General features: G+C 39.7%; 54 protein-coding genes and 2 pseudogenes (1 of these 56 only partly in view). 24 read left to right on the top strand and 32 right to left on the bottom strand.

Features of this window, described 5'->3' with window-relative positions; all coding sequences use genetic code 11:
* Positions 1-132 precede the first annotated feature (132 nt).
* Complete coding sequence (gene gltP, locus AC52J8_RS16035; RefSeq protein ID WP_002114864.1) at positions 133-1,419, top strand: glutamate/aspartate:proton symporter GltP; 1,287 nt, start codon at positions 133-135, stop codon at positions 1,417-1,419.
* Positions 1,420-1,474: 55 nt separating this feature from the next.
* Here gltP and AC52J8_RS16030 read toward each other — a convergent pair whose 3' ends face one another.
* From AC52J8_RS16030 to AC52J8_RS16020, 3 genes are all read right to left on the bottom strand, one after another.
* Positions 1,475-2,575: a glycosyltransferase family 4 protein gene (locus AC52J8_RS16030; RefSeq protein ID WP_086400292.1), complete on the bottom strand. Its 1,101-nt coding sequence runs from the start codon at positions 2,573-2,575 to the stop codon at positions 1,475-1,477.
* A 232-nt stretch (positions 2,576-2,807) separates the two neighbouring features.
* Complete coding sequence (locus AC52J8_RS16025) at positions 2,808-3,743, bottom strand: LpxL/LpxP family acyltransferase (RefSeq protein WP_086393940.1); 936 nt, start codon at positions 3,741-3,743, stop codon at positions 2,808-2,810.
* Positions 3,744-3,853: 110 nt separating this feature from the next.
* Complete coding sequence (locus tag AC52J8_RS16020; RefSeq protein WP_044101288.1) at positions 3,854-4,486, bottom strand: LysE family translocator; 633 nt, start codon at positions 4,484-4,486, stop codon at positions 3,854-3,856.
* A gap of 138 nt (positions 4,487-4,624) precedes the next feature.
* Between AC52J8_RS16020 and AC52J8_RS16015 the strand changes: the two genes are divergently transcribed.
* Complete coding sequence (locus tag AC52J8_RS16015; RefSeq protein ID WP_044101287.1) at positions 4,625-5,632, top strand: acyltransferase family protein; 1,008 nt, start codon at positions 4,625-4,627, stop codon at positions 5,630-5,632.
* Positions 5,633-5,653: 21 nt separating this feature from the next.
* On the opposite strand, the gene AC52J8_RS16010 is transcribed toward AC52J8_RS16015, so the two are convergent.
* The gene (locus AC52J8_RS16010) at positions 5,654-7,564 is read right to left on the bottom strand and encodes an ATP-binding cassette domain-containing protein (RefSeq protein ID WP_086400291.1); all 1,911 of its coding nucleotides are present in this window, start codon (positions 7,562-7,564) and stop codon (positions 5,654-5,656) included.
* Between the two features lie 32 nt (positions 7,565-7,596).
* On the opposite strand from AC52J8_RS16010, the gene AC52J8_RS16005 reads away from it, so the two are divergent.
* Positions 7,597-7,842: a SlyX family protein gene (locus tag AC52J8_RS16005; RefSeq protein WP_002115104.1), complete on the top strand. Its 246-nt coding sequence runs from the start codon at positions 7,597-7,599 to the stop codon at positions 7,840-7,842.
* A 54-nt stretch (positions 7,843-7,896) separates the two neighbouring features.
* On the opposite strand, the gene AC52J8_RS16000 is transcribed toward AC52J8_RS16005, so the two are convergent.
* Positions 7,897-8,907, bottom strand: a complete 1,011-nt coding sequence (locus AC52J8_RS16000; protein WP_086400290.1) for a zinc-binding alcohol dehydrogenase family protein — start codon at positions 8,905-8,907, stop codon at positions 7,897-7,899.
* Between the two features lie 99 nt (positions 8,908-9,006).
* Between AC52J8_RS16000 and AC52J8_RS15995 the strand changes: the two genes are divergently transcribed.
* The 10 genes and pseudogenes from AC52J8_RS15995 (at position 9,007) to AC52J8_RS15950 (ending at position 17,963) form a co-directional block, all read left to right on the top strand.
* Positions 9,007-9,384 (top strand): winged helix-turn-helix transcriptional regulator, encoded by a 378-nt coding sequence (locus AC52J8_RS15995; protein ID WP_017482014.1) that lies wholly within the window; start codon positions 9,007-9,009, stop codon positions 9,382-9,384.
* Positions 9,385-9,532: 148 nt separating this feature from the next.
* Complete coding sequence (locus AC52J8_RS15990) at positions 9,533-9,982, top strand: hypothetical protein (RefSeq protein WP_004842579.1); 450 nt, start codon at positions 9,533-9,535, stop codon at positions 9,980-9,982.
* A gap of 35 nt (positions 9,983-10,017) precedes the next feature.
* Complete coding sequence (gene topA, locus AC52J8_RS15985; protein ID WP_005079182.1) at positions 10,018-12,654, top strand: type I DNA topoisomerase; 2,637 nt, start codon at positions 10,018-10,020, stop codon at positions 12,652-12,654.
* A gap of 88 nt (positions 12,655-12,742) precedes the next feature.
* Positions 12,743-13,501, top strand: a complete 759-nt coding sequence (locus tag AC52J8_RS15980; protein WP_086400289.1) for a hypothetical protein — start codon at positions 12,743-12,745, stop codon at positions 13,499-13,501.
* A 126-nt stretch (positions 13,502-13,627) separates the two neighbouring features.
* Positions 13,628-14,209, top strand: a complete 582-nt coding sequence (locus tag AC52J8_RS15975) for an HdeD family acid-resistance protein (protein WP_086400288.1) — start codon at positions 13,628-13,630, stop codon at positions 14,207-14,209.
* 114 nt (positions 14,210-14,323) lie between these two features.
* On the top strand, positions 14,324-16,303 hold the full coding sequence (locus AC52J8_RS15970; RefSeq protein WP_086400287.1) for an ATP-dependent helicase: 1,980 nt from the start codon (positions 14,324-14,326) through the stop codon (positions 16,301-16,303).
* 73 nt (positions 16,304-16,376) lie between these two features.
* The gene (locus AC52J8_RS15965; protein WP_002115113.1) at positions 16,377-16,616 is read left to right on the top strand and encodes an RNA recognition motif domain-containing protein; all 240 of its coding nucleotides are present in this window, start codon (positions 16,377-16,379) and stop codon (positions 16,614-16,616) included.
* A 9-nt stretch (positions 16,617-16,625) separates the two neighbouring features.
* Positions 16,626-16,988 (top strand): annotated as a pseudogene (locus AC52J8_RS15960) (ASCH domain-containing protein).
* Positions 16,989-17,068: 80 nt separating this feature from the next.
* A complete protein-coding gene (locus AC52J8_RS15955; RefSeq protein WP_005066079.1) occupies positions 17,069-17,572 on the top strand; it encodes a DUF6586 family protein in 504 nt (167 codons plus the stop codon).
* Positions 17,573-17,684: 112 nt separating this feature from the next.
* Positions 17,685-17,963, top strand: a complete 279-nt coding sequence (locus tag AC52J8_RS15950) for a hypothetical protein (protein WP_002114792.1) — start codon at positions 17,685-17,687, stop codon at positions 17,961-17,963.
* A gap of 36 nt (positions 17,964-17,999) precedes the next feature.
* Here the strand turns inward: AC52J8_RS15950 and AC52J8_RS15945 are convergent, their stop codons facing one another.
* The 4 genes from AC52J8_RS15945 to AC52J8_RS15930 all read right to left on the bottom strand — a co-directional run bounded on the left by AC52J8_RS15945 (position 18,000) and on the right by AC52J8_RS15930 (position 21,877).
* Entirely contained in the window at positions 18,000-19,709 is a 1,710-nt protein-coding gene (locus AC52J8_RS15945; RefSeq protein ID WP_005079171.1) for a cation:proton antiporter, read from the bottom strand.
* Positions 19,710-19,856: 147 nt separating this feature from the next.
* Positions 19,857-20,012, bottom strand: a complete 156-nt coding sequence (gene rpmG / locus AC52J8_RS15940) for a 50S ribosomal protein L33 (RefSeq protein WP_001205031.1) — start codon at positions 20,010-20,012, stop codon at positions 19,857-19,859.
* 12 nt (positions 20,013-20,024) lie between these two features.
* A complete protein-coding gene (rpmB, locus tag AC52J8_RS15935) occupies positions 20,025-20,261 on the bottom strand; it encodes a 50S ribosomal protein L28 (protein ID WP_000048256.1) in 237 nt (78 codons plus the stop codon).
* Between the two features lie 167 nt (positions 20,262-20,428).
* Positions 20,429-21,877, bottom strand: a complete 1,449-nt coding sequence (locus AC52J8_RS15930) for a coniferyl aldehyde dehydrogenase (protein ID WP_032035377.1) — start codon at positions 21,875-21,877, stop codon at positions 20,429-20,431.
* A gap of 112 nt (positions 21,878-21,989) precedes the next feature.
* Between AC52J8_RS15930 and AC52J8_RS15925 the strand changes: the two genes are divergently transcribed.
* From AC52J8_RS15925 to AC52J8_RS15905, 5 genes are all read left to right on the top strand, one after another.
* Positions 21,990-22,682 (top strand): TetR/AcrR family transcriptional regulator, encoded by a 693-nt coding sequence (locus AC52J8_RS15925; RefSeq protein WP_002114968.1) that lies wholly within the window; start codon positions 21,990-21,992, stop codon positions 22,680-22,682.
* A gap of 74 nt (positions 22,683-22,756) precedes the next feature.
* Positions 22,757-23,620, top strand: a complete 864-nt coding sequence (purU, locus tag AC52J8_RS15920) for a formyltetrahydrofolate deformylase (RefSeq protein ID WP_005066088.1) — start codon at positions 22,757-22,759, stop codon at positions 23,618-23,620.
* A 380-nt stretch (positions 23,621-24,000) separates the two neighbouring features.
* Complete coding sequence (locus AC52J8_RS15915; protein ID WP_016144264.1) at positions 24,001-24,756, top strand: energy transducer TonB; 756 nt, start codon at positions 24,001-24,003, stop codon at positions 24,754-24,756.
* 43 nt (positions 24,757-24,799) lie between these two features.
* On the top strand, positions 24,800-25,420 hold the full coding sequence (locus tag AC52J8_RS15910; protein ID WP_001011664.1) for a MotA/TolQ/ExbB proton channel family protein: 621 nt from the start codon (positions 24,800-24,802) through the stop codon (positions 25,418-25,420).
* Positions 25,420-25,824 carry an ExbD/TolR family protein gene (locus AC52J8_RS15905; protein WP_000885432.1) on the top strand — a complete coding sequence of 135 codons (405 nt, stop codon included), beginning with the start codon at positions 25,420-25,422 and terminating at the stop codon, positions 25,822-25,824. The genes AC52J8_RS15910 and AC52J8_RS15905 overlap by 1 nt, the downstream gene beginning before the upstream one ends.
* 57 nt (positions 25,825-25,881) lie before the next feature.
* Here AC52J8_RS15905 and msrA read toward each other — a convergent pair whose 3' ends face one another.
* From msrA to lgt, 7 genes and pseudogenes are all read right to left on the bottom strand, one after another.
* Positions 25,882-26,406 (bottom strand): peptide-methionine (S)-S-oxide reductase MsrA, encoded by a 525-nt coding sequence (gene msrA / locus AC52J8_RS15900; protein ID WP_086400286.1) that lies wholly within the window; start codon positions 26,404-26,406, stop codon positions 25,882-25,884.
* 100 nt (positions 26,407-26,506) lie between these two features.
* On the bottom strand, positions 26,507-27,562 hold the full coding sequence (locus AC52J8_RS15895) for an Lnb N-terminal periplasmic domain-containing protein (protein WP_086400285.1): 1,056 nt from the start codon (positions 27,560-27,562) through the stop codon (positions 26,507-26,509).
* A gap of 14 nt (positions 27,563-27,576) precedes the next feature.
* Positions 27,577-28,086 carry a dihydrofolate reductase gene (locus AC52J8_RS15890; RefSeq protein ID WP_032035374.1) on the bottom strand — a complete coding sequence of 170 codons (510 nt, stop codon included), beginning with the start codon at positions 28,084-28,086 and terminating at the stop codon, positions 27,577-27,579.
* Positions 28,087-28,130: 44 nt separating this feature from the next.
* Positions 28,131-28,973 (bottom strand): thymidylate synthase, encoded by an 843-nt coding sequence (gene thyA / locus AC52J8_RS15885; protein ID WP_017482022.1) that lies wholly within the window; start codon positions 28,971-28,973, stop codon positions 28,131-28,133.
* Between the two features lie 143 nt (positions 28,974-29,116).
* A pseudogene (locus AC52J8_RS15880) lies at positions 29,117-29,504 on the bottom strand (hypothetical protein); the annotation flags it as partial.
* Positions 29,505-29,513: 9 nt separating this feature from the next.
* Positions 29,514-29,873 (bottom strand): hypothetical protein, encoded by a 360-nt coding sequence (locus tag AC52J8_RS15875; RefSeq protein ID WP_033849483.1) that lies wholly within the window; start codon positions 29,871-29,873, stop codon positions 29,514-29,516.
* Between the two features lie 80 nt (positions 29,874-29,953).
* Positions 29,954-30,772: a prolipoprotein diacylglyceryl transferase gene (gene lgt / locus AC52J8_RS15870; RefSeq protein ID WP_002114980.1), complete on the bottom strand. Its 819-nt coding sequence runs from the start codon at positions 30,770-30,772 to the stop codon at positions 29,954-29,956.
* A gap of 93 nt (positions 30,773-30,865) precedes the next feature.
* Between lgt and AC52J8_RS15865 the strand changes: the two genes are divergently transcribed.
* Entirely contained in the window at positions 30,866-31,645 is a 780-nt protein-coding gene (locus AC52J8_RS15865; protein ID WP_002114777.1) for an NRDE family protein, read from the top strand.
* A 47-nt stretch (positions 31,646-31,692) separates the two neighbouring features.
* Here the strand turns inward: AC52J8_RS15865 and AC52J8_RS15860 are convergent, their stop codons facing one another.
* From AC52J8_RS15860 to AC52J8_RS15840, 5 genes are all read right to left on the bottom strand, one after another.
* Positions 31,693-33,885, bottom strand: coding sequence for a PhoX family protein (locus tag AC52J8_RS15860; protein WP_086400284.1), 2,193 nt, complete (start codon positions 33,883-33,885; stop codon positions 31,693-31,695).
* A gap of 203 nt (positions 33,886-34,088) precedes the next feature.
* Complete coding sequence (locus AC52J8_RS15855; protein WP_086400283.1) at positions 34,089-36,041, bottom strand: PhoX family protein; 1,953 nt, start codon at positions 36,039-36,041, stop codon at positions 34,089-34,091.
* A gap of 175 nt (positions 36,042-36,216) precedes the next feature.
* On the bottom strand, positions 36,217-36,987 hold the full coding sequence (gene tatC, locus AC52J8_RS15850; RefSeq protein ID WP_032005632.1) for a twin-arginine translocase subunit TatC: 771 nt from the start codon (positions 36,985-36,987) through the stop codon (positions 36,217-36,219).
* Positions 36,984-37,421 (bottom strand): Sec-independent protein translocase protein TatB, encoded by a 438-nt coding sequence (tatB, locus tag AC52J8_RS15845; RefSeq protein WP_002114889.1) that lies wholly within the window; start codon positions 37,419-37,421, stop codon positions 36,984-36,986. Before tatB ends, tatC begins: the two co-directional genes overlap by 4 nt.
* 12 nt (positions 37,422-37,433) lie before the next feature.
* Entirely contained in the window at positions 37,434-37,652 is a 219-nt protein-coding gene (locus AC52J8_RS15840) for a Sec-independent protein translocase subunit TatA (protein WP_002114991.1), read from the bottom strand.
* 252 nt (positions 37,653-37,904) lie between these two features.
* On the opposite strand from AC52J8_RS15840, the gene AC52J8_RS15835 reads away from it, so the two are divergent.
* On the top strand, positions 37,905-38,780 hold the full coding sequence (locus AC52J8_RS15835) for an AEC family transporter (RefSeq protein WP_086400282.1): 876 nt from the start codon (positions 37,905-37,907) through the stop codon (positions 38,778-38,780).
* A gap of 192 nt (positions 38,781-38,972) precedes the next feature.
* Here AC52J8_RS15835 and rdgB read toward each other — a convergent pair whose 3' ends face one another.
* From rdgB to AC52J8_RS15800, 7 genes are all read right to left on the bottom strand, one after another.
* On the bottom strand, positions 38,973-39,599 hold the full coding sequence (rdgB, locus tag AC52J8_RS15830) for an RdgB/HAM1 family non-canonical purine NTP pyrophosphatase (RefSeq protein ID WP_032005168.1): 627 nt from the start codon (positions 39,597-39,599) through the stop codon (positions 38,973-38,975).
* A gap of 175 nt (positions 39,600-39,774) precedes the next feature.
* Positions 39,775-40,362, bottom strand: a complete 588-nt coding sequence (locus AC52J8_RS15825) for a tetratricopeptide repeat protein (RefSeq protein WP_005804213.1) — start codon at positions 40,360-40,362, stop codon at positions 39,775-39,777.
* Positions 40,359-40,952: a methionine biosynthesis protein MetW gene (gene metW / locus AC52J8_RS15820; protein ID WP_001217230.1), complete on the bottom strand. Its 594-nt coding sequence runs from the start codon at positions 40,950-40,952 to the stop codon at positions 40,359-40,361. The genes AC52J8_RS15825 and metW overlap by 4 nt, the downstream gene beginning before the upstream one ends.
* Entirely contained in the window at positions 40,952-42,112 is a 1,161-nt protein-coding gene (gene metX, locus AC52J8_RS15815) for a homoserine O-succinyltransferase MetX (RefSeq protein ID WP_002114709.1), read from the bottom strand. Before metX ends, metW begins: the two co-directional genes overlap by 1 nt.
* An 83-nt stretch (positions 42,113-42,195) precedes the next feature.
* Positions 42,196-43,893 (bottom strand): 2-isopropylmalate synthase, encoded by a 1,698-nt coding sequence (gene leuA / locus AC52J8_RS15810; RefSeq protein WP_032005170.1) that lies wholly within the window; start codon positions 43,891-43,893, stop codon positions 42,196-42,198.
* Between the two features lie 458 nt (positions 43,894-44,351).
* On the bottom strand, positions 44,352-45,035 hold the full coding sequence (locus AC52J8_RS15805) for a Fe2+-dependent dioxygenase (RefSeq protein WP_017398803.1): 684 nt from the start codon (positions 45,033-45,035) through the stop codon (positions 44,352-44,354).
* A 107-nt stretch (positions 45,036-45,142) separates the two neighbouring features.
* Positions 45,143-47,431, bottom strand: a complete 2,289-nt coding sequence (locus AC52J8_RS15800) for a TonB-dependent receptor (RefSeq protein WP_086400281.1) — start codon at positions 47,429-47,431, stop codon at positions 45,143-45,145.
* A gap of 414 nt (positions 47,432-47,845) precedes the next feature.
* Between AC52J8_RS15800 and tig the strand changes: the two genes are divergently transcribed.
* The 4 genes from tig (at position 47,846) to AC52J8_RS15780 (ending at position 52,267) form a co-directional block, all read left to right on the top strand.
* Positions 47,846-49,180, top strand: coding sequence for a trigger factor (gene tig, locus AC52J8_RS15795; protein WP_002114878.1), 1,335 nt, complete (start codon positions 47,846-47,848; stop codon positions 49,178-49,180).
* Positions 49,181-49,373: 193 nt separating this feature from the next.
* Entirely contained in the window at positions 49,374-49,979 is a 606-nt protein-coding gene (clpP, locus tag AC52J8_RS15790; protein ID WP_002114870.1) for an ATP-dependent Clp endopeptidase proteolytic subunit ClpP, read from the top strand.
* Positions 49,980-50,084: 105 nt separating this feature from the next.
* Entirely contained in the window at positions 50,085-51,398 is a 1,314-nt protein-coding gene (clpX, locus tag AC52J8_RS15785; protein WP_002114726.1) for an ATP-dependent Clp protease ATP-binding subunit ClpX, read from the top strand.
* A gap of 152 nt (positions 51,399-51,550) precedes the next feature.
* Positions 51,551-52,267, top strand: a complete 717-nt coding sequence (locus AC52J8_RS15780) for a DUF2846 domain-containing protein (RefSeq protein WP_002115030.1) — start codon at positions 51,551-51,553, stop codon at positions 52,265-52,267.
* A 24-nt stretch (positions 52,268-52,291) separates the two neighbouring features.
* Here AC52J8_RS15780 and AC52J8_RS15775 read toward each other — a convergent pair whose 3' ends face one another.
* From AC52J8_RS15775 to AC52J8_RS15760, 4 genes are all read right to left on the bottom strand, one after another.
* Positions 52,292-52,846 carry a DUF2059 domain-containing protein gene (locus AC52J8_RS15775; protein ID WP_086400280.1) on the bottom strand — a complete coding sequence of 185 codons (555 nt, stop codon included), beginning with the start codon at positions 52,844-52,846 and terminating at the stop codon, positions 52,292-52,294.
* 142 nt (positions 52,847-52,988) lie between these two features.
* Positions 52,989-54,515 carry a fumarate hydratase gene (locus tag AC52J8_RS15770; protein ID WP_002115045.1) on the bottom strand — a complete coding sequence of 509 codons (1,527 nt, stop codon included), beginning with the start codon at positions 54,513-54,515 and terminating at the stop codon, positions 52,989-52,991.
* 227 nt (positions 54,516-54,742) lie between these two features.
* Positions 54,743-56,887 carry a phosphate acetyltransferase gene (gene pta / locus AC52J8_RS15765; protein WP_086400279.1) on the bottom strand — a complete coding sequence of 715 codons (2,145 nt, stop codon included), beginning with the start codon at positions 56,885-56,887 and terminating at the stop codon, positions 54,743-54,745.
* A gap of 45 nt (positions 56,888-56,932) precedes the next feature.
* Positions 56,933-57,671, bottom strand: partial view of an acetate/propionate family kinase gene (locus AC52J8_RS15760; RefSeq protein ID WP_068930376.1) — the 3' portion only. It continues 464 nt past the right edge of the window; only the last 739 of its 1,203 coding nucleotides appear in the window; its start codon lies beyond the right edge, outside the window — the gene reads right to left on this strand; it ends in the stop codon at positions 56,933-56,935.

Raw genomic sequence — 57,671 nt, 5'->3', positions numbered from 1 at the left:
ATCGGCGGGTTGTGATTTGTTTGTACATTTAAATTTCTGTTTGGAAATTACTGTACATGTTGAGGTTTCACTCTTAGTTAGTGTTCTTCTCCCTCTCATATTTGATACTTTGCGGTGCATAAGGATTGTCTTATGAAGAATTTTAAATTTAGCCTTGCTTGGCAAATTTTAATTGCTTTAATCCTAGGGATAGTTGTCGGGGCTGTTTTACATAACCAGCCTGAAATCAAAGACAGTATTGTGAATAATGTTCTTACCCCACTTGGTAAGATCTTTATTAGCCTGATTAAAATGATTGTTATTCCAATCGTTTTCTCTACCTTGATTTTAGGTATTGCAGGTGTTGGCAGTACGAAAAGTTTAGGGCGACTTGGTTTTAAAACCATTCTCTATTTTGAAATTATTACGACTATTGCTATTTTAGTTGGCTTGGTTGCGGCAAATATTTTCCAACCAGGTGCTGGTGTAGATAAAGCGATGTTAGTGACGACTGATATTTCGCAATATCAGCATACAGCTCAAGAAGTTGGTTCTCAGTCACATGGATTGGTACAGACAATTTTGTCCATGATTCCAACCAATATTGTTAACTCTATGGCACACGGCGAAATGTTGCCTGTGATTTTCTTTGCTGTGTTGTTTGGTATTGGTCTGTCTTCATTGCCAGCAACCACTAAAGACCCATTGTTAAATGTGTTTCATGCAGTTTCAGAAACGATGTTCCGCGTAACGCACATCATCATGAAATATGCACCTGTGGGTGTGTTTGGTTTAATCGCAGTGACTGTTGCTAACTTTGGTTTTACTTCACTCATTCCATTAGCTAAATTGGTAGTGTTGGTTTATGCCGCTATCTTTTTCTTTGCTTTTGTGGTTTTGGGTATTACCGCAAAAATGTTTGGAATCAACATCTTTATCTTGTTTAAGATTTTAAAAGATGAATTGATTTTAGCATTCTCAACAGCAAGCTCGGAAACGGTTTTACCACGTATTATGCAAAAAATGGAAGCTTACGGTGCGCCAAAAGCAATTTCCAGCTTTGTGATTCCAACAGGTTATTCATTTAACCTTGATGGTTCTACACTTTACCAAAGTATCGCAGCAATTTTTATTGCACAGCTTTATGGTATAGATATGTCGATCGGTCAACAGGTAATCTTGGTTATTACTTTGATGATTACTTCTAAAGGTATTGCTGGTGTTCCTGGCGTATCATTTGTTGTCCTATTAGCAACTTTACATACTGTTGGTATCCCGCTTGAAGGCTTAGCATTTATTGCTGGTGTTGACCGTATTATGGATATGGCTCGTACTGCGTTGAACGTTGTTGGTAACGCACTTGCTGTACTTGTAATCAGTAAATGGGAAAAACAATACGACTCTGAAAAAGCTGCCGCTTATGAAGCAACATTTAAATAAGATAGCTTTCTTTTAGTTGTAAAAAACCCGCGAATATCGCGGGTTTTTTATTGGGTTATTTCAAAACGCGTTGGTAAAGTTCTATTGTTTGATCACACATATCTTTTAAGCTAAACATAGTGACAGGAGCAACGATTTGAGGTTGTTCAATATGCTTTTTCACAGTCTCGATTAATGCTTTTTCATTTTCTGCTTCAACAAGACCTTGTGGGTATACATTCGATAAAATCTCGGCAACACCGCCACGGTTCCAGCCAATGACTGGCGTACCCACTGAAAGCGCTTCTAAAGCTGTTCTACCGAATGTTTCGGCTTGATTGGATAGAGACAGCACAATATCGCTAAAAGCGAGCCATTCGCGAATATCTGAGCGATGGCCTACGAAGGTAATTTTATCTGCGAGCCCTTTGCTTTGGATAGTGCTTTGTAGTTCGTTTAAGTAAGCTTGCTTTTTGGCATCAGCCCCACCGACAACAACTGCATGTAGCTGAGGATATTGCGTCTGAAGTTGCTGCATCAGTTCAATTAAACTTTCATGCCCTTTTAAACGAGTAATACGGCCAGGCAGGCAGAGCAGAAATTTATTCTCCAGTTCTGGGAAATCATGAAAAACCTGATTAAACCATTGTGCTGAAGGTTGGTAGTTATGTGGAAAGGCTGTCGGGTCAATGCCACGGTAAATACGGACAATATCTTGCGGTGGACAGTTTTTATAATGGTCAGTGATGTACTTAACCACACTGTCAGAAACAGCAATGACTTTTTCAGCTTGAGTCATAATCGCACTATAACGATTAACCGAATAGAAACCATGTACAGTGCTAATGAGGTGAGGGCGTTTGTTTGCAGGTATTTTTCTTAAGGCAAAGTGAGTAAGCCAAGCTGGTACACGTGAGCGCACATGAACAATATCGGGTTGATGCTGTTCAATCAGCTTGCGTAAAGGACGAATTTGCCACAAGCTTGAAAGTGATTTTTTATGAATTGGTAGCGTTAAGTGAATAGAACCTTCAGCTTCAAGTTGAGATACTAATCGTCCGCCATTAGACACAACCAGAGATTGATGGCCCTGTGCAACAAGTGCGCGTGCAATTTCTAGCGTGCCGCGTTCTACGCCACCGCTATTGAGTTCTGGGAGAAGTTGCATCACTTTCATTGTTTTTTGCCTTTAGGTTGTAGCAAAGTGGGGGCTTGCGGTTTATTCATTCAATAGATGGAGTTTACTCCTTACTTTTGTTTTGGCAAAAGTAACAAAACCATTTGTTGGACTAACGACCCATCCCTGATGTCGTAGTCCAACAGGCGACATCCATGTCGCCTTCGCACGATAGTACATACTGGAGTTTATTTAGATATTTATAACTATAGTGCGATAATTATTGAAGGTTTCAGTAAATCTCTTCATATCCCTCAGGACGTGTCTTAAAACGACGATGGAACCACATATATTGAGTCGGTGCGATGCGAAGCTGATTTTCAATAATTTTATTAACTCGAGTTGCATCATCGACTTCATCTTCACTTGGCATATTGTCGACCGCAGATTCAATCAAAATATGATATTTAGGGTCTTGTACATCACCGTGACGATAAAAATATAAAGGAACGGCAACTGCCTTAGAGATTTTTAGTAAACGACGATGAGCAGTTACTGTGGCCGCTGGCACGCCAAAGAATGGTGCCATCACCCCTTGCTTGAGTCCAAAGTCTTGATCGGGGCTATACCAAATGGCATCGCCATCTTTAAGGTGACGAATTAAACCACGCATATCATCATGGTCGATTTGTGCTTTATAAATGGTGCCACGGCAACGATAAATCAGCATATCGAGCAATGGATTATTTTGAGGGCGGTACACAACATCTGGCTCGAAATATTGAGCACAAACATAGCCACCCGCATCAAGCAGCGTACTATGAGTACCCAATAATAAAACGCCTTTGCCCTGAGCTTGAGCATTGGTAATGTGTTCTAAGCCTTCAATGGTGACACGGTTTTTAAACCAGTAAGGCTTATACCATGCGTTTAATGTCTCAAAAATACCAAGCATCATATCTACAAAAACTTGCTTAGCTTGTTGCTGTACTTTTTCGGCTGACCATTCAGGAAAGCAAACTTCTAAATTACGAATAGTCGTTTTTCGGCGAGATTTTAAATATTTCCAAGCCAGATTTGCTAAGCCATGAGCTAGACGCCATTGGATTGCCCACGGCAAAATAGCCAAAAGCATTAAAAAAACAATGGCAATCCAAATACCCCAATATTTAGGCAATAAAAAGGACCATTGAAATTCACCGGGCGTATAAGTCTGCTTTTGGCTCATAACGATATAAAGAATTCAAAATTAAAACTGGCAAAAGTGTATCACGAACTGAATTTATCGTCGTAATACACTGTTGAATTGAGTGGTTAAGATAAGGACGTAAAACGCGGTTATCGGCGATTTTCTAAAAGAATACGAACAGCAAGCCCAGCTAGTACCGTTCCCATAAGCCAACGTTGTATATTTGCCCAAAGAGGCTTTTGTTGAAGAAAAAGGGCAATGCTACCCGCAGAAAGCACAATCAGCGCATTTACCGAGACGCTAACAAAAATTTGAATAGTACCGAGCTGAATGGATTGCCATAAAATACTGCCTTGCTGTGGATGAATAAACTGTGGCAATAACGATAAATACATAATTGCAATTTTAGGATTAAGTAGATTTGTAGCGAAACCTATTAAAAATAGTTTAGCTGGAGAGTCTACTGATAATTGCTTTACATCAAAAATTGGGGGTGCATTGGGACGTAGTGCTTTCCATGCTAGCCAGAGTAAATAAATTGCCCCTGCAATACGTATGGTGTCATAAGCATAAGGAACTGCAACAATAAGTGCTGTAATCCCGAAAGAAGCGCAAAGCATATAAAATACGAAGCCAACGCAGACACCAGCGAGTGAAATAAATCCCGCTGTTTTTCCTTGGCAAATTGAACGAGAAATAAGGTAAATCATGTTTGGGCCAGGGGTAAGCACCATCGCCAAACAGATTAATCCGAATGCTAAAATTTGAGAAAGATCTAGCATGAAAATACCCGAGTATTATTATATTGGTAGGTATAACATAATTATTTTGTATACAGCGAAACTTTATTTATTGTCTTTTTGAATTAAAAAATAAGAATAATTCAGTATGATATGAATATCCTGAATTCATAGAAATTTATGAGAAATCTCCATATCGATGCCACAAAAGGTGTCTTAATTTTTCTGGTTGTATTAGGTCATTACCTTGAAAGGTTAATTGGCTGGAACGAACCTCTAAATCAAGCGATTTTAGGGAGTATTTACTTTGTTCATATGCCAGCTTTTATTTTTATATCGGGCATGTTTTTTAAAGAAGAGAAAACCCTAGAAAAGTTAATTTACTTTTTATCGTTGTATTTGCCATTTCAACTTTTATTCCAATTGCTTGATGCTTTTTATAACGGAACTTTATGGAATTGGTCATTTCATTTGGTATGGTTTGCTAAGCCTTATTGGGTGTTATGGTATTTATTTGGCATGGTGGCTTGGACGTTTTTAGCTTTTTTTCTAAAAAAGACGGCATATCCAGTTTTGTTTTCAATAGTTTTAGCTTTACTTATTGGATGTTCACCCATCAATAATTACAGCTATTCGATTGGTCGAATTTTTGTTTTTTTACCCTTTTTTATGGCAGGGGCGATCTATGGTAAAACCATTTTTCAGTATATTCCGCAGTTGCCTTATGCAAAGTTATTTGCTGTTAGCACATTATTAATCATTACTGCTGTAGCCGCTATAAGTCATTATAGTTATTACTGGTTATTTGGCAGTTTGTCATATTTTCAATTACATGTAGATCTATGGCAGGGAATATTGATTCGCAGTGTAATTATGTTGTTATCGGCTATGGGTGCTTTGAGTTTATTTGTACTCACTCAAAATTTTAAACGATCATGGATCGGTTTAGGCCAAAAAACGCTGCCAGTTTATATATTGCATGGTTTTGTAATTATTGTTTTTACTCATCAATTAAGTTTTACATATTCGTTAGAGATTAATATTTTTATTAGTTTTGTTTTGACTATCCTCACTTGTATGGTTTTGCAGTTACAGATATTTGAACGTGTAATTCGCTTCATCTCTTTATTTGTTTATAAACCTTTTATGGCATTACTAGAAATTCTAAATCCAAAAAAAGGGCTTTAATTAAAAGCCCTTTTTTATTGATTAACTGCCTTTACTCATTTGCTCAAGTTCATCCCAACGCTCTAATTTTTCAAGTAATACCTCTTCAATTTCTGCGAGACGCTGACTTGCTTTAGTTGCTTCATCGGCATTACTGACAAACCACGAACCATCTGCCAGCTTGTCAGAAAGCTCTGCTTGTTCAACTTCCAGTTTCTCGATTTCAGCAGGAAGTTGTTCAAGTTCACGTTGGTCTTTATAGCTTAGTTTGACCTTTTTAAGGTTACTTTGTGCAGCGGCTTTTTCAGCTTCGGCTTTTGCCTGAGCTTTTTTTACGTCAGACTTTTGGTCTACGACTTTATCATCTGGACGCTGCTGCAAATAGTCTTGGTAGCCACCAATGTACTCTGCAATATTACCTTTACCATCAAAGACCCAAGTTGATGTTACGACGTTGTCCATAAATGCACGGTCATGCGAAATGAGTAATAGGGTACCTTTATATTCAGAAAGCATCTCTTCAAGTAGCTCAAGAGTCACCATATCCAAGTCATTGGTTGGTTCGTCCATCACAATCAGATTCGACGGTTTAAGTAATAATTTAGCAAGCAAAATACGGTTGCGCTCACCGCCAGAAAGGGCTTTTACTGGTGTACGTGCACGTTCAGGTGAAAACAAGAAATCTTGTAAATAGCTATAGATATGACGACGGTTACCATTTACATCAACAAAGTCAGAACCTTCTGAAACGTTTGCCATTACTGTTTTTTCAAGGTCTAAGGCATTACGTAATTGATCAAAATAAGCAACTTCTAACTGTGTACCTGTCTTAACAGAACCACCGTGCTCGATTTCACCTAAAATGGCTTTAATTAACGTCGTTTTACCGACACCGTTATCACCGACTAGACCAATACGGTCACCACGCATGACTAGTGTAGAGAAATCTTTAATCAGTGGTTTATCATCATAAGATACGCTTAGGTGCTCAATATCAAATACTAATTTACCAGAGCGATTTGCTTCTTGAGTCGCCATGCTCACTTTGCCTTGTTGTGAACGGCGAGCTTTCGATTCTTCACGTAAAGCTTTTAAGGCGCGCACACGACCTTCATTACGCGTACGACGAGCTTTAATCCCTTGGCGAATCCAAGCCTCTTCTTCAGCTAATTTTTTATCAAATAAAGCATTTTGTTTCTCTTCTGCTTCCATTTGCTGAGCTTTAAGCTCTAAGTAGCGTGAATAGTTGCCTTCGTAGCCGCGTAAAATGCCGCGATCAAGTTCAACAATTCGAGTCGCAATGCTGTCTACAAAAGAACGGTCATGCGAAATAAATAGTAGAGTTAAATTATTTTGATCGAGTAGGAATTTTTCTAGCCACTCAATACTTTCAACATCTAAATGGTTCGTTGGTTCGTCTAGAAGTAATACGTCTGGCTGTGTTAAAAGAGCACGAGCCAGTAAAACACGGCGTTTACGTCCACCTGAAAGGTCTGCCAAATCTGCATTTGGATCGAGTCCCATTTTACTTAACAGGGCATTGACCTTGTTTTCGAGTGCCCAGCCGTCGAGTTGGTCGAGCTTATGCTGTAGGTTGCCCATACGGTCACAAGCTTCCATGTCGCCAAGCATACAAGCATCAGTTGCTTCATGATAAGCTCTGAGTACTTCGGCAGCTTCGCCTGCGCCATCAGCCACAATGTCGGCAACTTTGCCAGAGTCCATTGGAACGTCTTGGGCTAACATTGAAACAGTTAAACCATTTTGAATAGAAACTTCACCAGAATCCGGTAATAGGCTTCCCTCGATCAGTTTAAGTAAAGTAGACTTACCTTCACCATTACGACCAATTAAACAGACTCGTTCGCCACGTTCTAGATTAAAGTTCGCGCCATCGAGCAGGGCAGGTCCGCCAAAAGCAAGTTGGACATCCCTTAGGGTAATATAGGCCATAATGTTTTCCAGAATCTCAAATGAGGATTTAAATGACTAAACCACCATATCATGATGATCAAGCGTCATTTTCCGCACCCATTGAAGATTTGCAAGTGCGAATTACATTTTTGGATGATTTAGTTGAACAATTAAATCAACAACTCGCTATTCAAACTCAAGAAATAGCTGATTTGAAAAAACAAATGCAATTTCTTTATCAACGTGTGGAATCATCGGATTTGTCAGAAGGCATTGCACCTTTTGATCCATTAACGAATAAACCTCCCCACTATTAATAAAAAGGCAAGTTCAATACTTGCCTTTTTATTTAGGAATATTGACAATTTTGTTTAAAAACCTTGTAAGACAATCTTCCCCTTTGTTGTCCCACTTTCAATTTGCTGATGAACTCGTTTTAAATTTTCAGCATTTATTGGACTTATAACTTCTGTCACAGTCGTCTTAATTTTTCCTTCATCAACCAGCTTGCTGACTTCATTTAATAGTTCACTTTGTTTTTGCATATCTTCGGTCTGGAACATTGAACGTGTAAACATAAATTCCCAATGTACAGATACAGACTTCGATTTAAACGGTTTGATATCTAACTGTTCAGGATCATCAATAAGTCCGAAACGGCCTTGCGGTGCAATCAACTCTACAATATCTGCTAAATGCTGATCTGTTTGAGTAGTCGAGAACACATATAAAGGTGCAGTTAAACCTAATTGCTTGATTTGGGCTGCTAAAGGTTGACGGTGATCTAACACATAATCTGCTCCAAGTTGCTTAACCCAGTCTTGAGTTTCTGCTCGTGAAGCTGTTGCAATAATTGTTAGGTTAGTCAGCTGTTTAAGAAGTTGAATGGTGATTGAGCCAACACCACCAGCTCCACCAATCACTAATATTGTTGTGTTTTCTGGCGCGTTCTTTGGAACTTGCAGGCGATCGAATAACATCTCCCAAGCCGTGATTGCAGTTAAAGGGAGAGCTGCAGCCTCGGTTGCTTCTAAAGTTTTTGGTTTATGGCCAACGATGCGTTCATCAACGAGTTGTAATTCGCTATTACTACCTTGACGATTAAGAGCACCTGCATACCAAACGATATCGCCAATCTTAAATTGAGTAACTTTATCTCCAATCGCTTCAACGATACCTACTGCGTCCCAGCCAAGCGTTTTCCACTGATTATTCTCAGGGTTTACATTCTTTCGAATTTTAGTATCTACCGGATTTACTGAGACAGCTTGTACACAAACAAGTAAATCGTGTCCTTCAGCAATAGGTGCATCGAGTTCAATATCAACGAGTGCTTCTGGCGATGTAATGGGACCAGCTTTTTGATATGCCACAGCTTTCATAATTATCATTCCTCTTGTTGAGAGTTTGATCATAACGTAAGCTTAAAATAAGTGACTACAGACAAATAACGCTCATAGTGTCAAAAAGGATACTGTAAAATGGCAAAAGCAAGACACTCAAGTTTTGATTGCTCTCCGGGTTGTTCAGTGGAGGCTGCGATTAGCTTGATTGATGGGAAATGGAAATGCGTCATTCTTTGGCATTTATTTAATGAAGGCACCTTGAGGTTTAACGAAATTCGAAAGCGTGTTCCGAGTATTACCCAAAGAATGCTGACAAATCAGCTACGTGAATTGGAACAAGATGGAATTATTCATCGGGAAGTCTATCCTCAGGTACCACCTAAAGTAGAATACTGCCTGACTGATTTGGGACAAAGTCTTGAGAAAATTCTGTTTGCTTTAAAACAGTGGGGGGATGCTCATATTGACCAGTTTGGAAAGCTGACACTTGTTGATGGCCATTCGAATCCTTAATGATATTTGTGTCAGCTCATCGCAATTTGCACTGTGAAATCTGACTATTTTGAAGCGTGTCCCTGTATCGGGCATTATTTTTATGATGAAACTTGCGTTTTCTGGTCAGCTTATGCAACTCTAATAAAAGAGATTAATAGGTTTTGCTATGGACAATATGGGAATTTGGGTTACCGTTATCATTGTTCTTTTCGTACTAGGCTCCATTTTTGGTTTAAGAGTGAGCCCACGTGAAAAGGCACTTGGTATTATGCGTGATAAAGCTCGTAAAATGGGTTTACACCCGCGTGTAATCGTTGCACCTGAATGGACACATGTCCCAATGGCGACTGAAAAGCGTGCCAGTATGGTTGCTTATTATAGTGTATTGATTCCCGATGCCCGTTTATCTTTAATGCGTGCTCGCGTTATAGACGGCAAATTAAAAGTGGTTCAGGGTGATGAGAAATTTAATGATTCTCCCATTGCATTAAAAGGGATTTATGCTATTGATATGCAGGCAAACTGTGTAGGGCTTTATTGGGATGAGGAATCAGACCTGAGAGCAACACAATTAGATGAGATGAAGGCTTATCTGTTGAACTTGGCTAAAGCCTGATTTTTAAATTTATTGGTATAGGAATAACATTTTATATGGCGAATACCTCGCGCTCTGCATCTCAAAGCACAGCATCTACTGCACCTGCTGCACATAAACGTGCCTTAGTGATTGTGGAGTCGCCTGCCAAAGCGAAAACCATCAATAAATATCTGGGTTCGCAATACATTGTAAAGTCTTCTGTAGGTCACGTGCGTGATTTGCCAACAGGTGGCAGTAAATCAACTGAGAAAAAGCCGGCTGCACGGACTAAACTCACTGAAGCGGAAAAAGAACAAAAAGCCAGTCAGGCTTTAGTTAATCGTATGGGGGTTGACCCTGAACATGGTTGGGAAGCTCATTACGAAGTTCTGCCAGGTAAGGAAAATGTTGTTGCTGAACTAAAGAAACTCGCCAAAGATGCTGATGCAATCTATCTCGCAACGGACTTGGATAGAGAAGGGGAAGCCATTGCTTGGCACCTAAGAGAAGTTATTGGTGGTGATGACAGTCGTTATCATCGCGTGGTATTTAACGAAATTACTAAAAATGCCATTCAAGAAGCATTTAAACAACCTACGCGCCTAGATTTAAACCGAGTTAATGCTCAGCAAGCACGCCGTTTCTTAGACCGTGTTGTTGGCTTTATGGTTTCACCATTACTTTGGGAAAAGATTGCCCGTGGTTTATCGGCAGGTCGTGTACAGTCTGTAGCAGTGAAACTGGTTGTAGAGCGTGAAAGAGAAATTCGTGCTTTTATTCCAGAAGAATATTGGCAAGTGTTTGCAGATACTCAAGCCAAGAAAGATGACATTCGTCTTGAAGCAGTTAAGCAAGCTGGTAAAACCCTTAAACTGAAAAATAAAGCTGAAACTGATGCTTTATTGGATGTTTTAAAAGGTGCTGAATATAAAGTTGCACAGCGTGAAGATAAACCGACTAAGGTAAATCCAAGTGCACCGTATATCACTTCAACGCTGCAACAGGCTGCAAGTACACGTCTAGGTTTTTCTGTAAAGAAGACCATGATGCTAGCGCAGCGTCTATATGAAGCAGGTTTTATTACCTATATGCGTACTGACTCAACGTTCTTGAGTGACGATGCAGTAAGCATGGTACGTGCTCATATTGAAAGCCAATTTGGTGAGAAGTATTTACCTGCAAAACCAAACCGCTATGGAAACAAAGCCGGTGCTCAAGAAGCCCATGAAGCAATTCGTCCTTCTAATGTTGCGCTTACAGGTGACCAACTTGCAGGTGTAGAGCGTGATGCTCAGCGTTTGTATGATTTGATCTGGCGTCAGTTTGTTGCTTGTCAAATGACTCCAGCAGAATATTTATCTTCAACTTTAACGGTTGAAGCTGCTGATGTTGAATTGAAGGCAAAAGGCCGTACGCTTGTATTTGATGGTTTTACACGAGTGCGTGGTGCCAACAAGTCTGATGACGATATTATTTTGCCTGCAATTAAAGTAGGCGAAATTTTAAAATTAGAGAAGTTAGACCCAAGTCAGCACTTTACTAAACCACCTGCACGTTTTACTGAAGCTTCTTTGGTTAAAGAACTCGAAAAACGTAGTATTGGTCGTCCTTCGACTTATGCAGCGATTATTTCTACGATTCAAGAACGTGGCTACGTTAAGTTAGAAAACCGTCGTCTTTTCGCCGAAAAAATGGGTGAAATTGTCACGGATCGTCTTGATGAAAGTTTCAATAACTTGATGAACTATGCATTTACAGCAGACCTTGAGGGGCAGCTCGATAAAGTTGCAACAGGCGAGCGTAACTGGAAAGAGTTACTTGATACTTTCTATGGTGATTTCAAGAAACGTCTTACCAATGCTCAAGGCGAGCACGGCATGCGCCGTAACCAACCGGTTGAAGTGCCCGCGGTACATTGTCCTGAATGTTCACGTCCAATGCAGATTCGTACAGGTACAACAGGCGTGTTCTTAGGTTGTTCTGGTTATAACTTACCGCCTAAAGAGCGTTGTAAAGGTACTTTGAACTTAACACCTGTTGAGTCCTTAGCTGCTCTTTCTGATGATGATGGTGCTGAAACCGCAGACTTGATGTCAAAACATCGTTGTGCAAAATGTGGCACAGCCATGGACAGCTATGTAATTGATGGTGGTCGTAAACTACATGTATGTGGTAACAATCCCGACTGTGACGGTTTTGAGCTTGAAGAAGGCGAGTTCAAGATTAAAGGCTACGATGGACCAACCATTCCGTGTGATAAATGTGATGGTGAAATGCAGCTTAAGACTGGTCGTTTTGGTCCGTATTTCGCTTGTACAAGCTGTGACAATACTCGTAAGGTCTTGAAAAGCGGTCAGCCTGCACCTCCACGTGTAGAACCGATCAAGATGGAACATTTGCGCTCAACAAAGCATGATGACTATTTCGTGTTGCGTGATGGTGCTGCTGGTCTGTTTTTGGCCGCAAGTAAATTCCCGAAAATTCGTGAAACACGTGCGCCAAAAGTTGCGGAATTGCGTAGTGTTGCTGCTCAGCTTGATCCTAAATATCAATTTATTTTACAAGCACCAGACGTGGACCCTGAAGGTAATCCGACAGTTGTGAAATTCAGTCGTAAGAATCAATCACAATATGTAGGTTCGGAAACTCCAGAAGGCAAACAAACCAAATGGAGCCTAATTTATCAAAATGGTAAATGGGTTGAGGGCTAATTAAGTCCACAATAAAAAATGCTAGCTCAGCTAGCATTTTTTATATCTAAAACAATAAAAGAAAATTTTAAATGCATGGGGAAAAAGAATGTGGAAAAACATTCGAGTTTTATGTTTGTTAATTATTTTATTGATTGTTGCTGTTCAGGCATGGCGAGATCAAAACCAAGACTGGAATCAACCTATTGTTGTCGTTTTACATCCTATTAATGCAGACGGTTTGCAGACAACACAGAGCTATATTTATCAGTTGCAATACACTGATTTTGATAAAATAAAAAATTATTTAGGAGAATGGTCGCAGCATTATCGTGGTCAATCAGGAAACTTTGTAATTCGTTTAGGTCAGCCATTACAGCAACGACCTCCTGAGGTTCCTCAAAATGCCAATATCTTTCATGTGATGTGGTGGAGTTTAAAGTTCCGTTTTTATGCATGGCGACATCAACAATCTGAAGACAATGGGGCATCACTTAAACTTTATTTAAATTATTACGATCCCCATTATCAAAAAGTTTTGATCCATTCGACTGCTTTGGAAAAAGGTCGTATTGGTAGTGTGAATTTATTTGCGACCAACACACAAGCTTCCCAAAATCAGGTCGTGATTGTTCATGAGCTATTACATGGCTTTGGGGCACAAGACAAATATGATTTAAAAACTGGTCAACCGCTTTATCCTCTAGGTTATGCGTACCCTGAAAAAGTGCCTTTATATCCGCAGACTGACGCTGAAATCATGGGTGGTCGAACACCATTATCCGAGCAGAGCAGTAAAATGCCGAATGGTTTACATGAAACAATAATAGGTTTACCTACAGCTCAAGAAATTGGTTGGGTGAAATAAAATTGTGGATAAATACTGCTTTATCCACATTAATTGATAAGAAACGATGCAGATTTTATACAGACAAAAAATGTGAAGTGGATCACTATTATTAGGTAGATGAAATTCTAATACCTGATAATAAGAGTGGCCATGATGAAAACTGTCGGTAATGATTTGGTGCGCAATCAGTTACATGCTGATCGTAAGTGGTATTTGATATTAGGCTTTGTGCTTATTGGCTTCGGTCTGATTTTGTTTAGTTCATTACCATTTGCGACCTTTTCTGTCGTTTTTTTATTTGGAATACTCATGATGGTCGGAGGTGTTTTACATCTTGTTGCGGCTATTAGTGTTTTTAAAGGTGCAAGCCGATGGTTATGGGCACTGTTTGGCATACTTTATTTAATAGCGGGTTATTACGCTTTTTCTACTCCTGTAAAAACAGCGGTAGTTTTAACAAGCTTACTATCGATTGCACTTATCATCGCTGGGACTATACGTACAATAAACGCAATTTTACTTAAGCCAATTACGGGCTGGGGTTGGACTTTATTCTCCGGATTATTAACACTCGCTACAGGTATTTTAATTTTGGTTTCTAAAGATTCACCTTTTTGGGTGTTAGGAATGTTCCTTGCTATTGATATCCTATTTCAAGGAATTAATTTTCTAGGTTTGGCTTCTGCGATTAAGCACCTACCATCTAGTTCAAAAACAATATCTTAAATAAGAAAATTGAATCAAAGAGCACTTTAGGTGCTCTTTTTGTTTTTATGACGGGCAGACGCATCTATGGTTGGGTCTGTTAAACTATGTCTTGGTGTTTTAGCGATATGTGTTATGAGTCTTGCAAAATTAATTAATGAACTAAATGCTCAGCAAAAAAAAGCAGCCACGACATCTGCGCAGAACTGTTTAGTTTTGGCGGGCGCTGGTTGTGGCAAGACAAAGACAATTGTTGCACGTGCCGCCTATTTAATTGATCAAGGCTTACCAGCGAATCAAATCCAGATTTTAACTTTTACTCGACGTGCTGCGAGTGAGATTGTTGCAAGAGTAGAGCAGCATGTAGGAGCACAGGCAAAGGGCCTAAGAGCTTCGACTTTTCATACTTTTTGTATGTATTTACTGCGCCGTAATCCACAAGCTTTTGGCTTAAATCAATTTAGTATTATTGATCGCGATGATCAGTTACTGATGTTCCGTTTATTAAGAGGTAAAGACAAAGATAATGTTTTACCTAAAGCGGCAGAGCTGTGTGATTTATATTCCTATGCAAGAAATACTCAAACCAAGCTTTCTGAAGCACTGCTTAAGCAACTTCCAGAAGCCTATGAGCACAAGGCACAAATTGCTGAGTTGATGAAAACTTATGAGCAACGTAAAAGAGAGCGTAATTTTTTAGATTACGACGATATCTTGTCGATTGTGGCTGTTCATTTACAAAACTCAGAAGCGTTGACCAATTGGGTGGCAGGCTTTTGTCAGGCATTGCTAGTTGATGAAATGCAAGATACAAACCCTTTGCAATGGGCTTTGTTGCAGCCCTTAATTGGTAAAGTGAAGTTATTTTGCGTGGGTGATGACGCTCAGTCCATTTATGGCTTTCGTGGCGCAGACTTTGAAAATATTCATTCTTTTAAAGAACGAATACCCGATGCAGAAGTACTTACACTCGCTTTAAATTATCGCTCGACTCAAGAAATTCTAGATTTATCAAATTGGTTGTTGGCACATAGCCCAATTGATTATCAAAAACAGCTACAAGCACATCGTGGCCAAGGGCAAAAGCCACAGCTACATTTGTTTGGTAATGAGTTTGAAGAAGCAAACTGGATTGCACAAGATTTAATAACGCGCCATCAGCAAGGTGCAAACTGGCATGACCACATGGTGTTAGTCCGTTCTGGCTATAGTGCCCGATATCTAGAAGGGGCTTTTATTGCTGCTGAAATACCTTATCGTTTTATTGGCGGGGTAAAGCTTCTTGAGTCGGCCCATGTAAAGGATGTGCTCAGTCTCTTACGTATTGTGAGTAACCCTCACGATGATTTGGCTTGGATGCGCTTTTTAACCTTATGGGATGGGATTGGCGATGTTGGAGCGAGTAAGTTAGCCCAAGAGCTGATGGGAATTGTTGATGTCGAGGAGCGCTGTCAGCGACTTGAACGCCATGGCAAGGTACCACTACAAGCGATTTTAATTTTAAAACAGCTAGATGTATTACAGCAGCATGTTGAGGTAAGTATTGGCTTGGCTCTTGATGCTTTAGGTGAACAGCTAGAGCAGAATTATAAAACTAAAGATTGGTCACGTCGTTTAAAAGACTTTGATTTGGTTAAGCAACTTGCACGAAAGCATGCGTCGTTAGGTGAATTCCTTGAGGAATATGTACTTGAGCCGATTTCAGTTTCTGAAATTGAAAAAGCTGCTGATCAAGATTTAGTAACTTTAATTACGATTCATTCAGCTAAGGGTGCCGAACAGAAAGTTTGTTATGTACCTCACGTATCGCCAAATCAATATCCTTATGCAAGGGCTCAGGGTGATTTTGATGATGTTGAGGAAGAACGCCGTGTGCTATATGTTGCCTTAACGCGTGCTGAAAATGAATTAATTTTGACGAAGCAAAACCTTAATACGTGGTCGCAAGACACTTATGATGAGCAAGGTCGTAAAGTTGAGAGTTATTTCTTAAATGATCTGCCTGCACACTTGGTTCAAGCAAAAATTCATAGGCAAGTACCTCAGCAATTTACTAAAAAACAATGGAACAGATCTCCTGCAGTAAATTTAGGTTTTGGTATCGATCTGGACTAAACTACTGTATAAGACGCTGTGATTACTTAAATGTATATTGGCCCTCCCTTTTATTGCCAATTAAGGTTAGAAAATGAAAATATTAGTTCGTAATTTAGATCGTGCTGTAAGTGAAGCTGAAGTTTTAGAGTTGTTTAAGGCATATGGTAAAGTTGATACATGTGTTCTGGTGACTGATAAAGACACAGGTAAATCGAAAGGCTTTGGTTTTGTTGAAATGCCGAATCCACGTGAAGCGATTAAGGCAATCAAAGGCTTAAATACGCTTAAAGTTAAAGGCTATGGAATTCGAGTTAAAGCAGCCGAAGAATAAGTTTTCCTGATGAAAAGACAATTTTTAGCTCTCTCGATTGTAACGCCGAATGGTACTCGTATTGCTGAAGGTATAAAAACACTTGAAGTGCGTTCATGGATACCTACGCAGTTACCAGTGAAAGATCTATTAATTGTCGAAAACCAGAACTTTCTGGTTAAAGATACTGATGAAGAGGAAGGAGTTGCTGTCGCTTTAGTTGATGTCGACTCTATTCATGCTTGGCGAAATGACGAGGTCAATTTAGCCTGTGCATCTGCTTGAAGTGAAGGCTATTTTGCTTAGGTCTTAAGTAATGTTGGTCCTATAAAACAGCCAGTGAAAATTTTAGCTAAACGTAAAATTTATCAAGTTGAGCTGGATTTACCATAAATAACGTTGATTTTATCAATGGAGTCGTTAAGCTAAGAATAGCTATTGCAATGGCGATTTTAGAACAGGAAAGTTTAGTTATGTCACGTGTTGCTCGTTATCATGCCGATCGTACCAATCAGAAGCTCTATTTTGCACGTCTAGCGTGTCAACAGGCAGAGCAGACCGATCATGTGCAGCAGGTACAAGCTTACCGTGAAGCAGCTGTATTTCATTTACATGGCGCAATGTTAGCGTTCTTACAAGAATTGGTACGTTATTACCGTTTAAATGATTTGCAACCCACCTTAAAATCTATAGAGGAACATATGGCGGCAAAAGGGCAGGTTTCTCCTGAAGTGTCCGTTTTGCAGCAATTGGCAAAAGATGGTTTTGTTGCAGAGTTAAAACGAGCTTATCGTATGTGCCAATACGCCCCAGAACCAAAAGAACCGACTCCGGAAGAAGAGACTTCTTCTAACCTCATTATTAAAGTGACACAAGGGCCTCAGTCTTGGTTGCCAGATGTTAAAATCTTGCGTGAATGGCATCGAGAATTAAGTCATTTAATTGATGGTTTTCGTAACGAAATGGTCGAGTTCTAAAATTAAACTGCCTAGATGCTTGAAATTTAGACTAGGTGTGCCTATATAAATAAGACAAGAGATGCAAAGTGCAAGGGTGCTTTGCCACCATGTTGAAACATGGAGGAAGTATATGTCTATACAGCAATTGAAAGAGTTATTTGGAAATCAAGAAGCAGTGTTGGAATTAGTTCAACTCGAAGGTGGTGAACTCGCCTTGCGTAATGCAGGTTCTGAGAATGAACCCTTGGTTAAAATTCAATTTAGCGATGAAGTCAAAGCAATCTTGGGTGAGCAGACTCCAGTTGTTGCTCAGCATATGATTCAGGCTGCATTGTTTGGACTGTTGGAAAAGCAGGTAAACGAGTGGCAGGCTGAGGTATTAGACGAACAGCCTAAATTCTTGAGTTAAAAAAAGCGTACTCTTGAGTACGCTTTTTATATGGAGTTAATGAACCGTTGACTGATGAGCAAGCTCGATCTGATTTAAGATGTGGTGGCTCATATTCTTTGCCATTTCTTCTTTTGCATAGAACACCTCTCCAATATTTTCGTCACGGATAACCGCTGCTTCTTCTTTGCTTTCCGCGCAAATTAATACCTGAATTTGTGGGTTTAATTGCTTGGCAATCGCCACAATACGGTGAATATCTAAAATATCCATAGGTGAGATTACTAAGAGTCGTGCATGCATGATATGTGCTTGAATTAAAACACTCGGTTCAGTAGCAACACCACTCACAGCAGCAATATTTGCATTACGTAGTTTTTCTACGATTTCACGATTCTCTTCTGCAATAACGACTTTAATATTCTCATTAATTAAATTTTCAGTAATACGTCTTCCCACACCGCCATATCCCACAATCACAACCTGATCACGTAAGTAAGCTTGATCAACTTCATCGGGTAACATTGCTAATGGGTCACCACTACGTTCAAGCAGTCGAGCTAAGTGAGAGCGTTCACGAATCCAACGTTGTACAGGCTCAATCGCTGAGAAGATGAAAGAGTTAAGCGTAATTGAAAATAAAGCGCCCGCTAGAATTAAATTCTGAGCTTCTAAGCTTAATAGGCCTAAAGAAACACCCAAGGTCGCCAAAATAAATGAAAATTCACCAATCTGTGCAAGGCTTGCCCCGACTGTTAAAGCTGTATTGATTGGATAGCGGAAGAATAAAACCAGTGCCATTGCAGCAAGAGTCTTACCCACCATAATAATCGCGATAACAGCTAAAATATGTAGCGGACTCTCCACAAGAATATGTGGATCAAACAGCATACCCACAGAAACGAAAAATAAAATCGAGAAAATTTCACGTAGTGGGAGAGTCTCTTCTTCTGCACGATGGCTAAAGTCTGATTCTTTAACGACCATACCCGCAAAGAATGCCCCTAAAGCCATTGAAACCCCAAAGATGGCATAAGAGCCGTAAGCAATCGAAACAGCAGCAGCGACGACGGTCAGTGTAAATAGCTCTCTTGACCCTAACCGAGCAACGAATTGCATAATAATAGGTACAACACGTTTACCTACAATGAGCATAAAGGCAATAAAGCCAATCACCTTTAATAAGGTTATACCAAGGGTTAACCAGATATTACCGTCTGCACCTGCCGGTGCTTTTCCACCGAGTAAAACAGCTGTAGCCGGAAGAAGTACTAAAACCAGTACCATCACTAAATCTTCGACTAACAGCCAACCCACAGCAATTTTGCCGTTAACTGAGTCTAAAAGACCTCGGTCTCCTAATGCTTTTAATAATACAACCGTGCTCGCACACGATAGACTTAAGCCAAAAACGAGTGCAGACCCGAAACTCCATCCCCATAGCATTGAAACGCCAATACCAAGTAAGGTTGCAACAGCGATCTGTAAAATTGCGCCAGGCAAGGCAATACGACGAACTAGTAATAAGTCTTTTAATGAAAAGTGCATCCCTACACCAAACATCAGGAACATGACCCCGAGTTCTGCAAGCTGGTTGGCAAGGTGGATATCTGCTTCTATACCCGGTGTATTTGGGCTAATAATAATTCCGGCAATTAAATAGCCGATAAGAGGGGGGAGTCGTAATCGGGCTGCAATATAGCCAAAAATGAGGGCAACGCCGAAACCAACAGCAAGTAAAATAATTAAATCTACGTCATGCGGCACTAAAAACTCCTTTTACGTGAGTTAGGCTAAAAACAAGCATAAAAAATGCCAAGGCGGAATGTAGAGAAAGTTTAACAAAAAGGTGGGTATAAAAAAAATGCAAAAAAAAACGACTTCATAAAGAAGTCGTTTTTTTCGAGGCTAAAATTATTTGATTTTAGCTTCTTTGAAAATCACGTGTTGACGGATTTTTGGATCAAATTTTTTGATTTCCATTTTTTCCGGCATAGTACGTTTGTTTTTAGTCGTGGTATAGAAGTAACCTGTACCAGCTGAAGAAACGAGGCGAATCTTATCACGCATTGCTCAGACTCCTTAGATCTTTTGACCTTGAGCACGAAGGTCTGCAACAACCTTTTCGATACCCAATTTGTCAATAATACGCATACCTTTAGTGGTTAAACGAAGACGTACAAAACGTTTTTCGCTTTCTAACCAGAAACGGTGGTGGTGCAGGTTCGGCTCGAACCGGCGCTTGGTTTTGTTGTTGGCGTGTGAGACGTTGTTACCAACGACTGGACGCTTGCCGGTAACTTGGCAAACCTTAGACATGGTGTAACTCCATTGATTCAGCCAACAGCAAATCTGTGGCCAGTCATACTAAATGTAAACGGATGAATTCATTCAAGGGGCGTTTTATACCAAAAATACGATTAAAAGACAAGCGAAATTGGTAAAAACGAGGCATGATTTAGTATAACAGATCATGCCTTGATCAGTTAGCGCAACAAGGTTTTCGAAATGAAACGATGAATCGGCTTATTGAACGGTGGAAGAATGTATTTAAGGCTATAAAGTTTTGGATTTGACATCACCGAACGCTCATGAGAAAGGCTAAAAAAGCCCTCTGGTCCGTGATATTTACCCATACCTGATGCGCCAATTCCGCCAAACGGTAAATCATCTTGTGCAACATGGGTAATCACCATGTTAATTCCGAAATGCCCTGAATGGGTATGTTGTGCAATATAGTCAGCACGCGCTTGATCATAATCAAAATAATACATCGCTAAAGGACGCGGGCGACTATTAATGAATTCGACGACTTCTTCTATTTGGTCATATTCTAAAATTGGTAGGATCGGACCAAAAATTTCATTCTGCATAATATCCATTGCAGTCGTTACACCTGTAACTAAAGTCGGTGCAATTTTACGGACATCATCTAAAATTTCATTTTGCGGGTTAATTTCAACAATACGTGCACCTTGATCACGGGCATTTTCGAGATAGCCCTGAATACGGTTGTACTGTTTATCATTAATAATAGAAGTGTAATCTTGGTTGTTGCGGAAATGAGGGTACATTCCAGCCACAATCAATTTAAAGTTTTCAATGAACTCGGCAGTTTTGCCTCGTGGTAAGAAAATATGATCCGGCGCAACACAAGTTTGTCCTGCATTCCATAATTTACCTACAGCAATACGCTGGGCAACATCTTTCATGTCCATTGATGCATGTACTAGGGCAGGAGATTTTCCGCCTAACTCGAGAATTACTGGAACTAGGTTTTGAGCTGCGGCTGCCATCACTGTTTTACCAACAGAAGTTGAGCCTGTGAAAATCATTTTGTCAAAAGGCAAATGGCTAAACGCATCTGAAATAACGCCACCACCATTTACCACAGCAACTAATTCTTGTGGGAATGCTTCTGCTAATGCACTTTCAAGGACACGTCCAAAATTTGGAGAGGCACTAGAAATTTTGATCATGGCATGGTTGCCTGCAGCTAGCGCACAGATCAAAGGCCCCACTGAAAGCAATAATGGGTAATTCCATGGTGTAATAATACCAATCACACCCATAGGCTGATATTGTACCCAACCTTTTGCGGGCTGATGTAATACACTGATATGACGTTTTGAAGGTTTCATCCACGCAGTCAGATGCTTACTGTAATATTTGATTTGTTCCAAACTCGTGAGTAGTTCACCAATTTTTGTTTCCATAACTGCACGATTGCCATAATCAAGGTTAATTGCTTCGGCAATCTGATCTTGATATTTTACCAAGACTCTTTTAAGACGAGCTAAACGATCAATACGCTCTTTAGCAGTGGGTACCGGATGACGTAAATAAGCGAGCTTTTGTTGTTCAAGCAAGTCATGTAAATGCTTAACATCATAAGGAAGCTGAGTCTCTGGATTTGTTTTTGTTTGACTGTTCATCGGTACTTACCAAATATACTGATATACTTATTTTTTAGAGTAAATACTCTAAATAGTCAAGTCGGTTTATGTGTTTAAGTCTTAACCATGTGAATTATTAAAGGTTATTAAAATGTCTCTACCTAAAGCTCTGAAGACAAAAGACCGGATTTTACAAATCAGTTTGCAGCTTTTTAACGAGCGAGGTGAACGGTCGGTTACAACCAATCATATTGCAGCGGAGTTAGGTATTAGTCCTGGAAACTTGTATTACCATTTCCGGAATAAGCATGAAATTATTAAAGAATTAATGTACCAATATCAGGTTGAGACTTTGGAAATGCTTTCTTTACCTGAAGACAGACCATTAACGACCAATGACAAAATCAACTATTTTCAAGTATTAAGTGGTCAACTCTGGAGTTACCGTTTTATCCATCGTGATGTTTATCATTTAGTTGAAAGTAACGAAGACTTTAAAAAGATTTATCCGCGTTTTGCGGGGCAGGTCATGCAGCAAGGGCAAAAGATTTATCAAGCCTTTGTCGATGCTGGTCTTATGAAAATGACGCCATCTGAAATTGAAGCGCTCATTATTAACTTATGGATTGTATTAACAAACTGGACAAACTTTTTATATATGTCTGGTCACATTAGTGACAATAACCATTTAGAAGAGAAATGGGTTTGGCAGGCATTACGTCAAATGGTTTTCCTAGAAGGGCCTTATCTTATGGGAGAAAGCCGAGCAACTTACGAGCAGTTGCTTGATTCACTGGGGCCCTCTGATCTATTCGCCAGCTTGTCGTCGTTAAAAGATGAATAGTTGTACTTGCCTATTTAGAGCGCTAGAATACTCGGCTTATTAAAAATTTGACTCAATTAAGTGATATTAACCAAATGAATATGACCACTGCCAATACAGCCCGTTTACTGATTACTTGTGAAGACAAGCCTGGGATCGTACAGGCTGTATCGAGCTTTTTGTACCACCAAGGTGCAAACATTACCGCGCTTGATCAGTATGCGACGGAAGCTCAGGGTGGACGTTATTTCATGCGTGTTGAGTTTGAACTTGACCATTTACAGTCACGTAAAGATGCATTAATTCAAACATTTGCTGCCAACGTTGCTGAGCGTTATGGCATGCAATGGCGTCTTGCTTTCGTAAACGAAATTAAAAAAGTTGGTATTTTAGTTTCTAAAGTCGACCATGCTTTACTTGAGTTATTGTGGCGTCATGCACGTGGGTCGTTACCTTGTGAAATTACGCATGTGATTTCAAATCATGAAGACTTACGTGAATCTGTTGAGAACTTCGGTATTCCATTTACTGTAATTAAAGTAACTAAAGACAATAAAGCTGAAGCTTATGCACAAATTGATGAAATGATGCAGGGCAATGACTTATTAGTTCTTGCACGCTACATGCAGATTTTAAGCGAAGATTTTGTTGCGAAATGGGAAATGAAAATCATCAATATCCACCATTCTTTCTTGCCAGCTTTCGTGGGTGCTAATCCATATAAGCAAGCTTATGAAAAAGGTGTGAAGTTGATTGGTGCGACAGCTCACTATGTGACTGCTGACCTAGACCAAGGCCCAATTATTGAGCAAGATGTTGAGCGTGTAAGTCACGACTATAATGTTGAGCAACTTCGTGAGCTAGGTGAAGATGTTGAGCGTAATGTATTGGCTCGCGCAGTAAAATGGCATTTAGAAGACCGTATTATTGTTGATGGTAACAAGACGGTTGTTTTTTAAATAACGCTTATTTTAAAAAAGCACGCTTCATGCGTGTTTTTTTATATCAAAAAAAATATTGAAATGATATAACATAACAATATTGAATGAGTTTATGGTAAGATTCGATCTCTTCATAGTGAAATTAGCCTAACTATATAAGTTAGATTAAACACTTTGTGAACAAGAGATACGCGTTCATGTAACTATGAGAAAACAAAAGCAAAGACACTCAACTGATACAAATTAGTGATATTGAGCAAATGTTTTTCTCAAAAAATAGTTGCAAATGAAAACACTTCTCATTTATTATTGTGGCACTTTATTGTTCTATCCGATGTTTGAAATCGTTTCTACAAATAGAAATCTGAAATCATCATCCATTAGGTAATTAGATTCTTATGAGTCAATCTTCCGCAGCCTTAAACTCTCCCAATCCGATGAAAAAGAAAGTCATCACTGCACTAATTGCGGTTGCAATTGGTCATATCGGGGTCTTATGGGCGGTCAGCCATATTAAGCCTGCTGAATTAAAGCCAATCGAGAAGAAGCCTTTACAGGTACGTTTCGTAAAAATTCAAGAGCAACCAAAACCACTGCCTCCTAAACCGAAGGAACCACCTAAAAAGCCGGAACCTAAGAAAGAGGTAAAAGAAGTTAAAGTTGTTGAAAAGCCTGTGACACCACCTAAAAAAGTGGAAAAAATTCAACAGGTGAAAAAGGCTGAAACACCAAAAGAAACAGTAAAGACAGAACCTAAAGTTGAAACCAAAGTGGTGACAACGACGACAACAGTTACTGAAAAAGTTGTTGAAAAACCTAAGCCGGTAGTACAAGAAGCGCCTAAAGCTCAACCTGCTCCAGATCCATCACCGAAACGAGTTTCAATTGGTGGTTCAGGTGTACAGTGGAGCCGTTCACCACGCTTAACAGTTTCTTCAAAAGATTTACAAGGCGAAGCGCGCTCTGTCATGGTACTGATTGAAGCCGATGAGAAAGGCAAAATTATTAATGTACGAGTGACTAGAAGTAGTGGTATTTCTAGTCTAGATGACAAAGTGGTTCGCGCTGTTCGCGGTGCAAAGTTTAAACCTTATATGGAAAATGGCGTTGCTTATCCAATTAAAGCAGAGCAACCCTTTGATTTAACCCCTTAAATGAATTTGAGTCCCAACGGCTAACCTTAATCAGGAGTTCAATATGAACTTTTCAATCTATTGGCAACATGCAGATGCAGTGAGTAAAACCCTGTATTTCATCTTATTGGCAATGTCGATTGCTACTTGGACAGTTTTCATCTTACGTTTGATGGGGACTCGCCAGCTAAAACAACAAGCTTATGCTCAACTTTCTCAGGCTATCACTTCGCTCAAAGCAAAGTTACAACCTTTGAGTTTTGAACAGCGTAAAGCGGTTGCAGAGCAGGCATTACTTCGTCAGATTTCTGCTGAAAAGGCCAATGCTGATAAAGGTATTTCTGTTTTAGGAACCATTGCTTCAATTGCACCATTCGTAGGTTTGTTTGGTACTGTTTGGGGTATTTTCCATGCGCTTGTTGCCGTAGGTAAAAGCGGACAAGCAGGTTTGGCTCAAGTGGCTACACCAGTAGGTGAAGCACTTATTATGACAGGTCTTGGTCTTGCAGTTGCGATTCCAGCGGTATTGGCTTATAACATTTGTGTACGTGCAAACCGTGGTCTTGCTCACGACTTACAAGATCAAGCGCACAGTTTGTTAATTGACACGATGTTGCAGCAAGACTCAACTGTAAAGTCTGATGTTAAAACTGCACAGCAAAGTTACGTTGGAGGTCAAGCTTAATGGCTTTTCAATTGGGTGAAGACCACGATAGTGGCATGAATGAGATGAATCTCATTCCGCTAATCGACATTATGTTGGTGTTAATGATCATCTTTTTGGTCACAGCAACAGTTGCCAACCCATCGATTCCATTAACGCTTCCTAAAACAACTGCTGAAATTATTGATCCACCACCAAAAGCTATTACGATTAGTATCAATGCAAATGGTGAAGTGGCTTGGGATACTCAAGTAATTAGCCTAGATGAGCTTCAAAAACGTTTTCAAGAAGCAGGTCAAGGTGATGTTAAGCCAACAGTTCAACTTCGTGCTGATAAAGAGTCGAAGTACGATACTGTTGCTCAGGTAATGTCTCGCGCCAGTGAAGCCGGACTGAGCGATATTGCCTTTGTCAGTGAAAACTAAAATTTAGTTTACTCAATAAAAAAGCAACCAGTTTGGTTGCTTTTTTATTGCTCTGATTTATTGATCTTTCATCAGATGCTGGAATTTACTATATAGCTTGAGCAGCTTTGGTGGAATCGCAAAGTTGCAATAACCTTGTGAAGGGTTCTTTGCATAGTAATTCTGATGGTATTCTTCTGCCGGATAGAATGTCGGAACAGGAGACAGCTCTGTCACAATATCAAGATCGTCATTTTTTAGAGTCTGAATCGTCTGTTCCGCTGCCTGCTTTTGCTCTTCATTATAATAGTAAATAACAGAGCGGTATTGTGTGCCAATATCATTACCTTGGCGATTTAAAGTCGTTGGATCGTGAGTCGCGAAGAACACATCAAGTAATTGGGAGTAAGTTACTTGCTCTTCATCGAAATCAACCAAGATCACCTCAGCGTGCTGGGTATCTCCTTGACATACTTGCTCGTAAGTAGGGTTGGTCGTGTGTCCACCTGCATAACCACTCGTTACTTTTTCTACACCGCGTATTTGTAAAAATACAGCTTCGACGCACCAAAAACAGCCGCCGCCAAATAATGCTTGTTGCATTGTTTTTCCCTCTATTTCCTGCCTATTACAATAGGGTTTATGTATTTAAAATACAAAGTAAAGCATGTATAAAAAAGTAAAGAAAAGTGCATTACTTATTTCATTTAGCTTTAGGTAAACCTTGTCGAACGATTTGAGAGAAGTGTTCACTACTCTGATCTGAAAGTTGTTCAAAATTTTCAGTACGTGGATTGATATGCGCAATTTGATACCACTGTTTTAAACTGATATTTTGATTAAGTGCTTTAAGATCATATAAATAATTAGGTAAGTAACCTGAAGCGATTAGACGATAATCTTTAGGAAGCTGATAGGGATTAATCGCTTGAACCATATCAAAAATTAAGGTTGTACAGTTACTGGTTAAAGTGTTGTACCACTTTGGTTCTGCACGAAGTTCATCGGATTTCTTTAGATATTCTAAAAATAAAGCCTTTTGCTCACTACGAGGCATGTTAACAGGAAAATTATAAACTTGCTCTTTGCGGATGTTACTGCGTGTGTAAACAATATCTTTTTCATCAGAAGCAATTAAGCTCAGTTCATATTTCCTAAAAAATCCGCCAATTGCCGAAAAATCTTCACTCTTTTCTTTGCGAATTTCAATTGAAAAGACTAAAGGTTGTTGGTGAACAAATTCGAAACTTACCAGTGTATGGGCAATTTGTGGCCCCATCCAGTAAGAGGCAATGATATTTATACCATTCAACTGGTTTAGATCAAAAGTACGAGTTTCCCAGCGGACATCATAGGTTCCGTCAGGATGCCAGTTGAAGTTACGAACATTGTGCAAAGTAACTACATCGCCGTGCTTTTCGTAACTCAGCATATTGGCAACTTCTGGGTTCCAATCACGATCTTGACGTGCGGTAATCGAAAAATACCAGACTAGTGAACAAGCAAAAGCAACAAGGTAGATCAGGATATCAGTACGGCGGCTAATAAGATGACCTTCAACATATAAGCCAGCCATACTGAGTGCAAAAGCAATCCAGATCCCAATAAGTATGCGACTACCTAACCAGCCAAAAGGTTGTTGGACCCAGAGCGCTACGCATACCCAAATACTAGAGAACACAATAAACAACGTGAATAGACTATGTAACAGCCCAAAAAGTAGAGCAATAATAAATTCACGTGTTCCGATATTGTGCATAGGCATCCATAAAATTATTTTTTATAAGTCGCAAACTCGAATGAAGTTCCTGATTTTTCATCAACTTGCTGTTCACTCGCAATTTTATGAAATTCACTCGGTATTGTTGGATAATGTGCATCACCTTGCACATCTAAGTCAACATGAGTAAGTTCAAGACGGTCTGCAATCGACAATGTTTGCTTAAAGATTTCACCACCACCAATAATGAACAAAGCTTGTTTTTCGGTATTCTTTACATCTTCTAAAGCTGCATTTAAAGCATCTTCAATTGAATACGCAACTTTAACGCCATCAAATTGCCAGTTAATGTCACGGGTAATTACCCAGTTCACACGGTTTGGTAGAGCACGGCCCATAGACTCAAGGGTTTTACGACCCATCACGACCACGCCACCTTGTGTGATTTCTTTAAAGTGTTTTAAGTCGGCAGAAATATGCCATGGCAACGCATTGCCTTTACCAATACAATGATTTTTGTCCATTGCCACAACGTGGACAACTTCTACATTTTGCCATGCCATAATCTTATTCTCTAAACCGTAATCTAATGAAATTTAAGCCGTCGTTATACTGCAACTGGTGCTTTAATTGCAGGATGTGATTCATAACCTACAATTTCAATATCTTCAAATTTGAAATCAAATAAATCGGTTATTTCTGGATTTAGTTTCAATTGGCATAGTGGTAAAGGCTCACGTGTCAATTGAAGTTTAGCTTGTTCAAAATGGTTGGCATAAAGATGCGTATCACCACCAGTCCAGACAAAATCACCTACACCTAAACCGCAAACTTGAGCAATCATATGGGTGAGTAGAGCATAACTCGCGATATTAAAAGGTACGCCTAAAAACACATCGGCACTACGTTGATAAAGCTGACATGACAATTTGTTATCTTGTACGAAAAATTGGAAAAGTGTGTGGCAAGGTGGTAAAGCAACTTGACCAGCTTCATTCGGGTTCCAGCCAGAAACAATTAAACGGCGTGAATTTGGATTGGTTTTAATTTCATTAATTAACCATTTAATCTGGTCAAAACCATCTTGGTTATAAGAGCCGTCTGCATTTTTGGTTGCGCCGAAATTACGCCATTGATGACCATAGACTGGTCCAAGTTCATGTTCTGGACGGCCAAAACGAGCTGTTTGTTCTGCGGTTGCCCATTCATCCCAAATTGAAACTTTATTGTCTTTTAGATATTGGACGTTGGTGTCACCTTTTAAAAACCAAAGTAACTCAATCACAATTGAGCGGAAATGAACTTTTTTTGTGGTGAGTAAAGGAAAACCTTTAGAGAGATCAAAACGCATTTGATGACCAAATACAGAACGGGTTCCTGTGCCTGTACGGTCGCCTTTGTCACCGCCATTATCAAGGATATGTTGTAGTAGGTCTAAATATGCACGCATAACACTCTCGAGTTCGGATTAATTCCATAAAATAGAAGGGAGATAGCTCAGAAGATAAATAATTACTCAATAGAGCTGCTTCATCATGAACCACTGAAGATGATACCTGTTGTAGCTCAAGATGAAAATCTAAAATTAGTTCTAAGATATTTTTGCTGAATGTGTTTAGTTAAATCTTTTAGCTCGATTTTGATAAATCGAGACAAGAAAAAAGCCAACTAGTACAAAGCCTAAAGCTTGTATGAGGTGAATCCATTTATGCTGAACAGGGAGCAAATACATCAAAATAATAATGATCAAAATAGGATAGATTTTGATTAAAATCCTCAAGCCCGATTTGCCTGATGTGTTGTTTGAAAGTTTAGTATTCAAGTAATGCCCAATATGTAAACCAAACCCGAAAATAAGGCTGAGTATTGTATAAATAGGGGATAAGTGCTGAACTTGATTGGCTGCATAAACTGCAACACAAACAACAATAATGAATATAAGTTTGATATGACGTGGTGCGTTGTACCAATAAGCCAGCATATATTGAGCCTATTTATTAAAAAGTGATTGAGGTGAAAAAATAAATGCAGCAAGCGCCATAAAAGCGATTCCTTGCACACCCCAGATCAGCAAGTTCGGCATTGTTTTAACAAAAATAAGTGCAAATAAAAGAGCGATAGGAATCCAAGTCAGCAGGCGGTAAAGTAGGCCAGTTGGATTTTTCTGAGCAAAATGTAATTTAAAATAGCGGCAGATTAAAAAGATAACACCCGTGCCAGTAAACATTAAAATCGTATCTAAGGGCAAAGGCTGGTATTGATATAGCCCAATACAAATAGCCAAAGTAATAATTAAAATCACTAATTTTTTAAATGTCGGGACTTGTGTGTCAAACCAGAATTCCAGCATGGCATATCTTCATTTTTAGGAGAGTAAAAACTGTAGCATAAAAAAGAAAAGAGGAGCCGAAACTCCTCTGATTTATCATATTAACTGTTCTTTTGTGGACCCCAGTCATAAATTTTCTTTTGGTAGGCATACCACATCATCCAAAGGCCAATCAGCAACATTGGAACGGTGAGGATCTGACCTTTAGTCATCCAGCCAAACAGAATAAAGCCTTGGTCGGCATCTGGTTGACGGAAGAATTCCATTACGAAGCGTGCAACACCGTAGCCCATTAAAAATAGGGCAGAAACCGCCATGCGTGGACGTGGTTTTGAACTAAACCACCACAAGACAATAAATAGAATTAAGCCTTCACAAATTGCTTGATAAATTTGTGATGGATGGCGTACCAGTTGTAATGGATCGGTCGGGAAGATCATACCGAATGGATAATTTGGGTCAGTTACTGCACGACCATATAACTCTCCACCAATGAAGTTACCAAAGCGCCCAAACATTAAGCCAGTCGGTACACATGGGGCAATAAAGTCGAGTGTTTGGAACCATGTTTTTTGATATTTTTTACACCAAAATAACATCGCAATCATGACGCCTAAGAAGCCGCCATGGAAACTCATACCGCCTGTCCAGACTTGGAATAGCCAAATCGGATTTTCAAGAAATTTATCAAACTCATAGAAAAGGACGTAACCGACACGACCGCCCAGAACGACACCTAAAGCACCGTAAAACACCAAATCGGAAACCATTTCTGATGTCCAGCCATCACGCTGTTTGGCACGGTAGGAAGCAAGTCCCCAAGCACATAAAAATGCCAATAAATACATGAGTCCATACCAATGGACTTGAAGAGGTCCTACATGTATTGCGACCGGATCGATATTAGGATAGGTCAGCATTGCTGCTCCTTGATCTTACGTTTTGACAGATTGTAGCGGAATGATGTGAAAAATGTTGTACATTCAATGTGTAAAGATAGGGAATAAGAAAAGATGTGTATTGTGGCTTTAGCATGGCATGTTCTGGATGATATGCCCTTATGTCTTATGTCAAATCGGGATGAGTTCTACCATCGACCAACAGCTTTATTACATCAGTGGCAACATACACCGATTATTGCTGGACAAGATTTACAGTCGGGTGGGACTTGGATGGGCGTTACACCTCAAGGCCGATGGGCTGTCTTGACCAATTTTAGGGATGGACGAGATCAGAAATCATATGAAACCTCTCGGGGGCATTTAGTTCAGGCTTTTTTAGAGTCAGATTTATTGCCGATTCGATTTGCTCAGCAATTAGAACAGCAGCAACAGAACTTCGCTGGCTTTAACCTGTTTATGGGAAATGCTGATCAAGCAGTTTATATGAGTAATCGTGGTGAAGCACCGCAAGTATTAGCCAATGGTGTTTATGTGGTTTCGAATGGCTTAATGTCTGAACATTGGGAAAAAACCAGACATTTAAGAACACGTTTTACGCAAGAGTTTTTGCCTATGCTTCAGCACCAGACGGAAGAGTTAACTTTGCAACACGCTGCATGGGATATTCTTGAAGATGAACGTAAGGTCACAACTGCATTATTACCCAATACGGGCATTCAGCCAGAAATGGAAGAGTTATTGTCATCGACTTTTATTCAAAGCCCCGTGTATGGCACACGTTGTTCAAACTTTCTAAGAATGACCAATAATGAATGGCTTTGGCTGGAAAAGACTCAGCAAGGCGAGCATAGTGGGCAAATTGTTCAGCAGCAGGTTCTCTTAAATCGATGATAATAAAAATGCCGATCAATCGACCGGCATTTATAGTTATAAACGAATTAGCCCGCGATCACACCGCCATCTTTACGGGTAATCACAACAGTTGCTGAGCGTGGGCGCGCAGTTTTGTTACTTGGATCTTTCTGGGTTGCTGGCCAGTTACTTTCTGGTGTCGCGTAACTTGCAGAATCTTCACCAGGGTGCTGAACATTAATGAAAATTGCTTTGTAGTCAGGTGTCATCGCAATACCTGTAATCTCACATTGCTTAGGCCCCACCAAGAAACGGCGCAAAGTTGAGTCTGTAACTTTAGCACCCACTAAAGTTTGCTGACCATTTGAAGTAGTTGCAGGAGCACCATCTCCAATCTGGCCTGGTAGCGCAGCAAGCATCATACAATTAGTGACATCAGTGTATGCGCCATCATCTGTTTGAATCCAAAGTACGCCACGTGGGTCAAACCACATACCGTCTGGAGATGACAAATCATTGTTGTCTGTTAAACCAGATAAGTTGATGTTTGAAGCCATAGATGCTTCAGCACCAAATAGATAAATATCCCACTTGAAGGTTTCAGCAGTCGTTTTGTCATCAGTTTCTTTAAAACGGATAATATGACCGTTAACGTTACCCTTTTGCTCTTTAGTGCCGTTGTAGAGGTCTGTGTAGTTACGTGGATTGGCAGCATCGGTTGCGTAATCTTTACCACGATTTGAGTTGTTGGTTAGGGTAACATAAACTTCGCCGTTCACTGGGTTAACCGTACACCATTCTGGGCGGTCCATTTTTGTAGCACCGACTGAGTCGCCAGCCAAACGTGCAAATGTCACAACGTCTGCTTGAGATTTAAATGGATAAGTGGTGTTGCTCTCATTTAAGCCATTTTTGCCATAGGCAAGTTCAATCCATTGACCTGAACCATCGTTATTAAATTTAGCAACATACAATTTACCTGCGTTCATATATTTGTCGCCAGCTGCATAACCACGATTTACATCTTTTGCATCCCACACTGCGCTAGAGACAAATTTATAGATGTATTCACCGCGAGAGTCATCACCCATATAAAATGCTAATGGCTGACCTGCTACGGCACGGCAAGCACTGTCTTCATGTGCAAAACGACCTAGTGATGTTCTTTTAACTGGGTTCAGACGGTTATCAAAAGGATCAATCTCGACCATCCAACCGAATGTATTTGGTCCATTGCGGTAGTCCTGTGTTGCTTGAGTGCCTTTTACGTCGGCATTCCAGCGATCATATAAGTCTTGTGATTCTACTTGACCAATTGCTGTTTCCCAGCCGTAGCGTGAACCAGATCCTGCTTTTAAGCCATAGCGTTTCAGTGCAATAATTTCTTCTGGAGTACGTAACGCGTCATCAGTTGTACTACGGGCAAAGTAACCAATAAAGTTTTCTTCGGTAGTTAAATACGTGCCCCAAGGTGTATAACCGTTACCGCAGTTATTATGAGTGCCACGTGTCTGACGTCCAGCAGGTGAGAAGCGAGTTGCTAGTAGGTTTGAACCAGCCGCAGCTCCTGCAAATTCCATTACTGTAGAAGCTGTAATGCGACGATTAAAAATAGAGTTTTTATCAATTGTTACTTGTTGAGTTGCTGCATCTTTTTTGATGTGAACAATAGAAACGCCATGTGCATTGGTTTCACGAATGACTTCATCTTCAGGGCGGTGTCCATTAACTTTTGTTGGACCTTTAGGATGAAGGAAGGTCTGGTTGATATATTCGTGATTCATCACCAACAAACCTTGTGCTGAAACACTCTCGTCAAAGCGGTTTGTTGAATTATTTAAACCAAAGAAATGCATACCATCATGACAGTCGCCTGAACGGAACTGAAAGCTTGGGCCTGATGGAATATTATTGTCGTCCCATTCGTCAATATCAGGGTTGATTGAATCACCTAAAGCATAAATGACATTGGCTTCATAACCTTCAGGCACTGTCACAATATCATGTAAATTTTTAGCAACTGGGGTAAATGTGAGTTTTTCTGGTTTTTTATTTGGATCTACAGGTGTAGTTCCGCCATTGTTTGAACCTGAATCATCATCGCTATCATTACAGCCTGTTAAGGTAGAGGCTAAAGTTAGCGCTACAGCACCACTTGCTACTTTAGTAATTAAACTACGGCGACTGATGTGTTGTTCTAAGATGTCGCGGAAGTGGATATTGTCAGAAGTATTATTATCCAATTCTTGGTCTTCATGATATGGCGTCAGCTCTGTCATGGGAAATTCCTAAGTAAATAAAGAGATTGTTCTAAAATTCTTCATGAGCTTAGTTTGTGAATGTGACGAGGCGTTGACGTTTTGATGATAAGTTAATGAAAAGTTCTGTAATTTTTCATTTAATTTTCATAAAAAGTAAAAGCTGAATGTAAAAACATTAAAGCTGACCTTAGCCAGCTTTAATGTTTGGAGCATATTAAAAATTATTTAGTTGTGACAGAAGGGGCTATTGGATCTGCTGTAATATAGCCCACGTTAGCACTATAACCATTATTGTAATTTTGGTTAATTAATGCCTTAACATCCTCAGGTACACTGCTGCTATCGCCTGGATGTTGGAAGTTGCTCATGATGTAAGTCCAACCGTTGATTGAATCTACAGCATGTAAACCTGTTGACTCTGCACCTGCTGGTGTAGAAAGTAAACGTGTTAACTCTTTGGTATCTACATTGTATGCCCACAAGAAGTTGTTCACGTGGTTACCTGAGTCTTCACCAATGAATAATGTGCGTAAAGTTTCAGAGAACTTCAGATTGTCTGGGCTAGCAATTTTGTCTGGGTTCGCTGTATTACCTAACTTATCTGCTGTAGCAAGATCTTCACCCATTAGTAGCATATATGAGTAAAGTGGAACCCACTCACTATTGATTGCGCTACCTTCATTGTCTGTAAAGCTATTACCTAATTTGTGTGCAAGCACGCCACCAGCAGTAATTTTTTTAGAGAACGCAACATTATGTCCAGCCACATAACCCTTACCGCCAATGACCATTGAATCTTGAATATTAGCTAAAGCAGAGTACGCAATTTTATCTTTAATATTTACGTTAGTACCTTCCATCTTGGTGAACGCCATACTTGCACCTTTTAGTGCTGCATAACGATGTGTTTCCAAGAAAGCGGCCGCTTTTTCCATACCTGGTTTAAGTTTTACCCAAAGCTGTTTCTTTGCCAAAGTGATTTCAGTATAGCTGGCATCATTTGGATTGGTTGTTAAACTTTCCATGATGTCAGTTGACTTAATCCCACCAGCAACTAAATCCTCAATTTCTTTACTAGTCGCATGGCCAAGTTTGATCCATTGAATGCTAGCAGTTGAGGTTTCAGTTAGAGTATTGATGTATTTAGCAACATATAGTGTCCCTGCCGATAAATCTTTTTCTTTATCTGCAACGAACATGAAGAAGCCACCGTTGGTGTAGTCATCTCCCATAAGTGCTGTACGGTTGTCTGGCATAACATGGATAAGTTCGTGAGAAATACGACCTAAACAATAGTGTTTTTTAATGCTACCTGTACCATCAAGGTTAACTGTTACTTCTGGCAAATGACCGTAGTTATATGGGTTTGCTTTAGTTTCATCACCAAAGAAGTATTTACCAAGATATTTTGGATCTGTACCGCCAATACCTTGATTGAATGCATCTGGCTCGTATTCTTCACTTGATAAGTGAGTGTTCCAAGGTGATAGGCTAGCACCGCAAGTAATCCATAAACCGTGTACTGGTGCAGTATCAACGTTGAAGTATTTTTTAAGTTCTAGGTGACCTGTTTTTTGGTCTTGATCTAAAGTCAAAATTGCGATTGGTGAAGGTAATTGACCGTAAGTATCACCACCTGCTTGGTCTTTAGAGTTGTATTCAAATTGAACAACATGGAACACAGGATTTGCTACACCATCAACTTTCGCACCTTCTAATTGAATTAGAGATGAACCATCTGGACAGTCTGAAAAGAATTGACGTTCTTTACCAGCAACTGACTTATCCATAATTGGATTGCCGTTAACATCAAAATAACCACCCGCGATAATCGTCCCACCACCAAGTTTTGGTACGCTATCACCAGTTTTAAAGAAAGGTTTATAAGCGAGTTGGTATTCAGTACTGGTTGAATTTTCCCAATCAATTTTTAATTTAGAATTCACTACAGTTGTTGCACGATCAGCTGCAGTTGTTGGCGCTGGCATTGCTGTGAATTTTGCATTTTTAAATTTGCTTGGTTGTGGTGTTGGAGTGACTACTGAGCTGTCATCACTATCATTACAACCTGCTAATGTTGCTGCCGTAGCCATCGCTCCTAATGGTAGAAAAGGAATCCCCGAAAACCATTTTAAAATTTCGCGACGCGTTGGTTGAGTAGAAGCAGTTGTCATAAGAAATCCGTAAATTTTGTGGGTATATTTGTTGAGTTGATTCTATGGACTGAAAATGACACTTTTCTTACATTTTTAAGTCACTTTGAAGACAGTTTATTGCTTTGTAGATTAAAAAGTGTTCTACATAAAAAAGCCTGAACTTGTAGGCTCAGGCTTTTTCTTAAAAATCATTTTATTCAGCAGGATGGGCTTTTCTTTTCTCAAGAATTTTACCAAAGAGCAGGCCGAGCTCAAAAAGCAACCACATTGGAATTGCTAACATCACCATTGAAATTGCATCTGGCGGTGTAATAAACATCGCTACAAAAAAACATCCAACAATAATAAAACGTCGCTTTTCAGCAAGGCTTTTTGTATTTACCACACCGATTAAAATAAGGAGAAGCGTAGCGATTGGAATTTCAAAAGTCAGTCCAAATACTAAAAATAACTTTAAGCAGAAGCTTAGGTAGCTATTAATATCCGTCATCGGTGCAACAGTTTCAGGCGATACACTAATAAAGAAATGTAAAATTGCCGGAAGAGTAATGTAATATGCAAAAGCAACACCCGCATAAAACAAGACAATACTACCGATGAGTAATGGTAGTGCTAAATGACGTTCTTTTTGATACAGCGCTGGACGAACAAATGACCAGATTTCATACAGAATAAATGGCATTGCCAGCACAAGTGCGACAAATAAATTGAGTTTAAAAGGCGCCATGAATGTTGCAGTGACATCGGTTGCAATCATTGACGAGGAGGTTGGAAGTTGCAGCCTCAAAGGTTCGGATAGTAATTGGTAAGTATTATTTCTAAAAGGTAATAAGCAAAAAAATAAAAATAAGGTTACTCCGACAATCCTAAATAAATGACGTCGTAAAACGACCAAATGGCTCATGATTGGCATTTGGTCTAAATTTTCCTGATTATTTACAGTGGTTGAAGGCAGTTGGTTCATACGGCAATCTTCAATTTAACAGGTGATGTCTCTGAAATATCAGTTGATGATGCTAAAGGCATAAATTTTCTAATGTATGGGACTTTATAATGGCCTGATATAGGAAGACATATCCGAATAGGTTGGGGCACTGATTTGGTTGCCTCAGCCTTATCTATATTTTCAGAAATATTCTGCTTTTGAATTTCTTCAAGCTGTTGTTGTACTTTACGTTCTAGTGCTTCAATGCGGTTGAGTTCTTCTTGCATTTCTTTTCGAAACTCAGAAAGACGCAACTCTTGATCAATCTCATTTTGCAAATTGGTAATATAACGTTTTAGACGAACATACCAACGACCAGCAAAGCGTGCAGCTTCTGGAAGTTTATCCGGGCCTAAAACTAAAATTGCAATAATTGCAAAACAGAGTAGCTCTGTCATTCCTACATCAAGCATGGTCGAAAACCTTTAGCTTTTTACTGATGTGCTGTCAGGTGTTTTGACTTGGGCATCAATTGTACGTGGAGTATTAAGAGCAGTAGTCTCATCTTCTTCACGAACTGATTTTTTAAAGTCTTTTACTGCACCGCCTACGTCTTTACCAATATTTTTTAATTTAGACGTACCGAATAATAAAATAACGACAATTGCAAAAATAACGACATGCCAAATAGATAAACCGGCCATGATCTTATACCTCTTTTCAGTTTGCTTTATATCAACAGGTTGCCATGACAGGAATGTGACATTTATATGTCATTTTTAAGACAATGAATGACTGTCAAAACCTAAAAAGTTCATTTTATAAACTGAATATCTTCTTTTTTTATTTATACATAGTTTGAAAAGAGTCACTTAAATTACTTGAAATGGAGAGTACATTTCATTTTGAAAAGGTGTAGCATAGCAAGCTGGTTTTGATGAGCAAGAGGAGAGAGCGTGGCGCTACTACTGCCTATATTGGCATTTATCACAGGACTTCTACTTGCTCAGACTTCTATTGCAGAAACCATAAAACCTATTCTTTCAGCTTGGCTTGCCCGCTTACTAATTCCGATTGTGATTATTTACAACATGGTATTTTATCAGCCGGGTAGTTTGAGTTTAATGCTGTTTAGCTTCGGTTCAGCATTTCTTATTTTCTTTGCCTATTTAGCTTTATTTAAAGACAGATTATTAGCACTATGCGTGAGTTATACCAATATGGGGTGGCTTGGCTTTCCGTTTGCTATGGCCTTATTTGGACCTGATGCTACAGCTCCTATTGTTGCGCTATATATTGGAGTCTCTCTTTTTGGCAATGCGTGGGCTGTTACGGCAGTCACCACTGCACCACAAAGTAAGCTCAACATATTAAAAAAGGTTTTAACTTCTCCACCGTGTATTTCAATATTTTGTGCACTTTTACTTAGGTCGTTAGGTGCTCAACATATCGAGCATCCTGCTATACATTGGGTATATGAAGTTGTCAAGTTTGTCATGACTTTTGCTGGTATGTGTGTGCTGGGAATGTGGCTACGCCGTACCCGAGTGCATTTAAAAGACTTAATTTACAGTACAAAAGCTCAAGCATTTAAAGTAGTGTGCGGGTTTATTCTTTGTGGCTTAACTTATAGATTTTTACCCATTCCAAATATCAGTCAGCAAATTGGAGTGATGTTTTTAATGTTCTGTCTGCCGCCAGCAGCCAATATTGTAGCGCTAGAAACACATTATCAAGGGACGGGAAGATCGGCGGCTTACATTGCCTCAGGGACGATTGTGAGTTGTATTTTTATTGCGATTTATGCGGTATTTTTGCATTTCCCACTATAATTAATTTAAAAATTTTTCCCCTACATCTGCTTGTGCGAAGGCGGCATGGATGCCGCCAGTTAGACTGTGGTACATGAACGTACCATCAGTCTAACAAAAGATTTTTGCTTACTTTTCATCTTTGAAAAGTAAGGTCTGCCTATACAAAGTTTAATATATTCTAACGCTGCATATTGTGGCCATGTGATCAGCTTACTTCTGTAAGCTCTCTTTAAATAACTGCATCGCTTGCCCACGATGACTAATCTTATTCTTGTCTTCTTTAGAAAGTTCAGCGCTAGAAACTTGTAGCTCAGGCAACCAGAACAGCGGGTCATAACCAAAGCCATTTTCACCACGTGCAGCTTCTAAAATTTCGCCGTGCCAGATGCCTTGGAAAATTTGTGGTAACGGATCTTCAGCGTGAGTGACTAAAGCAAGTACGCACACAAACATACCTTCAATCACTTCACCATTTTTACGAAATGGTAAAAGGTCATTTAATAATTTGGCATTGTTCGCTGCATCGTCACCATGTTCTCCAGCATAGCGTGCTGAATAAATGCCAGGTGCACCGCCTAAGACAGGAACACAAATACCAGAGTCGTCAGCCATAGCAGGTTTACCTGAAATTTTAGAGGCATGACGAGCTTTAATAATGGCATTTTCAATAAAGCTTAAGCCATCTTCAATTGCATCAGGAATATTAAGGCGACCTTGAGGAATAATTTCTACTGGTAACTTAAGCTGTTCAAAAAGTTTTTCAAACTCTGCGACTTTACCTTTGTTATTGCTGGCAAGAACTAAACTGCCCTGATCAAACCAATGTGGGGTAGACATAATAAAACCAAACTTTATAGCTAATATCGAACGTGAGTTATGTTACGTGTTTTTTAAGAGGGGATATAGAGGGAAATAAATAGAATATAAAATGGGACAACCTAAACTAAAGCCACCTTGTAGAGCATACAAGGTGGCTTTAGTCGAGTAAGGTTTTTTTACGGATGAACCGTTATTATTGTGCTTGAATCCATTTGTCCGCACGGTCACGTGCTGTACGGATTTGTTCTTGAGTTAAGTTCGCTGCTAGAGCAGTTTTCTTACCTTCAGATAGGCTAATCACTTTATTGTCGAGCATGCCATCACGAGTTGAAAGCTCATACCACTGGTAAGCACCAACGTAGTTTTTCTTTTGCTCTTCCATCATAGCAAGGTTATAGCTTGCACGGTTATCACCATTGCTTGCTGCTTTTTCAAAGTATTTACGAGCCATAGACTCATCTTTTTTAACACCAATACCGTCGGCATACATGCGGCCTACGTTTAATTGTGCTGGCGATAAACCTTGATCCGCTGCTGCTTTAAACCATGCGAAAGCCTGTTTGTCATCTTTTGCTACATCTTTACCATATTGATAGTGTGTACCAAGATAAAACTGTGCGCCTGCTTGACCAGCTTTTGCTGCTTTCTGAAGATCGTTAATCCCCATTGTTGAAAAACGTGCAGCCTGACTCGCAACCGATTGTGGCTGGGCGATATAATCTGCATGAGCCTGCATACTTAGCAGTCCTGCAAATAGTGTGCTAAATAATGTCTTTTTCATAGTGCACTCACTCGATAAATAGCGACTTCACCAAACAAATTCGGAACATGTTTGCTTAACAGGCTTCCCTGCTGATTTCCATTGACGGCGAGTCGATTAATAATTTGTATCTGATTTTCAGCACATAGTGCTTCGAAATCTTTAAATGTACATAAATGAATGTTGGGGGTGTTATACCACATATATGGTAGAGCATCCGATACAGGCATCATTCCTTTTAATGCAAGAAAAGAGCGAGTCTTCCAATGCGCAAAGTTTGGAAAAGTAATAATTGCCTGTTTACCCACACGCACCATGTCTCTTAATAAAACATCGGGTGCATCTACGGCTTGCAAAGCTTGTGCCATAACCACATAGTCAAAGGACTGGTCTGCAAAGCGGCTTAAGCCGAGATTCAAATCTTGTTGAATAATATTTAACCCGCGACTGACGGCAATTGCAATCTTTTCTTGATCAATTTCTAAACCATAAGCACGAATTTGATGCTTTTGGCTCATATGAGCGAGTAATTCACCGTCACCACACCCTAAATCGAGTACGCTTGAGCCGGGTTTAATCCACTTTTCTGCTAGTTGTTGATCAATACGCATTAGCTTGCCTCCAGTGATGTCGATTTTAAGTGTTCTTCACCGCCTAAGAAAGCGCGCATGGTTTTGACATACAGTGGAATCGGGAATAAGAACGAGTCATGGCCTTGTTCAGCATCAATGTCGAGATAACTTACTGGCTTATGATTGGTAATAAGTGCATCTACAATTTCTTGTGAGCGGCTTGGTGCAAAACGCCAGTCAGTTGTGAACGAGACAATCAAGAACTGGCATTTAGTTTTACCCATCGCTTCAGTTAAAGAATGACCGTACTCACGAGATGGGTCAAAATAATCTAAAGCTTTAGTCATGATGAGATAAGTATTGGCATCAAAGTTACGGCTGAACTGTTCACCTTGATAACGTAAATAGCTTTCGACCTGAAATTCGACATCAAAACCGTACATAAATTTACCAGATTTTAAATCACGGCCAAATTTTTGTTTCATGGCTTCTTCTGAAAGATAGGTGATATGACCGACCATGCGAGCCAAAATTAGTCCGCGTTTCGGATAGCTATCATTTTCTAAGTAACGACCATGATGGAAGTCTGGATCAGACAGAATTGACTGACGTGCCACTTCGTTAAATGCAATATTTTGTGCTGAAAGTTTTGGTGCGCTGGCAATAATCACACATTTTTGCAGGCGATCAGGGTAGTCTACAGACCATTGTAGTGCTTGCATGCCTCCTAATGATCCACCGACCACTGCATACCAGACATCTACACCCAAACGGTCAGAAAGCATGGCCTGAGTTTTAACCCAGTCACGTACCGTTACTAATGGAAAATCAGGTCCATATGGGCGATTGTCATTTTCAGGGTTTGGTGAGGTCGGGCCAGTTGAACCATTACAGCCACCAATATTATTGAGCGAAACTACAAAAAACTTATTCGTATCAATTGCCTTACCCGGGCCAATACAACTATCCCACCATCCAGCTTTTTTATCATCTTCGTGGTGATAACCCGCTGCATGATGATGTCCGGAAAGAGCATGACAGATTAAAATTGCATTTGATTTATCAGCATTTAAAGTGCCGTAAGTTTCGACCATTAGTTCAAAACGTGGCAAAACACGATCACATTCAAGGTGTAATGGTTCTTCAAATTGGAACTTTTGCGGAGTGACTAACCCCACTGAATCAGCTGGAAAAGACACGGGAACATTTCGCCTTTTAAATCTTTCAGGAATAAAAAGAAAGGATACCAAGCTAGGTATCCTTTCCAAAGTCTTTTTTTTAATTAAACAGCGGCGGCAACAACCTGATCTGTACTTAAAACACCTTGATCAATCAAACGGTTGGTACACGCAATAATTGCTTCAATAGATGAGGTGACTGTATTGTCATGAACACCGGCACCAAATGAACCTTTACCTGTACCTTTTACTTGAAGTTCAATTAAGGTTAATGCTTTCGCATTTGCACCTGAACTAATACTACGTTCTTCATAGTTCAATACGTCAATTGGTAATTGAAGTGCATTTAAGAACGCAGAGATTGGCCCGTTACCTTCACCACGAAGTTGTTGTGTTTCACCTTCGACATCAATATCAAGTTCGATAATCTGAGTACCATTAATGTCAGATAACTTGTAGTGTTTGACTGTGTAATGATGATTCTTCACATCAACATACGCATCTTTAAATAACGTCCAGATTTCTTTAGCGTTAATTTCTGTACCGTTCTCATCAGCATATTGTTGAACAACCTGACTGAATTCGATTTGCAAACGACGTGGTAATACAACGTTGTAGTTTGATTCTAATAAATAAGCGATACCACCTTTACCAGACTGACTATTTACACGAATTACAGCATCGTAGTCACGGCCCAAATCTTTCGGGTCGATTGGTAAGTAAGGCATATCCCAGATTTCTTCGTTTTTCTGGTACTCGAAGCCTTTTTTGATCGCATCCTGATGTGAACCAGAGAATGCAGTAAATACCAAGTCACCTGCATATGGATGACGAGGGTGTACAGGTAAACCAGTACATTCTTCAACCGTTGCAATCACTTCATTAATATTAGAAAAATCTAACTCTGGTGCTACACCTTGGGTATACATGTTCAATGCAATTGCTGCAACGTCAACGTTACCTGTACGTTCACCATTACCGAACACACAGCCTTCAACACGGTCAGCACCCGCCATAATGGCAAGTTCTGATGCAGCAATACCACAGCCGCGGTCATTGTGGCAGTGAACAGAAATGATTACGCCATCACGACGTGCCAAATTACGATGCATCCATTCAATTTGGTCTGCATAAACATTTGGTGTAGAAACCTCGACAGTCGCTGGCAAGTTTAAAATAACTTTATGATCTGGACGTGCATCCCAGATTTCTGTGACGGCATCACAGACATCTTTAGCGACTTCTAATTCAGTTGCAGAGAAACATTCTGGACTGTATTGGAAAATCCAGTCAGTTTGAGGATATTGAGCCGCATATTCTTTAACTTTTTGAGCAGCATTAATTGCTAATTGTTTTGCGCCATTAACATCTACATTCAACACCTTTTGACGGAAGGTTGGAGAGTTCGAGTTATAAATATGCACAATTGCGCGTTTAGCACCTGCCAAAGATTCAAAAGTACGTTCAATTAAATGGTCACGTGCTTGAACCAAAACTTCAATGTATACGTCATCAGGAATATGATTTTCTTCGATCAACATGCGAGTAAAATCGAAGTCAATTTGAGATGCAGAAGGGAAACCGATTTCAATATGCTTAAAACCAATTTTCACAAGCATTTTGAACATTTTGAATTTTTGTTCCATGTTCATTGGTTCAAAAATTGCTTGGTTACCGTCACGTAAATCCGTACTCATCCAGATTGGCGCTTTTGTAATTTCGTTATTTGGCCATTGGCGATCTGGTAAATCCACACGCTGGTACATACGGCGGTATTTTTTGCTAGGGTCAGCCAACATCATGAGAAAACTCCTTGTCTCGTAGCGCGGTTGCTCTGGATATATTTAAAAGGCAACGTCTCTACTTAATATATGGTATCTAATTCAGAAAAATTAAAGGGAATTTTAAAGTGCTGCTTTAAAAAGCAGACAAAATTTTTATACGCGCGCTTGGCGCAGCATCAGGAGTTGCAGATGATGTCTTGCTTGAGTAGGCGGGGCAAACAAGTAATTCGTTTTCATCTCTAGACCGTGAAATAATAAGTTTGGTGGTTTGCAGGTAATCTTGTTATTTAGATATATCACATCTAAACAATGATTACACCTTGTGCAAAATTCTTATCATAATTTTAGTTAAGTTGTTTAGAAAATAATTTTCTAATTTTGCGCTGTTTTGTTTTTTGTGGGAAATAATTTTCATATTTTTGCCTTATTAAGGTAAAAAAGATTATCTGGTCTTAAAAAGGCAAAAATAAATATGGTTACAGTTCTGACCACATACGGATTAAATTATGATAAATGTTGGTCAGCTTCATGACTTCTGGGTAGTTATCTCCGTGTGATTTACGTAGTTCTCGAATGCTCTCATCAAGATTAAATAAAAGGTGGCGTTTACTATCGTCACGGACCAAACTTTGTACCCAGAAAAAAGAAGCAAAACGAGTACCTGAGGTAATGCTACTGACTTCGTGCAGGCTAGTAGACGGGTAAAGCACGACATCACCTGCTGGTAATTTAACTTCGTGATAACCATAGGTGTCTTCAATCACTAGGTCACCACCTTCATATTCATCGGGTTCACTTAAAAATAATGTACAAGATAAATCAGTGCGTAACTGTTCTGAAGTTCCACGGATAAGGCGAATTGAGTTGTCTACATGGAAACCGAAGCTTTCATGTTCATCATAACGATTAAAAAGCGGTGGAATAATTTTGTGGGGTAGGGCAGCAGCCTGAAACACTGGATTTTGCCAAATTGCTTTGATGACAAGATCACTTAAATGATGAGTAAGCGGGTCCTGTTCTGAGAGTTGCTGATTTCTTTTCACAGAAGCAGACAAGGTACCGGCAGTCACTTTCCCACCTACCCAATTGGCGTCTTTCATGAGCTTACGAAACTCGGCAACTTGCTCTTTGCTTAAAACATTCGGGATATGATGAATCACAGCAAACACCTTTTAATATAAATACTTCATTTGTAAAAATAGCCTCGTGACGAGGCTATTTTATATGAACTTTAATTAATTCCATAAATAAATTATGGAATTCAACCTTAGTACTTAAAATTAATTGCTAAGACAGCATTACGACCATTGCCTTCAAATGCGTAGTGAGCTGCATGCGCACTAGTAAAGTAACGCTTATCAGAAATATTATTAATATTAAGCTGTAAGTTTACGTTCTTGTTCACGTCGTATTTAGCCATCGCGTTGTAAATAGTATAGGTTGGCAAGTATTTCGGAGCAGTTGTGTTCACAAAGACTTGATCACGATATTCAACACCAGCGCCTAAAGTCAATTGAGGCATTACTCTGTAAGTAGACCAAAGTGTAGCACTGTTTTTCGCTACAAATGGTAATGGTTTACCTTCTTGAGCAACCGCATTATATGCAGCTTCTGTGATTTCGCTATCTAAATAGCTATAGCCTGTAGAAACATCCCATTTGTCGGTAATTTTCCCGTTCAAACTAATTTCAAATCCATCAACTTTACTTTTACCAGCATTGGCTGTCGTGTTCGGATCAATTTGGATACGTGTATTTTGCTTTTCAGTACGGAAAACTGCTGCTGTTAAATTAGCACGGTTATTAAACAGATCCCATTTAGTTCCTAACTCGAAAGTACGAGCTTCTTCTGGTTTTAGATCATTTGCACTCGCACTTGCAGCACCTGAGTCGCTAATAGAATCTGAACCTGTGTCACCTTCAGCAAGCACGCCTACTGGATTTGCTGACGTAGCATAGCTTAAATAAATACTACCATCTTCTGTTGGTTTAAAAACTAAACCAGCTTGGTAAGAGAAGTAATCTGTATCGCTTTCTAATTTATCACCAGCTTTATGAGGAGTACGTCCACTTACGTCCTTATTATATTTTTTCTCAGTTTCAAATTTATCCCAACGAACACCTAAGTTAAGTAACCATTGTGGATTAAATTCGATACTATCTAAAGCATACACGCCTACATTATGACTACGAGTGGTCGATTGTGCAGTGATAGATCCACGCTTATCTGTGAAGGCACCATTTCCAGGATTATTTAAACTCGTACACCAGCCATTTGACACAGCAGCAGCTGAAGTACAGTTTTGAATATTGCTGTCTAAAATGGTCGATGTGGTTTCACCAGCAGCATTAGTAAAAGTATGTACACCCTGATCAGTTTCTTGGAAGCTCCACTCGGTACCAACATTAAAAGAATGCTTTAGGCTACCTGTGTTGAATTTACCTCTTAAAGAAAGCTGATCGCTATAAGCATCGCTATCTAAGATACGGCTTAACGCACGGCGAGCGATTGTGCCTCTGTAAATATTACCCTTAGAGTCATCAGCATTCGTATAAACATAATCAGATTTAGATTTGTTGTATGTTGCTATATTAGACAAGGTAAGATTTTCATTAAAATCATGTTCTAGCTTAAACGTACCAATGTGGTTTTCGCGTTTGTCGAAATCACGCGCTTTCCAGCCATAGTAGGTTCCAGCTTTTACATCAACAGGCTTGCCGTCACCAGGAGTTAGAATAACTCCAACAGGAGGTTTGGTTGGGTTTGCATTGTTAAACGGAATACCTGCATCAGGTTCATCGTTACTACGTAAATAGTAGTAGCTTAGTGTTCCACGAGTTGCCGTATCTAAACCAAATGCAAGACTTGAGGCAATACCGGCACGGGCATATTCTGCACCGTTACTTTGACCAGCTTTTTCATTTTCGTGACCCATGATAACTACACGACCAGCAACTCCGTTACCAAAGTCTTTGTTGGCATCAAGTTGGATATGACGATAGTTGTCAGTACCACCTTGAACACTGCCTTGGTATACATCGCCTTCATGAGCAACTTTAGGGATTAAGTTAATACTTCCACCCACGCTACCACCACCACCAAGGGCAGAAGAAGAGCCTTTAATCACTTCAACTTGTTCAATGGCAAACATATCGCGATTTTGAGACGTTGTATTACGAACACCATCGACATAAATAGAAGACTGACCGCTATAACCACGAATGTAAGGCATGTCGGTAAACGGTGTGCCGCCTTCACCTGCACCTAAAGTAATGCCTGGCTCATAGCGTAATGCTTCGAGTAGGGTATTAGAGTTTGTATCTTTAATTAATTTTTGAGAAAGAATAGAGACTGATTTTGGTGTGTCTTTGAGAGGAGCTACGAATTTAGAGTTTGCAGACTGATCTACTTTTAAAGATTCTTCTTGAGTCGCTTTAGTATGAATTGTTGGTAATTGTGAAACTGTTTCTTGCGCCATGGCTGTTGTTGCAATCATTGATAGCGATGAAGCTATTGCAGAAGAAACAATTTTTTTACGTGTTCTAATCAAAGACATAACTTCAGGACTCTAAAACTAAAAGGTTATGCGAATAATAATAATTCTTATTTATATGTACAGTTTGTGTTAATTGGATTTGCCAATTGAATTGTGAAGGAAAAGTGAATGATTGAATGGGGAAATGTACTTTTATGTAGCTAATCTACTGATTATTGGTAATTGTTTATTAAAGCGATTAAATTCAAAGTTTAATTGTAATTTTAGATCTATAAAGAATAACTAAAAAATTAGTTTTACTTAAGTACTTATGAAAAATATTTAAAGAATCATAAAATTACTGTGAAATTTACTAGAATAATGTCCTTCACTTACATGAAGTGATCGGTTAATTTTGTATATCTTGAAAGTTGTCATATAATACAGCACTTTTTTAAAAACTGTTCCTACTAACTAATTTTTATCGAGGAAGCCATGCAAGTAACGACTGAAGCGGTTTCGGGCGTTGCCCGTCGTTTAAATGTGTCTGTACCGACGAGCCGTATTAACGAGCAATTTGAAGCTCGTTTGAAGCGCACTGCCAAAACTGTGAAGATCAACGGCTTCCGTCCAGGTAAAGTACCTGAAAACGTTGTTCGTCGCGAATACGGTGCAAGCATTTATCAAGAAGTTGTAAATGACATCATTCGTGATAGCGTTTTTGAAGCAATTCAACAAGAAAAAATCAATGCGGTAGGTATGCCGAACATTGAGAAAGTTGAACATAAAGAAGACGCTTTAGTTTTTGAAGCAACTGTAGAAGTTTATCCAGAAGTTGAAGTAAAAGCATTTGACGGCTTAGAAGTTGAACGTAAATCAGCTGAAATTAAAGACGCTGACGTTGACGCTATGATCGAAAACTTGCAAAAACAACGTCAAACTTGGGCTGTAACCAAGGGTATGGCGAAAAAAGACATGCAAGTGACTTTTGACTTTGAAGGCACTATCGATGGTGAGAAGTTTGAAGGCGGTTCTGCTGAAGACTTTAAACTTGTGTTAGGTTCAGGTCGTATGATTCCTGGCTTTGAAGACGGCATCATTGGTATGAAAGCTGGTGAAGAGAAAGTAATTGATGTTACTTTCCCAGAAGACTACCAAGCTGAAAACTTGGCTGGTAAAGCAGCTCAGTTCAAAATCACTGTGAAGCAAGTTGAAAAATCAAAACTTCCAGAAATTGATGCTGAATTCTTGAAAATCTTCGGTGTAACTGAAGAAGAAGGCGTTGAGAAATTAAAAGCTGACGTTCGTAAGAATATGGAACGTGAAGTTCGCAATGGTTTACGTAACCAAGTTAAACAAGCTGCTTTTGATGCACTTGTTGCTGCGAACGAAGTTGAAGTTCCAACTGCAATGGTTGCGCAAGAAATTGACCGCCAACGTCAACAAATGGTTCAACAGTTCACTCAACAATTTGGTGGTGCAGGCGCGCAATCTTTTGACAAGAGCATGCTTCCTGACGAATTGTTCAAAGAACAAGCAGAGCGTTCTGTTAAGCTTGGCGTATTGGTAAGCAAAGTTTTAGCTGATGCTAAACTTGAAGTTGACCAAGCTCGCGTTGATGCTTACATTGACGACATGGCTTCTTCTTACGAAGATCCAACTGAAGTGATTGAATACTTCAAAAATGATGCTCAACAACGTGCTCAAATCGAAGCAGTTGTATTAGAAGATCAAGTTGTTGATCACATCTTAGCTGGTGCTAAAGTGACTGACAAAGCTGTATCTTATGATGACTTATTGAAAGAACAACAAGCTCGCCGTATGGGCTAATCTTTTAAGAAGTCAGAAAAAGGCGCCTGAGGCGCCTTTTTTGTTTTTCTTTATGTGATCAATTAGAGTGCGGCATTAAGTACTTAGGTATAAATAATATAATATTTCAGTGCGAACCTTTTGCAATTTGAGAAATTATCCCGCATATTGTTGCCATAGGTTAAGTCACAAAAAATTTAGGAATAAATAACGTATGTATGTTCCAACAATTGAAAATGCTTTAGTTCCTGTTGTGGTTGAACAATCTTCTCGCGGCGAACGTTCTTTTGATATTTATTCACGACTTTTACGTGAGCGCGTCATTTTTTTGACAGGTGAAGTTGAAGATAACATGGCAAATCTGATTGTTGCCCAAATGTTGTTTTTAGAAGCTGAAAATCCTGATAAAGATATCCACCTTTATATCAACTCTCCAGGTGGATCTGTGACAGCGGGCATGGCTATTTATGACACGATGCAGTTTATTAAGCCTGATGTCGTGACATATTGTATGGGGCAAGCTGCTTCAATGGGTGCATTCTTGTTAAATGCGGGCGCTAAAGGCAAACGCTATTGTTTAGAAAATGCCCGTGTCATGATTCATCAACCATTGGGTGGTTTCCGTGGTCAAGCATCGGATATTGAAATCCATGCGCGTGAAATTCTCTTTATTAAAGAACGTTTGAACCGCTTAATGGCAGAGCACAGTGGTCAAGACTATGAAACCGTTGCTCGTGATACTGATCGTGATAACTTTATGACAGCCCAAGCTGCTAAAGAATATGGTCTGGTTGATCAGGTGTTAAGTAAGCGTCCATAAGGACCTTCTTATGTAAATAACTTGAGATGTTGAAAAAGATCTCCATTTAGTTATTTATGCAGTGCATCTTGCCCTAATATTTAAGATTCTATTTGTGGAGTGAATATGTCCGAACATCCTCAAGGACAAAAACATTGTTCATTTTGCGGTAAAACGCAGTCTGAAGTCGGGAAACTGATTGCAGGTGAGGACGCATATATTTGTAATGAATGTGTGGATGTCTGCTTAGACCTTGTACAAACCAGCCAACAGGTTGAAGCAGGTGACTGGGCGAGCAAGGCATTGCCAAAACCACATGAAATACGTGCTGCGCTTGATCAATATGTTATTGGTCAAGATCTTGCCAAAAAGACACTCTCTGTTGCGGTTTATAACCATTATAAACGCTTGAAAGTGGGCCATAATGGCCATGTGTCTAAAGAAGTAGAAATTGCTAAAAGTAACATTCTACTGATTGGACCAACTGGTTCAGGTAAAACTTTACTTGCGCAAACATTAGCTCGCCTTTTAGATGTTCCATTTGCGATGGCAGATGCAACAACATTAACCGAAGCGGGTTATGTGGGTGAAGATGTTGAAAATATTGTGCAAAAGCTTTTGCAAAAAGCAGACTACGATGTAGAAAAGGCTCAGAAGGGCATTATCTATATCGACGAGATTGATAAGATTACTCGTAAATCTGAAAATCCATCAATTACGCGTGATGTGTCTGGTGAAGGTGTACAACAAGCATTATTAAAAATGATTGAAGGTACAGTTGCTTCGATTCCTCCTCAAGGTGGCCGTAAGCATCCGCAGCAAGAGTTTATCCAAATTGACACCTCAAATATCTTATTTATTTGTGGTGGTGCATTTTCTGGTTTGGAAAAAATTGTACAACAGCGTCAAGAGAAAGGCGGTATTGGTTTTACAGCTGACGTTAAAAACAAAGATGAAACCAAAAAGCTTGCTGAATTGTTCCGTCAGGTTGAGCCAACTGACTTAGTGAAATTTGGTTTGATTCCAGAATTCATTGGTCGTTTACCAGTGATTGCTACACTTGAAGAGCTAGACGAAGAAGCTTTAATGCAAATTTTGACTGAGCCAAAAAATGCATTAACACGCCAGTATCAATATCTTTTCACTATGGAAAATGTTGATCTGATCTTTGAAGATTCTGCATTACGTGCTGTTGCTAAAAAAGCGCTTGAACGTAATACGGGGGCGCGTGGTCTACGTTCTATTATGGAAAACGTACTGCTTGAAACTATGTATGATTTACCAAGTCGTACAGATGTTGGAACAGTCATTATTAATGAAGCAGTCATTAATGGTGAAGCAGAACCTGTTTATCAGGCTGAACGCCAACCTAAAGAAGCTGCAACGCATGAAAGTGTTGCTAAGGCAGATTTAAAGGTTATTGATTCGAAGTCTGCATAGATTTCATTCATCTAAAAAGCATGTATCGCGTTAGTGATTCATGCTTTTTTTGTTTTCAATTTATATGGGTAGTGTTAATCTTAAAAATACAAAATACGCATAGTTTTGCGGTGTAAAAAATAAATCAAAAACAAAACGCTTTGAGGGATGCCATGCGTTATTTAATCGTATCTTTGTGCTGTGCAGGACTATTTGTGGGCTGTCAAAGTTCATCTCATTTAGAAAAAAATCCGAGTGAATTGACCGCGACTCTACCTAAAGTTGATGTTGAAAAAGAACCTGGTTTATTAGATCAATATCATTTAGGCGGTTTTACTGTGGGAGGGTGGGTCAACCAAAAATTGGGTCAGACTTTTGCTCCAATCAAACCACAAAATGAACAGGCAGCTGTAGTTTATCTATATCGACCCGACACAAAATGGAATCGTCAGGAAATTGCAGCGATTAATCTCTTTGTGAATGGTAAGCGCATTCCGAGTCTATTACATAATCATTATTACTGGATTGAGTTGCCAGCAGGAACATATCGTCTTTCAGCAAGTCGCCCTTTACTTGGTATCCATTTTCAAGAACCAAAATATATTGATATCACTGTTGAGGCGGGAACGTCTTATTATTTGAAATATGATGAAGAAAATAAAATGGACCGAAGTGAACATACTGGTCCATTTATGTTAATGCAAGACAATATTGGACGTAGAGAGATAGCATTTACTGAGCTTAAATCTTCTAGCTATAATTTTGTTGCTGAAGATGCTTCAGGAAAGATCCGCCATAAACCACAAGAATTAAAGCCAGCTAAATATGATGAAAAATCAGATGTACATCTGATTAAACCATTTAAATTATGGAATCCTTTAACTTGGTAATGAGCTGCAAAAGATAAAGAAAAGTTAAGACTTTTCTTTATCTTTCATCAACGGTGCAAGAATTTTAAGCATCTCTTCTTGCATATGATCTCGTGCTTTAGGGTCATTAAATGTTTGCTGTCCCAACTCCATCATATATTCTGAAATTTGCCCCATAATCTGTACGTTCTTGCGCGTAATTGATTGGCCTTCTGGGGTTTTTAAAAATTTCAGATTAGCCTGAATTTCCTCTTCAGTATAAGTCTTAAGATAAATATCCTGTAAGGCTTGAGCTGTTTTGGAGTTGCTAATCAGCTGATTACTCGAATCTTTTAGAAGAGAACCTAACTTCTTCGCGGCCTCTTTTTCTTTTGGACCTAAAGTTTTGATACCCGTGATATTACTAACGATCTGTTCTGCCTGTTGATCATAGTAAGGCGTTAATTCATCAATTGATTCTTTAAGCAGGTAATCAATTTGGCTCATTTGCATGAGTTCTTTAACTGAACTTAACTTGGCAGGAGAGGCAAACAAGCTTGTGGTAATACAGCTTAGACAAAGGCTGATTGAGAGATTTTTAAGAATAGGGCGAATAGTCATGAAATGACCTATATTCAATATTTGACGAGAGGGTGCTTTCATTAATAGCACAGATTGACGAAGTAATTGTTACAATTCTTTTCAGATTTTAAAATAAAAAAAGAATGCATAAAAAAAGCACCGAATTCGGTGCTTTTCTTGATTAGCCAGCTGCTGCATCGACTACTGGAATTTTTCCAATTTTCGCTTGCCAGATTTTTGGAGCTACTGCGTGAATTGAAGTACCGTTTACATCAACTGCAACAGAAACTGGCATATCTTCAACTACGAATTTGTAGATTGCTTCCATACCTAAGTCTGCAAACGCAACAACTTCAGCTTCACGAACAGCTTTAGATACGAGGTAAGCCGCACCACCAACTGCCATTAAGTAAGTTGCTTTGTTGTCTTTGATTGCTTCAATTGCTGTAGGACCACGGTCAGCTTTACCGATCATACCGAATAGGCCAGTATGCTCTAATACTTTACGTGTGAATTTATCCATACGTGTTGCAGTTGTAGGGCCAGCAGGACCAACGACTTCATCACCCACTGGATCAACAGGGCCAACGTAGTAAATAAACTTACCTTTAAGATCAACTGGTAATTCTTCACCATTGTCGATCATTTCAACCATACGCTTGTGAGCAGCATCACGACCTGTGTACATTGTTCCGCTAAGAAGTAAGGTATCACCTGGTTTCCAAGAGTCCATTTCTTCTTGAGTAATGGTATCAAGGTTTACACGTTTAGACTGTGAAGAGTCCCAAGTTACAGATGGGTAGTCTTCAAGTTTTGGTGCTTGGATATGAGCTACACCTGTACCATCAAGCTGGAAGTGAGCATGACGAGTAGCAGCACAGTTAGGAATCATACCTACTGGTTTACCAGCAGCATGACATGGGTAATCTTTAATTTTAATATCAAGAACAGTCGTTAAACCACCAAGACCTTGAGCACCAATACCAAGTGCGTTTACTTTTTCAAAGATTTCGATACGAAGTTCTTCGATTTTGTTTTCTGGTCCACGGCGAAGTAATTCGTCCATGTTGATTTCTTCCATGAGCGCTTCTTTAGCAAGCATCATGGCTTTTTCAGCAGTACCACCAATACCAATACCGAGCATACCTGGAGGACACCAGCCTGCACCCATTGTTGGAACAGTTTTAAGTACCCAGTCAACAATCGAGTCAGATGGGTTAAGCATCGCAAGTTTAGATTTGTTTTCTGAGCCGCCACCTTTAGCAGCAACAGTAATATCTACTTTATTACCTGGAACGAGTTTGTAGTGAATTACAGCAGGGGTATTATCTTTTGTATTTTTACGACCAAATGCAGGGTCAGCAAGTACAGATGCACGAAGAACGTTGCTGTTTTCAAGGTAACCTTGGCGAACACCTTCGTTTACCGCATCGTCTAAGCTCATTGTTAAGTCAAATTTAACATCTAAGCCCACTTCAAGGAAAACGTTAACAATACCAGTATCTTGGCAAATTGGACGATGACCTTCCGCACACATGCGAGAGTTAATTAGAATCTGTGCAATTGCATCCTTTGCGGCTTTGTTTTCTTCGCGATCATAAGCACGGCTCATCGCTTGGATAAAGTCTTGCGGGTGATAGTACGAAATAAACTGTAGGGCGTCCTTGATCGATGTAATCAAGTCATCTTGTTTGATAATCGTTGTCATACCAGAAAATCTCTTGAGCGGGCTGTTAGCTAGCGGGCTAAATTATATGACAAAAAGACAGGGTTGTGGGAGATTGGTTGATCTTTTGACCGAAAGTCGCATAAGAACATATTGATGTGATTTAAAAGAGACAGATCGGAGAATTATTTATTTTTGAATGACTAAAATAAAAAAAGCCATTTGAGCGGATATCAAATGGCGAGAGGTAGTAAAGGTGAATTTATTAATTATTTGGCAGTGGCTTGCTGTTCTGCCTGAATTGCCGTTAATGCAATGGTAAAGACGATGTCATCTACCAATGCTCCACGAGACAAATCGTTGACTGGTTTGTTGAGGCCTTGCAGCATTGGGCCTACACTTACAACATTTGCAGCACGTTGTACTGCTTTATAAGTTGTGTTGCCCGTATTTAAGTCTGGGAAAATAAATACATTGGCGCGGCCAGCAACGCGTGAGTCAGGTGCCTTTTGACGCCCCACACTTTCAACTGAAGCTGCGTCGTATTGAAGTGGACCATCAATCAGTAAGTCAGGACGACGTTGTTGAGCAATTTGAGTTGCTTGCTGTACTTTTTCAACATCAGCACCTGTTCCGGAAGTACCAGTTGAGTAGCTGATCATGGCAATACGTGGGTCAATTCCAAATGCTTTCGCTGAGTCAGCCGACTGAATTGCAATTTCAGCAAGTTGTTCTGCTGTTGGGTCTGGGTTAATCGCACAGTCGCCATATACATAAACTTCATCTGGCAAAAGCATAAAGAATATAGATGAAACTAGTGAATAATCAGGTGCTGTCTTGATGAGTTGGAATGCTGGGCGGACCGTATTTGCTGTGGTGTGTACCGCACCTGAAACTAAACCGTCGACTTGATCTAAGGCTAACATCATGGTGCCAAGCACTACGGTATCTTGAAGCTGTTCTTTCGCTTGCAGCTCGTTGAGTTTACCTTTACGTAGCTCAACCATTGGTACAACGTATTGATCACGAATACTATCAGGGTCGACAATTGCCAATTCGGCCGGTAATTCAATACCACGTGCTTTTGCAACATCGTGCACAGCATCTGGTTTAGCTAACAAAATACAGTCAGCAATACCACGTGCCTGACAAATTGCCGCAGCTTGAATGGTGCGCGGTTCATCACCTTCAGGTAGCACAATCCGCTTTTTCGCTGCAATCGATTTTTGCACCAGTTCATGCCGGAAAGCCGATGGCGACAGGCGAGGGGTAGCGGCATTGTTGCTGTGCTGTTTAAGCCATTCAACATCAATATGACTTGAAACAAATCGAGTCACTTGCTCAGCACGTTCAGTATCGTCAGTTGGAATCTCATTGCCAAAATTAGATAAACGCTGAGCAGTTTCAAGTGTATTTAAACGGGTATGTAAAATTGGCAAACCTTGTTTAATTGCACTTTGGCAAAACTCTAAAAGCTCTGGTGCTGGTGCTTCTCTTTCGGTAAGTACCAAACCTGCAAGAGGAATACCATTGCTGGTTGCCAAACTACTTGCAAGTAAAACGTCGGTACGTTCAGATGCGCTAATAATTAACTCTCCTGCAATAAACTTATTCAGTTCATATTCAATGCTTGAAGCAATTAAACTCGAATGCAAAATTCGACGTGTTTTAGCTTCACCTTGATGTACCCATTGCCCATCAATGACATTTGCAATATCAAGTGTTCTAGGTACGCTTAGCGTGTTACTAAATGGAACCAGCCCAATAATCGGTAAATCACTAGAACCAAAATAACGATTATATTTTTGCAGTTCAGTCGTAAATTTTGCGATTTCTTCAGTCGGTCGTAACGATGGATCAAACGCAACAGGAATTTGTGCTGTTTCTTCAGTTAATCCACGGGTACGCATGAAAAGCACGCCAGCAGTACGATTTGATGTTGCTCCACCAAACTGACGTAAATGAGCATCTACTTTTTCTGCGGCTTTTTTCGGGTTTTGAATATCTGCTGTACTAACTAATACAACTTCTGCATCAAGCGCTTGTGCAAGACTTGCGTTGAGCTCACTGGCGAAGTGGTCTTGTCCGTTTGGTAATAAACCTTCCACAATAATGACATCATGGTCTGCTGCAACACTACGATGAAGGCTAACCGCTTCTTCAAGTAATTCATCTACTTCCCCAGCGGCAATAAGCTGAGTTAATTTTTCATGCGAAATAGATTGAACGGTTTTACTTTGAAATAAATGACCGAATAATGAAGTGGTTCGGTCAAGATGCTCTTGGTCTTCTTGAGAAAATGGTTTTAAAAAGCCTGCTTTAATGCCGTTGCAATCAAGAGCGTAAATCATACCTAAGCAGGCAGAGGTTAAGCCAACCCCTTCACCTGTAGGAATCAATAAAATTGTATTCATATAAACCTATAAATAAACGAATATCGAGTTTTCGCTAAGCTCTAATTAAGCAAGGCTTGCTACAGATGCTGTATTTTCTGCTGCTTCAACAACTTGACGAGTTTCTTTGGCAATACGGCCTTCTTCATCTGTAGGAATGACCCAAATTTGAGGTCCTGTTCCGTTGTCGATTCGGCCTTCAGTGCCACGTTTTAGGTTGTTGTTTTGATCTTTATCAAGCTGCAAACCAAAATGAGGTAAATACGCTAAGGTTTTTTCACGAATATAAGCTGAGTTCTCGCCAATACCTCCCGTGAAGATTAAGCCGTCTAAAGTTGGCAAACCACAGCTTAATGCAGCAAGTGATTTTGCTAGGCGATAGCTAAACACTTCAATTGCAAGACTAGCATCTTCGTTGCCATTTTCAGCAGCTTCAATGACTGTACGCATGTCGTTAGACAGTTGTGATAAGCCTAGTAAGCCACTTTCGTTATTTAAAACTTTATCAATTTTAGCCAAGTCCCAACCGAGATTTTTCGCAAGGAAGCTATGTAAGCTTGGATCAACGTCACCACTACGCGTTCCCATCACTACACCTTCAAGTGGAGTAAGACCCATAGAGGTATCAACACTTTGTCCATTCCACACTGCGCAAGTTGAACTGCCGTTTCCTAGATGCGCTGTTAACCATCCACCTTTTTTAAGGTTACCTGCTAGCTCACTCGCTTTGTCAGACACATAAGCATGGCTTGTACCATGGAAGCCATAACGACGAACGTTGTGATCAGTATATAAAAACTTAGGA

The sequence above is a fragment of the Acinetobacter sp. S-1 genome, assembly GCF_059579785.1.
The sequence above is the reverse complement of the archived record's forward strand: the minus strand, read 5'-3'. Positions and strand labels throughout refer to the sequence as shown.

Bases quoted from the DNA above. Each gene is read 5' to 3' on its own strand.
- gltP (WP_002114864.1), top strand. From the start codon at position 133: ATGAAGAATTTTAAATTTAGCCTTGCTTGGCAAATTTTAATTGCTTTA.
- AC52J8_RS16030 (WP_086400292.1), bottom strand. From the start codon at position 2,575: ATGAAAGTGATGCAACTTCTCCCAGAACTCAATAGCGGTGGCGTAGAA.
- AC52J8_RS16025 (WP_086393940.1), bottom strand. From the start codon at position 3,743: ATGAGCCAAAAGCAGACTTATACGCCCGGTGAATTTCAATGGTCCTTT.
- AC52J8_RS16020 (WP_044101288.1), bottom strand. From the start codon at position 4,486: ATGCTAGATCTTTCTCAAATTTTAGCATTCGGATTAATCTGTTTGGCG.
- AC52J8_RS16015 (WP_044101287.1), top strand. From the start codon at position 4,625: ATGAGAAATCTCCATATCGATGCCACAAAAGGTGTCTTAATTTTTCTG.
- AC52J8_RS16010 (WP_086400291.1), bottom strand. From the start codon at position 7,564: ATGGCCTATATTACCCTAAGGGATGTCCAACTTGCTTTTGGCGGACCT.
- AC52J8_RS16005 (WP_002115104.1), top strand. From the start codon at position 7,597: ATGACTAAACCACCATATCATGATGATCAAGCGTCATTTTCCGCACCC.
- AC52J8_RS16000 (WP_086400290.1), bottom strand. From the start codon at position 8,907: ATGAAAGCTGTGGCATATCAAAAAGCTGGTCCCATTACATCGCCAGAA.
- AC52J8_RS15995 (WP_017482014.1), top strand. From the start codon at position 9,007: ATGGCAAAAGCAAGACACTCAAGTTTTGATTGCTCTCCGGGTTGTTCA.
- AC52J8_RS15990 (WP_004842579.1), top strand. From the start codon at position 9,533: ATGGACAATATGGGAATTTGGGTTACCGTTATCATTGTTCTTTTCGTA.
- topA (WP_005079182.1), top strand. From the start codon at position 10,018: ATGGCGAATACCTCGCGCTCTGCATCTCAAAGCACAGCATCTACTGCA.
- AC52J8_RS15980 (WP_086400289.1), top strand. From the start codon at position 12,743: ATGTGGAAAAACATTCGAGTTTTATGTTTGTTAATTATTTTATTGATT.
- AC52J8_RS15970 (WP_086400287.1), top strand. From the start codon at position 14,324: ATGAGTCTTGCAAAATTAATTAATGAACTAAATGCTCAGCAAAAAAAA.
- AC52J8_RS15965 (WP_002115113.1), top strand. From the start codon at position 16,377: ATGAAAATATTAGTTCGTAATTTAGATCGTGCTGTAAGTGAAGCTGAA.
- AC52J8_RS15955 (WP_005066079.1), top strand. From the start codon at position 17,069: ATGTCACGTGTTGCTCGTTATCATGCCGATCGTACCAATCAGAAGCTC.
- AC52J8_RS15950 (WP_002114792.1), top strand. From the start codon at position 17,685: ATGTCTATACAGCAATTGAAAGAGTTATTTGGAAATCAAGAAGCAGTG.
- rpmG (WP_001205031.1), bottom strand. From the start codon at position 20,012: ATGCGTGATAAGATTCGCCTCGTTTCTTCAGCTGGTACAGGTTACTTC.
- rpmB (WP_000048256.1), bottom strand. From the start codon at position 20,261: ATGTCTAAGGTTTGCCAAGTTACCGGCAAGCGTCCAGTCGTTGGTAAC.
- AC52J8_RS15930 (WP_032035377.1), bottom strand. From the start codon at position 21,877: ATGAACAGTCAAACAAAAACAAATCCAGAGACTCAGCTTCCTTATGAT.
- AC52J8_RS15925 (WP_002114968.1), top strand. From the start codon at position 21,990: ATGTCTCTACCTAAAGCTCTGAAGACAAAAGACCGGATTTTACAAATC.
- purU (WP_005066088.1), top strand. From the start codon at position 22,757: ATGAATATGACCACTGCCAATACAGCCCGTTTACTGATTACTTGTGAA.
- AC52J8_RS15915 (WP_016144264.1), top strand. From the start codon at position 24,001: ATGAGTCAATCTTCCGCAGCCTTAAACTCTCCCAATCCGATGAAAAAG.
- AC52J8_RS15910 (WP_001011664.1), top strand. From the start codon at position 24,800: ATGAACTTTTCAATCTATTGGCAACATGCAGATGCAGTGAGTAAAACC.
- AC52J8_RS15905 (WP_000885432.1), top strand. From the start codon at position 25,420: ATGGCTTTTCAATTGGGTGAAGACCACGATAGTGGCATGAATGAGATG.
- msrA (WP_086400286.1), bottom strand. From the start codon at position 26,406: ATGCAACAAGCATTATTTGGCGGCGGCTGTTTTTGGTGCGTCGAAGCT.
- AC52J8_RS15895 (WP_086400285.1), bottom strand. From the start codon at position 27,562: ATGCACAATATCGGAACACGTGAATTTATTATTGCTCTACTTTTTGGG.
- AC52J8_RS15890 (WP_032035374.1), bottom strand. From the start codon at position 28,086: ATGGCATGGCAAAATGTAGAAGTTGTCCACGTTGTGGCAATGGACAAA.
- thyA (WP_017482022.1), bottom strand. From the start codon at position 28,973: ATGCGTGCATATTTAGACCTACTACAACATATCCTTGATAATGGCGGT.
- AC52J8_RS15875 (WP_033849483.1), bottom strand. From the start codon at position 29,873: ATGCTGGAATTCTGGTTTGACACACAAGTCCCGACATTTAAAAAATTA.
- lgt (WP_002114980.1), bottom strand. From the start codon at position 30,772: ATGCTGACCTATCCTAATATCGATCCGGTCGCAATACATGTAGGACCT.
- AC52J8_RS15865 (WP_002114777.1), top strand. From the start codon at position 30,866: ATGTGTATTGTGGCTTTAGCATGGCATGTTCTGGATGATATGCCCTTA.
- AC52J8_RS15860 (WP_086400284.1), bottom strand. From the start codon at position 33,885: ATGACAGAGCTGACGCCATATCATGAAGACCAAGAATTGGATAATAAT.
- AC52J8_RS15855 (WP_086400283.1), bottom strand. From the start codon at position 36,041: ATGACAACTGCTTCTACTCAACCAACGCGTCGCGAAATTTTAAAATGG.
- tatC (WP_032005632.1), bottom strand. From the start codon at position 36,987: ATGAACCAACTGCCTTCAACCACTGTAAATAATCAGGAAAATTTAGAC.
- tatB (WP_002114889.1), bottom strand. From the start codon at position 37,421: ATGCTTGATGTAGGAATGACAGAGCTACTCTGTTTTGCAATTATTGCA.
- AC52J8_RS15840 (WP_002114991.1), bottom strand. From the start codon at position 37,652: ATGGCCGGTTTATCTATTTGGCATGTCGTTATTTTTGCAATTGTCGTT.
- rdgB (WP_032005168.1), bottom strand. From the start codon at position 39,599: ATGTCTACCCCACATTGGTTTGATCAGGGCAGTTTAGTTCTTGCCAGC.
- AC52J8_RS15825 (WP_005804213.1), bottom strand. From the start codon at position 40,362: ATGAAAAAGACATTATTTAGCACACTATTTGCAGGACTGCTAAGTATG.
- metW (WP_001217230.1), bottom strand. From the start codon at position 40,952: ATGCGTATTGATCAACAACTAGCAGAAAAGTGGATTAAACCCGGCTCA.
- leuA (WP_032005170.1), bottom strand. From the start codon at position 43,893: ATGATGTTGGCTGACCCTAGCAAAAAATACCGCCGTATGTACCAGCGT.
- AC52J8_RS15800 (WP_086400281.1), bottom strand. From the start codon at position 47,431: ATGTCTTTGATTAGAACACGTAAAAAAATTGTTTCTTCTGCAATAGCT.
- tig (WP_002114878.1), top strand. From the start codon at position 47,846: ATGCAAGTAACGACTGAAGCGGTTTCGGGCGTTGCCCGTCGTTTAAAT.
- clpP (WP_002114870.1), top strand. From the start codon at position 49,374: ATGTATGTTCCAACAATTGAAAATGCTTTAGTTCCTGTTGTGGTTGAA.
- clpX (WP_002114726.1), top strand. From the start codon at position 50,085: ATGTCCGAACATCCTCAAGGACAAAAACATTGTTCATTTTGCGGTAAA.
- AC52J8_RS15780 (WP_002115030.1), top strand. From the start codon at position 51,551: ATGCGTTATTTAATCGTATCTTTGTGCTGTGCAGGACTATTTGTGGGC.
- AC52J8_RS15775 (WP_086400280.1), bottom strand. From the start codon at position 52,846: ATGACTATTCGCCCTATTCTTAAAAATCTCTCAATCAGCCTTTGTCTA.
- AC52J8_RS15770 (WP_002115045.1), bottom strand. From the start codon at position 54,515: ATGACAACGATTATCAAACAAGATGACTTGATTACATCGATCAAGGAC.
- pta (WP_086400279.1), bottom strand. From the start codon at position 56,887: ATGAATACAATTTTATTGATTCCTACAGGTGAAGGGGTTGGCTTAACC.